This window comes from Baekduia sp., assembly GCF_035685985.1.
Taxonomy (GTDB): domain Bacteria; phylum Actinomycetota; class Thermoleophilia; order Solirubrobacterales; family Solirubrobacteraceae; genus Baekduia.
Map to the genome: position 1 here is coordinate 221,926 of NZ_DASRZV010000013.1, position 51,272 is coordinate 273,197.

56 protein-coding genes and 1 pseudogene (1 of these 57 running past the window's edge) are annotated in these 51,272 nt (G+C 73.7%); 37 read left to right on the forward strand and 20 right to left on the reverse strand.

What is annotated here, in order from left to right; all coding sequences use genetic code 11:
• Together VFG42_RS06240 and VFG42_RS06245 are read left to right on the forward strand one after the other, a co-directional pair.
• A protein-coding gene (locus VFG42_RS06240; RefSeq protein WP_324906384.1) for an alpha/beta fold hydrolase crosses the window boundary here: on the forward strand, positions 1-610 show its 3' portion. It extends 209 nt beyond the left edge of the window; only the last 610 of its 819 coding nucleotides appear in the window; the start codon falls outside the window, past its left edge; it ends in the stop codon at positions 608-610.
• A 46-nt stretch (positions 611-656) separates the two neighbouring features.
• Entirely contained in the window at positions 657-2,531 is a 1,875-nt protein-coding gene (locus VFG42_RS06245) for a methyl-accepting chemotaxis protein (protein ID WP_324906386.1), read from the forward strand.
• 90 nt (positions 2,532-2,621) lie between these two features.
• Here the strand turns inward: VFG42_RS06245 and trxA are convergent, their stop codons facing one another.
• Positions 2,622-3,365 (reverse strand): thioredoxin, encoded by a 744-nt coding sequence (trxA, locus tag VFG42_RS06250; protein ID WP_324906388.1) that lies wholly within the window; start codon positions 3,363-3,365, stop codon positions 2,622-2,624.
• A 58-nt stretch (positions 3,366-3,423) separates the two neighbouring features.
• Here trxA and VFG42_RS06255 point away from each other — a divergent pair, with 58 nt between their 5' ends.
• The 5 genes and pseudogenes from VFG42_RS06255 (at position 3,424) to VFG42_RS06275 (ending at position 6,258) form a co-directional block, all read left to right on the forward strand.
• The gene (locus VFG42_RS06255; protein ID WP_324906390.1) at positions 3,424-4,179 is read left to right on the forward strand and encodes an alpha/beta hydrolase; all 756 of its coding nucleotides are present in this window, start codon (positions 3,424-3,426) and stop codon (positions 4,177-4,179) included.
• Positions 4,180-4,198: 19 nt separating this feature from the next.
• Positions 4,199-4,636: pseudogene (locus VFG42_RS06260) on the forward strand (ABC transporter permease subunit); the annotation flags it as partial.
• A 9-nt stretch (positions 4,637-4,645) separates the two neighbouring features.
• Complete coding sequence (locus VFG42_RS06265; RefSeq protein WP_324906392.1) at positions 4,646-5,065, forward strand: hypothetical protein; 420 nt, start codon at positions 4,646-4,648, stop codon at positions 5,063-5,065.
• A complete protein-coding gene (locus VFG42_RS06270; RefSeq protein WP_324906394.1) occupies positions 5,066-5,464 on the forward strand; it encodes a DUF3052 domain-containing protein in 399 nt (132 codons plus the stop codon). It abuts the gene before it with no gap.
• Entirely contained in the window at positions 5,461-6,258 is a 798-nt protein-coding gene (locus VFG42_RS06275; protein ID WP_324906396.1) for a thioesterase family protein, read from the forward strand. The genes VFG42_RS06270 and VFG42_RS06275 overlap by 4 nt, the downstream gene beginning before the upstream one ends.
• Here VFG42_RS06275 and VFG42_RS06280 read toward each other — a convergent pair.
• Positions 6,255-6,443: a hypothetical protein gene (locus VFG42_RS06280; RefSeq protein ID WP_324906398.1), complete on the reverse strand. Its 189-nt coding sequence runs from the start codon at positions 6,441-6,443 to the stop codon at positions 6,255-6,257. The genes VFG42_RS06275 and VFG42_RS06280 overlap by 4 nt on opposite strands.
• A gap of 22 nt (positions 6,444-6,465) precedes the next feature.
• Here VFG42_RS06280 and VFG42_RS06285 point away from each other — a divergent pair, with 22 nt between their 5' ends.
• From VFG42_RS06285 to pdxH, 4 genes are all read left to right on the forward strand, one after another.
• A complete protein-coding gene (locus VFG42_RS06285; protein ID WP_324906400.1) occupies positions 6,466-6,696 on the forward strand; it encodes a low temperature requirement protein A in 231 nt (76 codons plus the stop codon).
• The gene (locus tag VFG42_RS06290) at positions 6,693-7,880 is read left to right on the forward strand and encodes an aminotransferase class I/II-fold pyridoxal phosphate-dependent enzyme (protein WP_324906401.1); all 1,188 of its coding nucleotides are present in this window, start codon (positions 6,693-6,695) and stop codon (positions 7,878-7,880) included. The genes VFG42_RS06285 and VFG42_RS06290 overlap by 4 nt, the downstream gene beginning before the upstream one ends.
• A gap of 63 nt (positions 7,881-7,943) precedes the next feature.
• Positions 7,944-8,318: a response regulator gene (locus tag VFG42_RS06295; protein ID WP_324906403.1), complete on the forward strand. Its 375-nt coding sequence runs from the start codon at positions 7,944-7,946 to the stop codon at positions 8,316-8,318.
• A 51-nt stretch (positions 8,319-8,369) separates the two neighbouring features.
• Complete coding sequence (gene pdxH, locus VFG42_RS06300; protein ID WP_324906405.1) at positions 8,370-9,035, forward strand: pyridoxamine 5'-phosphate oxidase; 666 nt, start codon at positions 8,370-8,372, stop codon at positions 9,033-9,035.
• Here the strand turns inward: pdxH and VFG42_RS06305 are convergent.
• Positions 9,032-9,925: a hypothetical protein gene (locus VFG42_RS06305; protein ID WP_324906407.1), complete on the reverse strand. Its 894-nt coding sequence runs from the start codon at positions 9,923-9,925 to the stop codon at positions 9,032-9,034. The genes pdxH and VFG42_RS06305 overlap by 4 nt on opposite strands.
• Before the next feature lie 174 nt (positions 9,926-10,099).
• Between VFG42_RS06305 and VFG42_RS06310 the strand changes: the two genes are divergently transcribed.
• Both VFG42_RS06310 and VFG42_RS06315 read left to right on the forward strand, forming a co-directional pair.
• Positions 10,100-10,351 carry a hypothetical protein gene (locus VFG42_RS06310; RefSeq protein ID WP_324906409.1) on the forward strand — a complete coding sequence of 84 codons (252 nt, stop codon included), beginning with the start codon at positions 10,100-10,102 and terminating at the stop codon, positions 10,349-10,351.
• Between the two features lie 119 nt (positions 10,352-10,470).
• Positions 10,471-10,812, forward strand: coding sequence for a hypothetical protein (locus VFG42_RS06315; RefSeq protein WP_324906411.1), 342 nt, complete (start codon positions 10,471-10,473; stop codon positions 10,810-10,812).
• Between the two features lie 2 nt (positions 10,813-10,814).
• Here the strand turns inward: VFG42_RS06315 and VFG42_RS06320 are convergent, their stop codons facing one another.
• The 3 genes from VFG42_RS06320 to VFG42_RS06330 all read right to left on the reverse strand — a co-directional run bounded on the left by VFG42_RS06320 (position 10,815) and on the right by VFG42_RS06330 (position 15,564).
• The gene (locus tag VFG42_RS06320) at positions 10,815-12,479 is read right to left on the reverse strand and encodes a histidine kinase (RefSeq protein ID WP_324906413.1); all 1,665 of its coding nucleotides are present in this window, start codon (positions 12,477-12,479) and stop codon (positions 10,815-10,817) included.
• A gap of 41 nt (positions 12,480-12,520) precedes the next feature.
• The gene (locus VFG42_RS06325) at positions 12,521-14,125 is read right to left on the reverse strand and encodes a hypothetical protein (RefSeq protein WP_324906415.1); all 1,605 of its coding nucleotides are present in this window, start codon (positions 14,123-14,125) and stop codon (positions 12,521-12,523) included.
• Between the two features lie 212 nt (positions 14,126-14,337).
• Positions 14,338-15,564 (reverse strand): hypothetical protein, encoded by a 1,227-nt coding sequence (locus VFG42_RS06330; RefSeq protein ID WP_324906417.1) that lies wholly within the window; start codon positions 15,562-15,564, stop codon positions 14,338-14,340.
• Between the two features lie 250 nt (positions 15,565-15,814).
• Between VFG42_RS06330 and VFG42_RS06335 the strand changes: the two genes are divergently transcribed.
• From VFG42_RS06335 to VFG42_RS06350, 4 genes are all read left to right on the forward strand, one after another.
• Entirely contained in the window at positions 15,815-17,059 is a 1,245-nt protein-coding gene (locus VFG42_RS06335; protein WP_324906419.1) for a DEAD/DEAH box helicase, read from the forward strand.
• Positions 17,060-17,147: 88 nt separating this feature from the next.
• On the forward strand, positions 17,148-17,405 hold the full coding sequence (locus tag VFG42_RS06340) for a GlsB/YeaQ/YmgE family stress response membrane protein (protein ID WP_324906421.1): 258 nt from the start codon (positions 17,148-17,150) through the stop codon (positions 17,403-17,405).
• Positions 17,402-17,629: an RNA-binding S4 domain-containing protein gene (locus VFG42_RS06345; RefSeq protein WP_324906423.1), complete on the forward strand. Its 228-nt coding sequence runs from the start codon at positions 17,402-17,404 to the stop codon at positions 17,627-17,629. The genes VFG42_RS06340 and VFG42_RS06345 overlap by 4 nt, the downstream gene beginning before the upstream one ends.
• Before the next feature lie 63 nt (positions 17,630-17,692).
• On the forward strand, positions 17,693-18,193 hold the full coding sequence (locus VFG42_RS06350; protein WP_324906425.1) for a VOC family protein: 501 nt from the start codon (positions 17,693-17,695) through the stop codon (positions 18,191-18,193).
• Positions 18,194-18,354: 161 nt separating this feature from the next.
• Here the strand turns inward: VFG42_RS06350 and VFG42_RS06355 are convergent, their stop codons facing one another.
• From VFG42_RS06355 to VFG42_RS06365, 3 genes are read right to left on the reverse strand one after another with little or no spacing between them, the layout of a single operon-like run.
• Positions 18,355-18,672 carry an AzlD domain-containing protein gene (locus tag VFG42_RS06355; protein ID WP_324906427.1) on the reverse strand — a complete coding sequence of 106 codons (318 nt, stop codon included), beginning with the start codon at positions 18,670-18,672 and terminating at the stop codon, positions 18,355-18,357.
• Positions 18,669-19,349, reverse strand: a complete 681-nt coding sequence (locus tag VFG42_RS06360) for an AzlC family ABC transporter permease (protein WP_324906496.1) — start codon at positions 19,347-19,349, stop codon at positions 18,669-18,671. The genes VFG42_RS06355 and VFG42_RS06360 overlap by 4 nt, the downstream gene beginning before the upstream one ends.
• Complete coding sequence (locus VFG42_RS06365; protein ID WP_324906429.1) at positions 19,346-20,383, reverse strand: LLM class flavin-dependent oxidoreductase; 1,038 nt, start codon at positions 20,381-20,383, stop codon at positions 19,346-19,348. Before VFG42_RS06365 ends, VFG42_RS06360 begins: the two co-directional genes overlap by 4 nt.
• 24 nt (positions 20,384-20,407) lie before the next feature.
• On the opposite strand from VFG42_RS06365, the gene VFG42_RS06370 reads away from it, so the two are divergent.
• The 8 genes from VFG42_RS06370 to VFG42_RS06405 are packed head-to-tail and all read left to right on the forward strand — an operon-like array spanning position 20,408 to position 27,399.
• Positions 20,408-21,385: a DMT family transporter gene (locus VFG42_RS06370; RefSeq protein WP_324906430.1), complete on the forward strand. Its 978-nt coding sequence runs from the start codon at positions 20,408-20,410 to the stop codon at positions 21,383-21,385.
• Positions 21,382-22,269: an ABC transporter substrate-binding protein gene (locus tag VFG42_RS06375; protein WP_324906432.1), complete on the forward strand. Its 888-nt coding sequence runs from the start codon at positions 21,382-21,384 to the stop codon at positions 22,267-22,269. The genes VFG42_RS06370 and VFG42_RS06375 overlap by 4 nt, the downstream gene beginning before the upstream one ends.
• Positions 22,230-23,117, forward strand: a complete 888-nt coding sequence (locus VFG42_RS06380; protein ID WP_324906434.1) for an amino acid ABC transporter permease — start codon at positions 22,230-22,232, stop codon at positions 23,115-23,117. Before VFG42_RS06375 ends, VFG42_RS06380 begins: the two co-directional genes overlap by 40 nt.
• Complete coding sequence (locus tag VFG42_RS06385) at positions 23,114-23,872, forward strand: amino acid ABC transporter ATP-binding protein (RefSeq protein ID WP_324906436.1); 759 nt, start codon at positions 23,114-23,116, stop codon at positions 23,870-23,872. The genes VFG42_RS06380 and VFG42_RS06385 overlap by 4 nt, the downstream gene beginning before the upstream one ends.
• 53 nt (positions 23,873-23,925) lie before the next feature.
• On the forward strand, positions 23,926-24,675 hold the full coding sequence (locus tag VFG42_RS06390) for an acyl-[acyl-carrier-protein] thioesterase (protein WP_324906438.1): 750 nt from the start codon (positions 23,926-23,928) through the stop codon (positions 24,673-24,675).
• A gap of 49 nt (positions 24,676-24,724) precedes the next feature.
• A complete protein-coding gene (locus tag VFG42_RS06395; protein ID WP_324906440.1) occupies positions 24,725-25,399 on the forward strand; it encodes an MBL fold metallo-hydrolase in 675 nt (224 codons plus the stop codon).
• A gap of 4 nt (positions 25,400-25,403) precedes the next feature.
• Positions 25,404-25,967 (forward strand): TetR/AcrR family transcriptional regulator, encoded by a 564-nt coding sequence (locus tag VFG42_RS06400; RefSeq protein ID WP_324906443.1) that lies wholly within the window; start codon positions 25,404-25,406, stop codon positions 25,965-25,967.
• A 52-nt stretch (positions 25,968-26,019) separates the two neighbouring features.
• On the forward strand, positions 26,020-27,399 hold the full coding sequence (locus tag VFG42_RS06405) for a GGDEF domain-containing protein (RefSeq protein WP_324906445.1): 1,380 nt from the start codon (positions 26,020-26,022) through the stop codon (positions 27,397-27,399).
• Between the two features lie 4 nt (positions 27,400-27,403).
• Here the strand turns inward: VFG42_RS06405 and VFG42_RS06410 are convergent, their stop codons facing one another.
• Positions 27,404-27,856, reverse strand: a complete 453-nt coding sequence (locus VFG42_RS06410; RefSeq protein ID WP_324906447.1) for a DUF488 domain-containing protein — start codon at positions 27,854-27,856, stop codon at positions 27,404-27,406.
• A gap of 44 nt (positions 27,857-27,900) precedes the next feature.
• Here VFG42_RS06410 and VFG42_RS06415 point away from each other — a divergent pair, with 44 nt between their 5' ends.
• Entirely contained in the window at positions 27,901-29,418 is a 1,518-nt protein-coding gene (locus VFG42_RS06415; RefSeq protein WP_324906449.1) for a wax ester/triacylglycerol synthase family O-acyltransferase, read from the forward strand.
• Here the strand turns inward: VFG42_RS06415 and VFG42_RS06420 are convergent.
• Positions 29,378-30,871 (reverse strand): long-chain fatty acid--CoA ligase, encoded by a 1,494-nt coding sequence (locus VFG42_RS06420; RefSeq protein WP_324906451.1) that lies wholly within the window; start codon positions 30,869-30,871, stop codon positions 29,378-29,380. The two genes, VFG42_RS06415 and VFG42_RS06420, sit on opposite strands and share 41 nt — an antisense overlap.
• Complete coding sequence (locus VFG42_RS06425) at positions 30,871-31,677, reverse strand: fused MFS/spermidine synthase (protein ID WP_324906453.1); 807 nt, start codon at positions 31,675-31,677, stop codon at positions 30,871-30,873. The genes VFG42_RS06420 and VFG42_RS06425 overlap by 1 nt, the downstream gene beginning before the upstream one ends.
• Positions 31,678-31,745: 68 nt before the next feature.
• On the opposite strand from VFG42_RS06425, the gene VFG42_RS06430 reads away from it, so the two are divergent.
• A complete protein-coding gene (locus VFG42_RS06430) occupies positions 31,746-33,704 on the forward strand; it encodes an acyl-CoA dehydrogenase (RefSeq protein WP_324906455.1) in 1,959 nt (652 codons plus the stop codon).
• Here VFG42_RS06430 and VFG42_RS06435 read toward each other — a convergent pair.
• From VFG42_RS06435 to VFG42_RS06445, 3 genes are all read right to left on the reverse strand, one after another.
• Complete coding sequence (locus VFG42_RS06435) at positions 33,701-34,090, reverse strand: hypothetical protein (RefSeq protein ID WP_324906457.1); 390 nt, start codon at positions 34,088-34,090, stop codon at positions 33,701-33,703. The two genes, VFG42_RS06430 and VFG42_RS06435, sit on opposite strands and share 4 nt — an antisense overlap.
• Positions 34,091-34,194: 104 nt before the next feature.
• A complete protein-coding gene (locus VFG42_RS06440; protein WP_324906459.1) occupies positions 34,195-35,187 on the reverse strand; it encodes a YbhN family protein in 993 nt (330 codons plus the stop codon).
• A 32-nt stretch (positions 35,188-35,219) separates the two neighbouring features.
• Complete coding sequence (locus VFG42_RS06445; RefSeq protein ID WP_324906461.1) at positions 35,220-35,564, reverse strand: hypothetical protein; 345 nt, start codon at positions 35,562-35,564, stop codon at positions 35,220-35,222.
• Between the two features lie 62 nt (positions 35,565-35,626).
• Here VFG42_RS06445 and VFG42_RS06450 point away from each other — a divergent pair, with 62 nt between their 5' ends.
• On the forward strand, positions 35,627-36,265 hold the full coding sequence (locus tag VFG42_RS06450) for a hypothetical protein (RefSeq protein ID WP_324906462.1): 639 nt from the start codon (positions 35,627-35,629) through the stop codon (positions 36,263-36,265).
• Here VFG42_RS06450 and VFG42_RS06455 read toward each other — a convergent pair.
• Positions 36,196-36,759 carry a GNAT family N-acetyltransferase gene (locus tag VFG42_RS06455; RefSeq protein WP_324906464.1) on the reverse strand — a complete coding sequence of 188 codons (564 nt, stop codon included), beginning with the start codon at positions 36,757-36,759 and terminating at the stop codon, positions 36,196-36,198. The two genes, VFG42_RS06450 and VFG42_RS06455, sit on opposite strands and share 70 nt — an antisense overlap.
• Positions 36,760-36,816: 57 nt before the next feature.
• The gene (locus VFG42_RS06460; RefSeq protein WP_324906466.1) at positions 36,817-37,671 is read right to left on the reverse strand and encodes a calcium-binding protein; all 855 of its coding nucleotides are present in this window, start codon (positions 37,669-37,671) and stop codon (positions 36,817-36,819) included.
• A gap of 131 nt (positions 37,672-37,802) precedes the next feature.
• Between VFG42_RS06460 and VFG42_RS06465 the strand changes: the two genes are divergently transcribed.
• The 3 genes from VFG42_RS06465 to VFG42_RS06475 are packed head-to-tail and all read left to right on the forward strand — an operon-like array spanning position 37,803 to position 40,377.
• On the forward strand, positions 37,803-38,273 hold the full coding sequence (locus VFG42_RS06465; protein WP_324906468.1) for a calcium-binding protein: 471 nt from the start codon (positions 37,803-37,805) through the stop codon (positions 38,271-38,273).
• Positions 38,274-38,314: 41 nt separating this feature from the next.
• On the forward strand, positions 38,315-39,007 hold the full coding sequence (locus tag VFG42_RS06470) for a response regulator transcription factor (protein WP_324906470.1): 693 nt from the start codon (positions 38,315-38,317) through the stop codon (positions 39,005-39,007).
• Positions 39,008-39,021: 14 nt separating this feature from the next.
• Entirely contained in the window at positions 39,022-40,377 is a 1,356-nt protein-coding gene (locus VFG42_RS06475; RefSeq protein WP_324906472.1) for a HAMP domain-containing sensor histidine kinase, read from the forward strand.
• 13 nt (positions 40,378-40,390) lie between these two features.
• Here VFG42_RS06475 and VFG42_RS06480 read toward each other — a convergent pair whose 3' ends face one another.
• Positions 40,391-41,887 carry an adenylate/guanylate cyclase domain-containing protein gene (locus VFG42_RS06480; protein WP_324906474.1) on the reverse strand — a complete coding sequence of 499 codons (1,497 nt, stop codon included), beginning with the start codon at positions 41,885-41,887 and terminating at the stop codon, positions 40,391-40,393.
• A 255-nt stretch (positions 41,888-42,142) separates the two neighbouring features.
• Between VFG42_RS06480 and VFG42_RS06485 the strand changes: the two genes are divergently transcribed.
• Complete coding sequence (locus VFG42_RS06485) at positions 42,143-43,765, forward strand: ABC-F family ATP-binding cassette domain-containing protein (protein WP_324906476.1); 1,623 nt, start codon at positions 42,143-42,145, stop codon at positions 43,763-43,765.
• On the opposite strand, the gene VFG42_RS06490 is transcribed toward VFG42_RS06485, so the two are convergent.
• Positions 43,762-44,253 carry a universal stress protein gene (locus VFG42_RS06490; RefSeq protein ID WP_324906478.1) on the reverse strand — a complete coding sequence of 164 codons (492 nt, stop codon included), beginning with the start codon at positions 44,251-44,253 and terminating at the stop codon, positions 43,762-43,764. The genes VFG42_RS06485 and VFG42_RS06490 overlap by 4 nt on opposite strands.
• A gap of 33 nt (positions 44,254-44,286) precedes the next feature.
• Here VFG42_RS06490 and VFG42_RS06495 point away from each other — a divergent pair, with 33 nt between their 5' ends.
• The 4 genes from VFG42_RS06495 to VFG42_RS06510 all read left to right on the forward strand — a co-directional run bounded on the left by VFG42_RS06495 (position 44,287) and on the right by VFG42_RS06510 (position 48,919).
• On the forward strand, positions 44,287-44,961 hold the full coding sequence (locus VFG42_RS06495) for a helix-turn-helix domain-containing protein (RefSeq protein WP_324906480.1): 675 nt from the start codon (positions 44,287-44,289) through the stop codon (positions 44,959-44,961).
• Entirely contained in the window at positions 44,958-45,941 is a 984-nt protein-coding gene (locus VFG42_RS06500) for a cation diffusion facilitator family transporter (RefSeq protein WP_324906482.1), read from the forward strand. The genes VFG42_RS06495 and VFG42_RS06500 overlap by 4 nt, the downstream gene beginning before the upstream one ends.
• A gap of 54 nt (positions 45,942-45,995) precedes the next feature.
• Positions 45,996-47,501 carry a hypothetical protein gene (locus VFG42_RS06505; RefSeq protein WP_324906484.1) on the forward strand — a complete coding sequence of 502 codons (1,506 nt, stop codon included), beginning with the start codon at positions 45,996-45,998 and terminating at the stop codon, positions 47,499-47,501.
• Positions 47,502-47,581: 80 nt separating this feature from the next.
• Positions 47,582-48,919: a glycosyltransferase gene (locus VFG42_RS06510; protein WP_324906486.1), complete on the forward strand. Its 1,338-nt coding sequence runs from the start codon at positions 47,582-47,584 to the stop codon at positions 48,917-48,919.
• On the opposite strand, the gene VFG42_RS06515 is transcribed toward VFG42_RS06510, so the two are convergent.
• Positions 48,862-50,358 carry an NAD(P)/FAD-dependent oxidoreductase gene (locus VFG42_RS06515; RefSeq protein WP_324906488.1) on the reverse strand — a complete coding sequence of 499 codons (1,497 nt, stop codon included), beginning with the start codon at positions 50,356-50,358 and terminating at the stop codon, positions 48,862-48,864. The genes VFG42_RS06510 and VFG42_RS06515 overlap by 58 nt on opposite strands.
• A gap of 61 nt (positions 50,359-50,419) precedes the next feature.
• On the opposite strand from VFG42_RS06515, the gene VFG42_RS06520 reads away from it, so the two are divergent.
• A complete protein-coding gene (locus VFG42_RS06520) occupies positions 50,420-51,103 on the forward strand; it encodes a helix-turn-helix domain-containing protein (RefSeq protein WP_324906490.1) in 684 nt (227 codons plus the stop codon).
• Positions 51,104-51,272 lie beyond the last annotated feature (169 nt).

The following is a 51,272-nucleotide window of genomic DNA, read 5'->3' on the forward strand; positions in this document are numbered from 1 at the left end:
CCAGGAGCTGGCCGCCGACGCCGCCGGGCTGCTGGACGAGCTGGGGTGGGAGACCGCGCACGTCGTCGGGATCTCGATGGGCGGGATGGTCGCCCAGGAGCTGGCGCTCGCGCACCCCGAGCGGATCCGGACGCTCACGCTCGGCTGCACCTACTGCGGCGGCGAGGGCTCGGAGCTGGCGCCGCCCGCGACGATCGAGAAGCTCGCCGCCGGGATGCAGTCCGGCGACCGCGAGCTGGCGATCCGCAACGCGTTCGAGGTCAACGTCTCGGCGGCGTTCGCGCGGGAGCCCGGCGCCTTCGACGCGTTCCGCGCGATGGCCAAGTCGCTGCCCGCGCCGGTCCCGGTGATCATGCTGCAGATGCAGGCGATCGCCGGCCACGACACGAGCGCGCGGCTGCCGTCGCTGGAGTTGCCGACGCTCGTCGTCCACGGCGACGAGGACGCGATGCTGCCGGTCGGCAACGGGCGCATGATCGCGTCGCTGATCCCCGGCTCCCGGTTGGAGATCCTCACCGGCGTCGGGCACATGTTCTGGTGGGAGCAGCCGGTGCGCAGTGCGGAGCTGATCCGCGGCCACGCGCGCGCGGCGGCTGGCCGAATGGCGTAGCCGATCGGGGGGCATTCGCGCTCTGACATACAGTGAGCGCCGCTGCGTGCCGAAGGAACGGGCGACCATGTTCTCGTTCTTCCGCTCCAAGAAGCCGGACCCGGCGCTCGCCCAGCTCCAGTCGCGACTGGACTCGCTGGAGGCCAACTGCCTCACGTCCCTCGAGCGCGGTCTGGCCGACATGGCCGCCGGGACGCTGACGACGAGCGCCGAGGCCGTGACGCGGCCCATCGACCTGCACTCCGACGATCCGCAGGTCGCGCGACTGGTGGAGACGTTCAACGCGATGCTGCGCCGGGCCCAGAACGCGCTCACGGCCTACGAGCGCCATCGCGAGGAGCTGCGCGGCGCGCTCGGCGACCGCTCGTCGCTGCGGGACCTGCGCACGCGCCTGGTCTCGCTGGACGAGCACTGCCTGCAGGAGCTGGGCCTGGGCCTGCGCGCCGTCGCCGAGGGCGACCTGACGGGCGAGCTCGCGCCCGCGACCAAGCCGATCGAGGTCCCCGTCGGCGCCCACCCCGGCGACCTGGCCGAGACCTTCAACTCGATGCTGGCCCGCGCCCAGGGCGGCCTGGACCAGTTCAACCTCATGCGCGAGGAGCTGCGCGCCGCGCTGGGCGACCGCTCCTGCCTGACCGACCTCTCGGCGCGGCTGGACTCGCTGAACGACCACTGCCTGACCGCGCTGGAGGGCGGCCTGAGCGCGGTCGCGCGCGACGGCGACCTCGGCGTCGCCGCCACGCCGGTCACCACGCCGCTGGTCGCCCGCGCCGGCGACGACCTCGGCGCGCTGGCCCAGACGTTCAACGCGATGCTCGGCCGCGCGCAGACCGCGATCGAGGCCTACAACGCGATGCGCGCCGACCTCGGCGCCGTCGCCGGCACCGCGGCGCGCATCGCCGACGGCGACCTCACGGTCACGGTCGCGCCGAAGTCCGCCGACGACGTCCTGGGCAACGCGTTCGCGGAGATGACCGCGAGCCTGCAGAACGTCGTCTCGCAGGTCGCCGACACCGCCACCGGCCTGCGCGCCGCGTCGGTCGAGATGGCCCGCAGCTCGGAGGAGACGCACCGCGCGATCGAGGAGATCGCCCACGCGATCGCCGACGTCGCCACCGGCGCCGAGCGCCAGCTGGTGGTCGTCGGCTCGGCCCAGGAGGTCGCGGTCGACGTCGTCGGCGTCACCAGCGCGTCGGAGGCGACCGCCGAGGACGCCCGCACCGCCGCCGCCGACGCCCGCGCCGCCGCCGAGGAGGGCGCCCGCGCCGTCACGACCGCGACCAGGGCGATGGTCGCCGTGCGCGAGTCGTCGGCCGCGATCACCGAGACGATGGCCGACCTGGAGGCCAAGTCCCAGCAGATCGGCGGGATCGTCGAGGCGATCACCGGCATCGCCGAGCAGACCAACCTGTTGGCCTTGAACGCGGCGATCGAGGCCGCGCGCGCCGGCGACCAGGGTCGCGGCTTCGCGGTCGTCGCCGACGAGGTCCGCAAGCTCGCCGAGGGCTCCCAGCAGGCGGCCCGCGAGATCGGCGGCCTCGTCGGCTCGATCCAGGGCGAGACGCAGCGCGCGCTGAGCGTCGTCGAGACCGGCGCCGCGCAGACCGAGGACGGCGCCGCGACCGTCGAGCAGGCGCACGCCGCGTTCCTGCGCATCGACGGCTCGGTCGGCGACGTGCACGACCGCGTCGTGCAGATCACCGACGCCGTGCGCAAGATCTCGCTGTCGTCGGCCAAGGTCCAGGGCGACCTCGACGACATCGTGTCGGTCGCCCAGCAGTCCACGGCGGCCACCGAGCAGGTGTCGGCCTCCACCCAGCAGACCTCCGCCTCGGCCCAGGAGATCGCGACCGGCGCCCAGGATCTGGCGCGCCGCGCGGACGCCCTGGCCGACCTGGTCGCGACCTTCAAGGTCGCCTAGATGGCGTCCCGGAGCAGGGACCGGGTGTCGACCGTGTCCGTCCGGCGCGTCGCCTGAACGCGCGCCGGGCGGGTGCGAGGTCGGCGCGTCCTAGTAGAGCGCGCCGGCCAGGCGGCGGCGCGCGTCGCGCGCGAACGGGTGGTCGACGCCGAACGCGTCGAGGATCCCGACGACGACCTTGCGCAGGTCGTCCTTGGAGCCGTTGGCGTTGGCGATCGCCTCGATCAGCAGGTCGACGGCCTGCTGCGGGTCGCCGCCGTCCAGCGCTTTGAAGGCGTCCAGCGTCTTGGGGTCGCCCTCGCGCTCCAGGCGGATGCGGGCGGCGAGGCCGTCGGCCATGAAGTCGCCCTCGGCGTTGGCCAGCGTGGCCAGCGCGCCGTCCAGGTCGCCCTGCTTGCGCTGGAGGATCGCCAGCTTGACCTTCGCGTCGGCGCGCCCGGGCTCCAGCTCGATGGCGCGCTTGAGCGACTCCTCGTCGCCGGCCTCGACGAGTCCATCGGCCTCCGAGGGCAGCAGCCCGTCGAGGAACTGCTGGACGCGCGCGGGCGGCAGCGCGCCGACGAACTCGTCGACGACCTTGCCGTCCTTGAAGGCCTTGACCGCCGGGATCGACTGGATGCCGAACTGCGCGGCGAGGCGCTGGTTGGCGTCGGTGTCGAGCTTGGCCAGGACCATCTGGCCCTCGCGCTCGCCGACCTCCTTCTCGAGCACCGGGCCCAGCGCCCGGCACGGGCCGCACCACTCCGCCCAGAAGTCCACGACCACCGGGACCTCGTGCGACTTGTCGATGACCTGCTGCTGGAAGTCCTGCTCGGTGACGTCGATCACGGCCATGTGACCTAGGGTAGGGGGCGCGATGTTGTACGTGGAGCGAAGTGGGGAGGGAGCACCGGTGGTGCTCCTGCACGGGCTGACGGCGACCCACCGGTACGTGGTCATGGGGTCCAAGTCGCTGCAGCGCGCCGGGCATGACGTGGTGGCCTACGACGCGCGCGGGCACGGGGCCAGCGACCCGGCGCCGACGCCGGAGGCCTACGGGTACGAGGACCTGGCGCAGGACCTGCTGTGGGTCCTGGACCAGGCGGGCATGGAGCAGGCGGTGCTCGCGGGCGCCTCGATGGGGGCGCACACCGCGATCCGCCTCGCCCTCGACCACCCGGAGCGGGTCGCGGGCCTGGTCGTGATCACGCCCGCCTACGACCCCGAGAGCTGGCCCGGGAACCTGGAGCGCTGGGACGCGCTGAGCGCGGGCCTGCGCAAGGGCGGGGTGGACGGGTTCGTGGAGGCCTACGGGGACGAAGGCCCGGAGAAGTGGCGCTCGACGCTGCAGACCGTGTTGCGCCAGCGCCTGAGCGCGCACGAGCACCAGGCCGCCGTGGCCGACGCGCTGCGCGCCGTCCCGCGATCGCGCCCGTTCGCGTCCCGCGACGACCTCACGCGCATCGCCGCGCCCACCGTGGTCGTCGCCGACCGCGACGAGCCCGACCCCGGCCACCCGCTCGCCGTCGGCGAGGTGTACGCGTCGCTCATCCCGGGCGCGCGGCTGGTCGTCGAGGAGGAGGGCCAGAGCCCGATCGCCTGGCAGGGCGGGCAGCTGTCGAAGGTCATCGCGTCGGTCGTGGCGGAAGCCGGCCTGTCGGCGGCGTGACGCGCGCGACCCGCGCGGCTGGGGCTCGCGGGCGCTGCAGGCCGTCGCGATGACCGCGCTGTGCGCGCCGGTCTACGTCGTCGGCGACAGCGCGACCGGCTGGCTGAGGTCCATCGTCGTGCCCTGGATCGTCGTCGGCCTGCCGCTGGCCGGCATGTGCCTGCGGACCATGTTGGGGCAGATGGTCGAGGTCGGCGACGAGGAGTTCGTCCGCGCGGCCCGCGCCAAGGGCCTCAGCGAGCCCGCGATCCGCCGCCGCCACATCGCGCCCGCGGCGCCGGCGCCCACCGCCGTGCTCGCGTCCTCCGCCATGCCCGTCCTGATCACCAACGTCGTCCTCGGCGAGCGGGTCTTCTCGATCGACGGCGTCTTCCGCGACCTCACCCACTCCATCGGCACCGCCAACGTCCCGCTCATCCTGGACCCTCGTGTCCGCGCCGGTACCGCGGCGCCGTAGGCTGTCGCCATGAACGTCGACTGGGTGATCCCGTGCCGGTACGTGGAGGTCCACGACAACCTGGGATCGATGATCGGGGCGGGGATCGACACCTTCTGGGTGCCGGAGCTGCCGGCGGCGCTTCAGGTCCTGTGCGCGGTGCGGCTGACCGCGACCGCCGAGGAGCTGACCACGGGCATGACCCACAAGATGCGCAACGTCGTCACCGACCCGTCCGGCGAGATCGTCAGCGACGTCGGCGGCGAGTTCGAGATCGGCACCGAGAACCCGCGGAGGGAGTGGCTCAACGGCATCGTCCTGCCGTCCGCCATCCAGTTCGAGGCGACGATCGCCGGCAGCTACCAGCTCGAGCACATCGTCGACGCCGACTCCAAGTCGATCCCCCTGCACGTCGTCGAAGGTCAGCCGGAAGAGGAGGAAGAGGCGTAGGTGTCGGTCGGCTACAGCGGCACGCCGCTGGTCAAGAAGCTGGGCGTCAAGCCCGGGACGAGGATCGCGATCCTCGGCGCGCCGGAGGGGTTCGCGCTCGACCTGCCGGAAGGCGTCGCGGTGAGCGCGCGGCTGGGCGGCAGCAAGGACATGGTGTTGATCTTCGTGACCGCGCGGCGGGAGCTGGAACGGCGGCTGGACGCGCTGCGGAGGGCGATCGCGCCGGACGGGATGGTGTGGGTCGCGTGGCCGAAGAAGGCGTCGAAGGTGCCGACGGACATGACGGAGGACGTGGTGCGCGAGGTCGTGCTGCCCACGGGCCTGGTCGACGTGAAGGTCTGCGCGATCGACGAGACGTGGTCGGGGCTGAAGGTCGTCATCCGCAAGGAGCTGCGATGAGCGCGGACGCCGCGCCCGCCGTCTTCACCCCCGACGGCGACCTCCTGGTCCCGTCGGCCCACGCGCGCGGCCCGTGGGACCCGGACGCGATGCACGGCGGCGGGCCCGCCGCGCTGCTGGCGCGGGCGATCGAGGCGCTGGAGACTCCCGGCCCGATGCGCCTCGCGCGCCTGGCCGTGGAGTTTCCCCGGGCGGTGCCGCTCCAGCCCGTCCGGGCGACCGCCACGATCACGCGGCCCGGCAAGCGCCTGGCGCTGGCCACCGCGGAGCTGGCGCTGGCCGACGGCACGCCGGTCCTGCGCGCCAACGCGACGCTGCTGCGCCGCGGCGACGTCGCGATCCCCGACACCTCGCGCATCGACGACCCGCCGCCGCCCGGCCCGGACGGCGCGGAGCCGATCGCCTGGCGCGGGGCGGGGGAGGACGAGGGCTTCCACCTGACCGCGACCGAGATCGTCGTCCCCGAGCGCGAGGGCCCCGGCCGCCTCGGCTGGTTCCGCTTCGCGATGCCGCTCGTCGCGGGCGAGACGCCGACGCCCGTCCAGCGCGCCGTCGCCTTCGCCGACTTCGGCAACGGGATCTCCCGCACGCTCTCGTTCCGCACGCACCTGTTCGTCAACACCGACCTGACGATCCACCTCGTCCGCGAGCCCGCCGGCGAGTGGGTCGGCGTCGACGCCCGCACGGACTTCGCCGACGACGGCGTCGGCCAGGCGACCTCGGTGCTGCTCGACTCGGCCGGCGGCGGCCGCCTCGGCACCGCCGCGCAGTCGCTGTTCGTGGACGCGCGTTAGCCGGCGTGCCGGGCTCGCGCCGCCTTGACCGCGCGCTTCGGCGCGTCGACCACGTACGTCCGCTTGCCGGTCCGCTCCGCGAACCCGTCGCGCGCCAGCCGCTTCAGGACGACCGGGCACCGCTTGCAGCGCGGCCCGCTCTGGCAACACCGCTTCTTGGCCTTCACCTCACGCGGCGTCGCCATCGTCTGCGAGGCTAGCGAGCGGATGAGCGAGGACGTCGAGCCCGAGCAGCGCGTCACCGCGCTGGAGCTGTTCTTCGACCTCGTGTTCGCCTTCGCGATCGCCCAGGTCACCGCGTTGATCGCCCATGACCCGCGGGCGGTCCCCGCGCTTGCCGCGCCGGCAGCGGTCGCCGTGCTCACCTGCGCGCTGATGGCGTATGAGTTCGTGCACTTCCACGAGGCGCGCGAGCGCCTGCGCCACGCCCTGACATGACCGCCGATCCCGATCACCACCGCCCGCGCCCCGAGCGGCTGGCCCGCCTGCCCGAGCAGTACTTCAAGGGCATCCTGGCCGCCGCCGCGCACGCCGCCGCCCAGCCCGGACCCGAGTTCATCGACCTCGGCCGCGGCAACCCGGACATCGCGCCGCCGCCGCACGCGATCGACGCGCTGCGCGAGGCCGCCTCGCACACGGCCACTCCGCTGGTCCACGGCTACCCGCCGTTCGGCGGCCACCCCGAGCTGAAGCGCGCGATCGCCGAGCGCTACAAGAACGACCACGGCGTCGAGATCGACCCGGACACCGAGGTCGCGGTCATCCCCGGGACCAAGACGGGGATCATGCTCGCGACGCTGGCCGCCGCGGGCGACGGCGACGCGGTCCTGCTGCCCGACCCGGGCTACCCGGACTACCTCAGCGGCGCGGCGCTCGCCGGCGCTCAGGCGATCCCGCTGCCGCTGGACCCGGACGACGACTTCCAGCCCGACTTCGCCGCCGGCGCGGCGGCGAGCGCCGGAAGCGAGGTCGCGCTGGTCGTCCTCAACTACCCCTCCAACCCGACGTCGGCGACCGAGCGGCCCGGCACGTTCGAGGCCGCGGCGGCCTACGCCCGCGCCCGCGGGGCCTGGGTCCTCAACGACCTGGCCTACGGCTTCCTCGCCTACGACGGCACCCGCGCGCGCTCGATCCTGGAGGTCGAGGAGGCGCGCGACATCGCGATCGAGCTGTGGTCGCCGTCCAAGATCTACGGGATGGCGGGCTGGCGCGTCGGCCTCGCGGTCGGGGCGCCGACGCTGATCGCGCGCCTCCAGACGCTGCTGGACCACGCGACCGCCGGCGTCTGGACCGGCATCCAGCGCGGGCTGGTCGCCGCGCTGACCTCCGACCAGGCCGACGTCGCGCGGCGCCGCGCGATCTACGAGCGCCGCCGCGACCTGCTCACCGGCGCGCTGACCGCCGCCGGCGCGCCGACCGCGCCCGCCCGCGGCTCGTTCTTCCTGTGGTGGAAGCTGCCCGAAGGCCTCACGCCGCGGCGGCTGATCGAGGAGCACCGGATCGGCGTCGCGCCCGGCGAGGGCTTCGGCGCGACCGGGGCGGGCTGGGCGCGCCTGTCGCTCGCGCTCCCGGACGGGACGATCGCCGAGGCCGCGGCACGGCTCACCGCCGCCCTGGAGTAGGAATTCGTTCGAATCCTGCCGGGCCGGCACACGGCGGGGGCACATCGCGTTAGATTCAGGTGCATGGCCGAGGCCACCGTCCTCGTGGTGGACGACGACGCGGGTTTCCGCGCGTACGTGCGCGCCGCGCTGGAGGGCGACGCGTTCCGCGTCGTCGAGGGCACCAGCGCCCAGGACGCGGTCGACGTCGCGCTCCGCGAGCGGCCGCACGCGATCCTGCTCGACTGGCGCATGCCCGGCGGCAGCGGCATCGTCGCCTGCCGCAACCTGCGCGCCGAGGCCGACCTCACCGGCGTGCGCATCGCGATGATCACCGGCCTGGACGACGAGCGCGACCGCACGCTGGCCCGCCACGCCGGCGCCGACGCGTTCCTCGTCAAGGACGGCGATCCCGACGCGCTCACGCGTCAGGTACGCCGCCTGCTGGTCGCGCCGTAGCGCGCCGGCCACCAGCGAATGAATGAATCACGACACTAGGCTCCGAGGGGCATGACCGACACGCCCGATCCCCAGCACCTCGCGGCGATGCGCCGCAGCTACGAGCGCGGTGGCCTGGACGAGGCCGATCTGGCGCCGACGTGGAGCGCGATGCTGGGCCGCTGGCTGGCCGACGCCGAGTCCGGCGGGATCGGCGAGCCCAACGCGATGGTCGTCGCGACCGCCGACGCCGACGGGCGCCCGAGCGCGCGGACCGTCCTGCTGAAGGGGCTGGACGAGGACGGCATCACGTTCTTCACCAACTACGACTCGGCCAAGGGGCAGGACCTCGCGGTCAACCCGATGGCCTCGGCCCTCTTCCCGTGGGTCGACCTGCAGCGCCAGGTCCGGCTGACCGGCCCCGTGCGCAAGCTCGACGACGCGGGCTCCGACGCCTACTTCGCCTCGCGGCCCTACGGCTCGCGGATCGGCGCGGCCGCCAGCCCGCAGTCGCGGGTCGTCCCGGACCGCGCCGCGCTGGAGGCCGCCGAGGCCGCGCTGATCGCCGCGCACCCCGACCCGCCCGGCGACGTGCCGCGCCCGGCCTCCTGGGGCGGCTACGTCGTCCAGCCCGACACGGTCGAGTTCTGGCAGGGCCGCGCCAACCGCCTCCACGACCGCCTGCGCTATCGGCGGACGGCCGCGGGGGCGTGGGTGACCGAGCGGCTGGCGCCCTAGACCAGGTGCCAGAGCGCCGAGGTGCCGAGGGCCTCGCGGCGCACGCGGCCCTCGGCGGCCGCCCCGATGAGCAGCCGCTCGGCCTCGGCCTCGTCGACCTCGCCGAGGTTGGTGGTCATGCACGCGGCGACCTCGCGGGTGACCGGCGCGTAGGGGAGGGCCTGGAGCACCTCGACTGGGTCGGTGGCCGCCGGTCGGCGCTCCAGCGTCACGTCGAGGTTGGCCAGCGCCGTGTCATAGGCCTCGATCGGCTGGAAGCCGCCGACCTCCAGGCTCCGGCCGTCGGCGGTCTCGAAGATGATCGAGGGCGCGGTGTAGCGCACGGCCCCGTCGGTGTTGGCCTCGCGGCCCTGGGCCTCGGTCGGCTTGCCCGCGGCGGTCCGCGACAGCGCGCGGTCCTCCTGGTAGGCGGCCTCGACGTCTGAGTCGGTGATCGCGGCGGCCAGCGCCGCGGCGTCGACGCCGTCGATCGGGCGCTCCTCGAGTGCTGCCTGCAGGTCCCCGGGCGTGTCCAGCAGCAACGTGGTGGTGAACTGGGCGAGCTGGAGCGCGCGGAAAACCGCGAGCTCCACGTCGGCGCCGTGGCGCAGGCGCGCGGCGACGACGAGGCGGCAGGCCTCGCCGGTGCCGGTCACGCGCTCGCGCGGCTGGCCGCCGAACGGCATGCCGAAACGTCGCCCGAACGCGCGGTAGCCCTGAGCGCTGCGTGCGGCCGTGTAACCGGCCTCGAGGTAGCGGTCGGGTCCTTCGGAGAGGCCGATGAGCACCAGGCGCCAGTGCAGCTGGGCGCCGAAGCGCCAGCGGAGCACGGCGTGGGCGGGCGAGGCCGAGTACGCCCACGGGCAGTGGGGGTCGCTGAAGTGGGTGAGGGAGATCGTGGTGGAGGGCATCGACAGAGATCGTTGCACGAGCAACCGTCGCTGTCGAGGGACCGCTCCCAGACGTTCAAGCACAAGATCTTGCGGCGACTACTTGCACAAGAGACGACTTATAGGCAAGGATTTGCTGCAAGCACGGCGAACCCACCGCGCGACGCAGTCCAAACCACTACGAGGAGGCCAACCATGGCAACGGAGCGACCCAGCGGACTGAAGCAGCGTTCCTACCTGATCGGCGCCGACGAGATCAACTGGCTCGAGACGGCCGCCGGCAAGACGAAGCTGACCCAGAGCGACCTGGTGCGCCTGGCGCTGCAGCGCCTGCGCAAGGACCTCGGTGCTGCGCGCAGCCTGAAGCTCGAGGCGGTCGAGACGCTGGCCAAGGGCACCAAGTGGGCCCCGGTCAAGCGCGGCGGCCCCCGTCGCCGCTCGTCCTAGCGGACGCCGCGGGCACGACGCCACACTCCTGAGCGCCCCGGCGCCGCGGTGGACGGACGTCCGAAGACGGGCATCCACACTGCGGGGCCGGGGCGTGGCGGTCGATCCAAAGGGCGTCCATGTCTGCCGCCCCTGACCTCGACTACGTCCGCATCATCAACCAGGCCCGCCTGGAGCTGGAGACCGCGGGCAACCCGTCCTACGTCGTGGTCGTCGTCGACGGGGACAGCCAGGCCCATCTGGCGCCGATGGTCTACGCGACCGTCGGTCCGGCCTCGGACCACGCCAGCCGCCTGAACCGCGCCGCCTTCGAGACCGGCGAGCGCGTCGTGATCGTCAGCCGCTCGGCCGCGGGCCGGCGCGCGATGTTCACGGTGGTGGAGCCGCGCACGATGCGCAAGCTGCACCAGCGCCTCGAGGTGATCGAGGAGACCTTCGCGGAGATCGACGCCGCGATCTAGGCCTAGGCCTTGGTGGCGTCGCCGACCGCGTCGCGGTCGTCGCCACCGCCGCCGGCCGCCGGCTCGTCGCGCTCGTCGGCGACGGCCTTGTACCAGAGCAGCTGCATCGGCTCCTCGTCGGTGAACTGCCAGCCGGGCTCGCCGAACAGCAGCGCCAGCTCGTCGCGGATCGTCGCGTAGAAGCTGCGCCGGTCCGACCGCCAGGACTCGAGGTCGGCGACGCCGACGTCCTCGGGCTCCAGCCAGTCGTCGTCGACGTCCATGAACGGCACCGACGCCACGCCGGTCACCTCGACGGTCGCGCGCCGGCGGCCGAGGTGGTCCATCACCGGCAGGCGCTGGCCGACGCGCGGCGCGCCGCCCTCCAGCTCCCACTCGCGCGCGAGCGTGACCGACAGCGTCTTGGCCCCGGAGATCACGGCCTGGATGTTGCGCTCGCCGCGCCCGCCGTCCTCGGCGTGCCCGAACTCCAGGAACGGCTCGTTGGCGCTGCGCCACGGCGCCAGCGGGATGACCGCGGTCAGCGTGGTGCCCTCGCCGGGCGGGGAGTCGACGGTCAGCTCGCCGCCCAGCGCGGCGACGCGGTCCTTCAGGCCGGCCAGGCCGCTGCCGCCCGCGGGGTCGGCGCCGCCGCGGCCGTCGTCGGCGACCGTTACGACGGCCTCGCCGAGCAGGCTGGAGGCGCTCACGCGCACGCCCTCGGCCTGCGCGTACTTCACCGCGTTGGTCAGGCCCTCGGCGGCGAGGTAGTAGGCGGTCAGCTCGATCGGCGCGGGCAGGCGGCGGTCGGGCAGCGCGTCGATCCGCATCGGGATCGGCGAGCGCGCGGCCAGCGCCTCCAGCGCGGAGCCCAGGCCCTTCTCGGTCAGCCCGGCCGGGTGCAGGCCGCGGGCCAGCTCGCGCAGCTCGTCGGTGGCCAGCTTGGCCTCCTCGTGCGCGCGGTCCAGCAGTTCCAGCGCGGCGCCGTCGACGTCGTCGCCGAGCTTGCGCCGCGCGATGCCGATCAGGTGGCCGAGCGCGACGATCCGCTGCTGGGCGCCGTCGTGGAGGTCGCGGCCGATCCGCTGGCGCTCGCTGTCGGCGGCATCCAGGACGCGGGCGCGCGCGGCGGCGACCTCGGCGTCGCGGGTGCGCAGCGCGGCGGCGTGGCGGCGGCGCTCGATCTCGGCGCCGGCGCGCGCGGCGAAGATCCGCAGGACCGCCAGCTCGTCCTCGTCGGGCTGCATCGGCCGCGAGGCCATCAGCGCGACGTAGCCGACCTGCGCCTCGTCGGCGCCCGGCAGCGCGACGCCGAGGTAGGAGTCCAGGCCGAAGTCGCGGACGTAGCGGTCGCGCGGGTAAGCGTGCGAGGTCCCGATCGGCAGCACGAGCATCCCGTCGCGGCGCACGACCGAGCACGGCATCGTCTCGTCGAGGTCGAACTCGTAGCCCTCGGGCATCTCGACGCCGTCCTGCCAGCGCGCGAGGACGCGCACGCGGCCCTCGGCCGGGGCGGGCAGGTGCTCGCCGATGAACGCCAGCTCGGCGCCGAAGGCGGCGGCCAGATGGCGGACCATCGCGCGCAGGAAGGCGTCTCCGACATAGCCCGCGGTGCCGGCGGCGAGCCGGCGCAGCAGGTCGCGCTCTCGCGCGGAGGTCGGGTCGTTCGGGACGTCGGCGGTCGGCACGAGGGCCGGAATGGTACCCGTGCCGACCGCTGGGTCAGGTGCTAGCGCGTGTTCAACGCGACGCCGCGCGGGAGCGTGAACGTCGGGTAGGACCGCGGGTTGGACGCCTTCTCGCGGACGCTCGTCGCCAGCCGGTAGACCGCGGCGCTCTGGCCCTTGGGCGCCGGGACCGTGATCGAGAACGTGCCGTCGGAGCGCGGCTTGAAGCGCTTGACGAGCACGACCTTGTGGCAGGAGACGCGGCGCACGACGCGCACGTCGGACAGCGGCGTGGTCAGCGGCCGCACGACGCGGCCGGCGATCTTCACCGTCTTGCCGTCCTTGGAGGACGTCAGCGAGGACACCACCAACCGCCGCTGGAGCTTGAGCGGCAGCGACAGCTCCTTGCCGATCTCGGCGCGGTAGCGCAAGGTGTTGGCCTTGGTGTGCGAGGCCATGAGCGCCTTGGCGGGCAGCGGCGCGGTCGTCTCGAACGACCCGTCCTTCTTGACGGTCGCGTGCGCGACGACCTTGTTGCCGCGGCGCAGGCGGATCGCGACCTTCTTGCCGACGTAGCCGCGGTTGGCCGCGCCCAGGAGCTTGACGCGCCCGTTCTGCTCGAGCACGTCGACCAGGATCAGCTTGCGGTCGCTGCAGGCCAGCAGCTGGTCGGCGACGCTCTGGCCGGCGACCGCGCCGGTGCTGGTCTTGGTCGTGGTCGTCGTCGTGGTGGTGGTCGTGGTCGTCGCGCAGGCGCCCGCGGCCGCGCCGACCTGGGCCTCGCCGAGCGTCGCGTCGAGGATCGGCTGTCCGCCGAGCGAGATGTAGGCGTGCAGCGCGCGCTGGGTCAGCGTGCCGTCGGCGACCGTCTGCTCATTGGGCGAGAGCGTCACCTGGGCCAGCGCCGGCGGGATCGCGATCGGCGGGACCGCGGCCAGCGCGGACCGGACCTGGCTCAGCAGGGGGGAGAGCAGGTTGACGGCGATCGGCAGCAGGCCGGTCTGGTCGTAGGCGACCAGCTCGGTGAGGTCGATGTTCGTCAGCGAGATCGAGCGCGTGTCGATCAGCGGCAGGGCGGTGTTGACGACGCCGTCGGCGTTGACGCTCTGGCCGAGCACCTGGAGACCGGCGATCGTGCTCGCCCCGGTCAGCGCCGGGGTCCCGCTCTGGCACGAGACGCCCGCGGTCGACTGCAACACGTCGGCCGACAGCAACGCCGGGATCGAGTCCGGGATCAGGTTCAGCAGCGTCTGCTTGAGGTCGATCGTGATGCCGGTCACGGTCGGCAGCCCCGGGATCGGCAGCGCGGGCAGGCCGGGGACGGTGATCGGGGCCAGCGGCAGCGCGTCGATCGCGTCGACGACCTGCCGGCGGGCCATGTCGAGGATCTCGGGCGACGCGACGAGCTGCGCCGACGCGATCCCGCCGGTCGCCGAGCCGGTGGCCGCGTCGCCGTCGTAGGCGGTGCGGGCGGTCAGCGCCGAGGCGCTGAGCAGCGGCGGCAGCGTGACCCCGGGGATCGCCTCACCGGTGGCGCAGGCGCCGTCCCGACCCTGCACGACCGGCTCGATCGGCGTGGACCCGAGCACGGTCGCGCGCAGCGGCGACGCCTCGCAGTGGAACGCCGGAGCGGCTTGGGCGGCACCCGCGCCGGCAGCGGACAGCACGGCGCCCGCGGCTCCCGCGGCGAGCGCCCAACGGACCTCATACCTCATCAACGACCCCTGTCTTCCCCTTGTGGACCGGACGGGTGCCTCCCAGCACCCGGAATCCAGTGTTCCGAACCCGGCGCGGCCGTGCGCCAGTTGCACCTCCGGCCGGTCCGTTACCCGTCCGGCGCGGCTTCCACACCGCACCGGACGGATGAGCGATGACGGGGTTACTGCAGGAGCATCTTCGGCTCGCCGGCGCCGGTGAGCCCGGTCCCGGAGATCGTGCACGCGCCGCCCTTGGGCGTGCCGCCGTTGTAGGCCTGGCGGACGCAGTTGCGCAGCGCGAGCTGGCCCCAGTAGTTGGGGTGCAGCGACTCCTGGACCTGGTAGGGCCCGAAGACCGTCGAGACCGTGCGGATCTGGTTGACCCACTCCGTGTTGTCGACCGCGCCGGACTGCGTCCAGGACGTGTAGCCCTTCTCCTCCAGCAGGCCGACCGTGTTCTCGCACAGGCGACGGCCGTTGAAGGCCGACTGCAGCTCGAGGATCTTGACGTTCGACAGGCCGGTCGCCGTCGCGGCGCTCTTGACCGCGTTGTTGATGGTCGGCAGCGCGGTCGCGTTGGCCCAGTTGGCGTCGTTGTTCCAGAACCCGCAGCCGCCGGTGTTCTGGCGCGTGTAGCCGGTCTCGCCGTAGCGGAAGCCCGACCCGCTGGGGATCGGCGACTCGTAGTCCTGCACGACGATCGCGTACTGGCTGTCGGCGTAGCCCGCGTTGACCATGGCCTGACGGATGTTCAGGATGCCGTTCTTGATGGCCGTGGTCTGGGCGGCGATGTTGGCCGCCGTGAAGTTGGCCGTGACCGACGAGTCGTCGTTGCAGTAGTCCCTCCACCAGGACGGCGACAGCAGCCAGTCCTCGACGCAGGACTGCACGATCGACGCGAAGTTGAAGTTGTTGCCGCCGATCGACAGTGAGATCATCTTCACGTTGTGCGTGGTCGCGAAGCTCTGCAGCATCAACGCCTGGCCCTGCTTGGTGCCGCTGGAGTAGAAGTCCAGGCCCGGCTTGAAGCTGTCGCCGTCCGACGTCGAGGTCTTCGCGCCGCTGCAGGCGAAGTTGATGCCGTTGACGCCGCCGCCGATGTAGACCTCGGCCGACTTCGACCGGTGGCAGCCGCTGATCTGCTCGGCCGTGTTGGTGGCGTTGTCGTAGTAGGCGGTGCTGCCCAGCGCGTCGACGTAGGACGAGCTGGAGTTGGAGTTGCCGGCCCAGCGGCCGGCCTCACCGGAGATGTAGGAGTCGCCGACGCTGGCGACGTAGGGGCTTCCGACCCCGGGACCGTCCGCGCGCGCGACGCCGCCTCCGTGCAGGGCCAGCGCGCCGAGGACCGCGATCGCGACCACGGCTCCGTTCCGGCGCACGCTCGCGCGCGCCGTCGAGATGTACGACATGATGATGCTCTCCTCCTGGTTCGTTGGACCCGGAGAGCGAACCTAACCGGTGGGCGAGTGGCTGTGTGACAGATGCATGCCGGATGTCACGCGACCGACCGGTGTCAGGACGCTGCTAGCCTGAAGGGCGCGGTTGCGACACCGATGTCGCCCGCGAGGCAGCTACACGGGTCCCGCCAACGCCGGCGGTTCGGGTCAGCAGTCTCCCCCGAATCGTCCGCGGCCCTGAGATAGCCGCACTGGAGCACCTATGTCTTCGCAGTCCTTTGCCGACCTCGGCGTGTCCAAGGCCGTGTGCGCCGCGCTGGCCCAGCGTGGCATCACCGAGCCGTTCGCCATCCAGTCGCTCATCGTCGGCGACATCCTCGACGGGCGCGACGTGCTCGCGCAGTCGCCGACCGGCTCGGGCAAGACGCTGGCCTTCGGCGTCCCGATGCTCGACCGCCTCGACGCCAACGGCTACGGCCGTCCGTCGGCGCTCGTGCTGGCCCCGACGCGCGAGCTGGCCTCGCAGATCGTCGACGAGCTGTACCCGCTCGCCCACGCGCGCGCCCTGAAGATCACCGCCGTCTACGGTGGCGTCGGCATCAACAAGCAGGAGCGCGAGGCCACGCAGTCGCACATCGTGGTCGCGACGCCCGGCCGCCTGGAGGACCTCCTGCAGCGCGGCAAGCTCAAGCTCGACAACGTGTCGTTCCTGGTCCTCGACGAGGCCGACCGGATGCTCGACATGGGCTTCCGCCCGGCCGTCGACCGGATCGTCGCCAAGTGCCCGCGCGAGCGCCAGACGGTGTTCCTCAGCGCGACGCTCGAGGGCCCGGCGGGCGTCGTCGCCCGCGAGTACACCTCCGACCCGGCCGAGCACGCGATCGAGCCCGACGTCGACCGCCTCGCGGCGATCCAGCACCGCTTCGTCGCGGTCGAGCGCGACGACCGGCTCATGCGGCTCGTCCAGGAGCTGAAGGCCGACCGCGACCTCGCGCTGGTCTTCGTGCGCACCAAGCACGGCGCCGACCGGCTGGTGAAGCGGTTGGCGCGCGAGGGCGTCAAGGCGGTCGCCATGCACGGCGACAAGTCCCAGCGCCAGCGCGAGCGCGCCCTGGACCAGTTCGAGCGCGGCGAGGTCGACACGCTCGTGGCCACCGACGTGGCGGCGCGCGGCATCGACGTCCGCGACATCTCGCACGTCATCAACTTCGATCCGCCCGAGGACGGCGACACCTACACGCACCGCGTCGGCCGCACCGGCCGCGCCGGGCGCACGGGCTCGGGCATCACGTTCGTCGGCACCGAGCAGGCGGGCGACGTCCAGAAGATGGCCGGCCAGCTCGGCATCCTCGACCAGTTCGGCCAGTCTGGGCTGCTGCGCAGCGAGCGCGGCGGCGCCAAGCCGCCCGCCCAGGGCGGCGCGCCGCGCACGACCGGCGCGCGCAAGCGCAGCCGCTCGCGCTCCCGCAAGGGCAGCGGCTCGACCTCGGGCCGCCACGCGCGCTAGCAGCTAGCCCGTCCCGCGATGCGGGTCACTCCGAGCGTCACATGGACGTCGGGAGTGACCCGGATCGCCCGGCGATAGGCTCCGGGGCGTGCTGGGCGCCGTCATCCTCGGTCTCCTCGCCGGCTACCTCGGCCGGGCGCTGACGCCCGGCCCGGGGCCGACCGGCTGCTTCCCGACGCTGGCCATCGGCCTCGTCGGCTCGTTGGTGGGGTACTTCATCTTCACCGAGGCCCTGGGCATCGGCGACGCCGAGATCCTCGACCTCGGCGGCCTGCCCGGCGCGGTCCTGGGCACCATCCTGGTGTTGGTGCTCCTGCAGGCCATCGGCCGGGGGACGCGGCGATGAGCGAGTCGCGCGAGATCCCGATCCGCGGCGAGATGATCCGCCTCGGCCAGCTGCTCAAGCTCGCCGACGTCGTCGACGGCGGGGGCGAGGTCAAGGACTTCCTGGCCGAGCTCGGCGTGACCGTCAACGGCGAGCCCGAGGACCGCCGCGGCCGCCAGCTCCATCCGGGCGACGTCGTCGTGATCGACGACGAGGAGGAGCTGCGGATCGTCGGCGCCGGCTGACGCGGCGCGGACCGCTCGCGCGCGGTCGCGATGAGTTCTCCGCGGCCGGCCCGTCCGAGGGACATGCCCAGGATCGTCCCGAACCTCTGGTTCGACACCAACGCGCGGGAGGCGGCGGAGTTCTACGTCTCCGTGTTCCCCAACTCGCGCATCACCGGCACCAGCCACTACACCGAGGCGCGCCCCGGCCCGGGCGGGCCGGGCTCGCTGCTGACGATCTCCTTCGAGCTGGACGGCACGCCCGTGCTGGCCATCAACGGCGGGCCCGCGCACGCCGGCTTCACGGAGACGTTCTCCTTCATGATCGAGTGCGAGGACCAGGCCGAGATCGACGCCTACTGGTCCAAGCTCACCGCCGACGGCGGCAGCGAGGGCCCGTGCGGCTGGTGCAAGGACCGGTTCGGCTTCTCCTGGCAGGTCGTGCCCAAGGGCATCGACCGGTTCTGGGCCGACCACGACGAGGCCGCGGTCAACCGCGCGATGAGCGCGCTGTTCGAGATGCGGAAGATCGACGTCGCCGCCCTGCGGGCCGCCGCCGCAGGCGAGACGGCCCCGAGCGCCTAGTGTCGTGATTCATTAATTCGCTGGCCGCCTCCGGGCGCTCGCCGCCGCCATGCGCTCGTCGCTGATCCTCAACGACCCAAAGGGTCGCCTGCGGTCATCGACGACCGCCTGACGGGGCCGAGCATCCCGGAAAGCTGCGACCGAATCAATGAATCACGACACTAGAAGGCCAGCCGCAGCAGCGCGGTGACCGCCGCGGCGGCGATCACCACCCAGACCACGGAGACCTTGCGCCACAGCAGCAGGCCGGCGAACGCGACGCCGACCAGCCGTGCGTCGACGTCGAGGTCGCCGTCGGAGATCACGGTCTCGGTGACGACCAGCGCCGACAGCAGCGCCGCGGGCAACAGCGACAGCACGCGAACGGTCCGCGGCCCGAACACTCGCGTGCCGACGGTGAACGGCCCGAACGCCCGGATCGCGAACGTCGTGACGGTCAGCACCGCGACGGTGACCCAGGCCTTCTCGGCGGTGCTCACCGGCGCGCTCCGATCGCGCCGACGAACGCCACCGCCGACGCCGCGAGGATCCCGACGCCCGCGGGCGCCAGCAGCCCGAGGGCCACGGCCACGATCGCGCCGCCCGCGGCGACCGCGCCCGCCTCGGCGGTGCTCAACTCCCCCAACAACAGCGCCAGGAAGAACGCCGGGAAGATCGCGTCGACGCCGAGCGCCTCGGGGTCGGGCAGCGCGCCGCCCGCCACGACGCCGACGATCGTCCCGGCCAGCCACGTGACGTACTGCGGCGCGCTGGAGCCGAAGAGCGTGTGCCGGTCGAAGCGCCCGTCGCCGCGGTTGGCCAGCGCCCACGACGCGTCGACGACCGCCTGGCCCTCCAGCGCGCGCCGCAGCCGGCCGCCCTTCAGCGACGGCCCGAGCGCCACGCCCATCGCGATGTAGCGCGCGTTCATCAGCGCCGCGGCGACGACCGCCGCGACCACGCTGCCGCCCTGGCCGAGGATCGCCACCGCCGCGAACTGCGCCGAGCCCGCGTACACGAACGCCGACATGGCGATCGCCGCCAGGCCCGGGACGCCCGCCGCCCGCGCGCTGATCCCGAAGGAGATGGCCAGCACGAAGCCCGCCGCGGCGAACGGGATCGCGTCCCGGGCCGCCCGGCGGGCCGTGGGGGAGGAGCGCGGGGACGAGGCGTTCAGGCGGCCAAGCCTGCCACGCCGTCCGGCGGCGTGGCAGGCAGGTCGAACGCCTCGGCCAGCAGCTCGTAGGAGCGCCGCCGCGCCGCGTGGTCGTGGGTGATCGTCACGACGATCACCTCCTCGGCGCCGTAGTCGTCGGCGAGCTGCTCGACCTGGGCGCGGACCTTGTCGACGTGGCCGACGATCGTGCGGCGCCCGGGCGGGGGCTCGCCGACGGCCTCGCCCTCGGACTCCAGGAACCGCAGGGCCTTGTCGACCGGCGGCACCGCGATCAGCCGCCCGCGGCGCAGCATCTTGAAGGCCATGCGCGACGACGCCGCCAGCCGCCACGCCTCGGCCTCGTCGTCGGCGGCCAGGACCCACGCGGCGACCGCGGTCACCGGGAAGCGGTGGCGCTCGCTCGGCTGGAAGCGCGCCCGGTAGTCGGCGGCGATCGACGCGTTGGCCGGGGAGATGAAGTCCGCGAACGCGTAGGGGAGGCCGAGCTGGCCCGCCCAGATCGCACTCTGCGGCGAGGACCCCAACAACCACGGCTCCGGCGTCTCCGGCCGCCCGGGCAGCTCGGCGAGCCGCGCGAAGCGATGGCCGGCCGGAAACGACCCGCTCAGGTACGCGAGCAGCTCCACCAACTGGTCGGGGAAGTCGTCGGGCGCGGCGTCGCGCCGGTCGCGCTGCAGCGCGTACTGCGTCAGCGGATCGGTCCCGCTCGCGCGCCCCAGCCCGAGGTCGATGCGCTCCGGGAACAGCCCGGCCAGGACGCTGAAGCTCTCGGCGACCTTCAGCGGCGAGTAGTGCGGGAGCATGACGCCGCCGCTGCCGACCCGGATGCGCTCGGTCGCCGCGGCGATCGGGCCGATCAGCACCTCGGGCGACGGCCCGGCGAGCATCGGCCCGCCGTGGTGCTCGGCGACCCAGTAGCGGTGGTAGCCGAGCCGGTCGGCCAGCCGCGCGAGGTCGAGCGTCTCGCGCAGCGCCTGCGCGCCCGTGCCGCCCTCGCGCACCGGGGACTGGTCGAGGACGCTCAGACGGACCATGGTCCGACGGTAGCGTGCTGGGTCATGAGCGCCCGCGCCTGGACCGCCTTCGCCGCCGTGGCGACCCTCTGGGGCATCCCGTACCTGTTCGTCAAGGTCGCGGTCGACGGCGGCGTCCCGCCGTTCTTCCTGTCGTGGGCGCGGATCGTGATCGCCGCGGTCATCCTGCTCTGGCTCAGCCACCGCGCCGGCGTCCTCAAGCAGGCGCTGACGCGCGAGGCGCTCCCGTGGCTGCTGCTCTACGCGATCGCCGAGATGTGCGGCCCGTTCCCGCTGATCGCCGCCGGCGAGCGCCACGTCGACTCCAGCCTCGCCGCGATCCTCGTCGCCGCCGTCCCGATGATCGTCGCGCTGCTGGCGCTGCGCTTCGACCCGACCGAGCGCGTCTCGGGCCGCCGCGCGGTCGGCCTGGCGATCGGCTTCGCGGGCGTGATCGCGCTCGTCGGCCTCGACGTCTCGGGCTCGCGCGACGCGCTCTTCGGCGCGCTGGCGATCCTGCTGGCCACCGTCGGCTACGCGATCGGGCCGATGGTCATCAACCTGCGCCTGCGGACGCTGGACCCGCGCGGGCTGATGGCCGTCGCGCTGAGCATCGCGGCGGTGATCCTGACCCCGCCCGCGCTGCTGAACCCGCCGTCGAGCACGCCCGCCGGCGACGCGCTGGCCTCGATCGTCGTGCTCGGCCTGTTCTGCACCGCCGCCGCGTTCGTGCTCTTCGGCGCGCTGATCGCCGAGGTCGGCCCCGGTCGCGCGACCGTCATCACCTACATCTCGCCGATCGTGGCCGTCGCGCTGGGCGTCGCGGCGCTCGGCGAGCGGCCCGGCACGGGCGCCGTCGCGGGCCTGCTGCTGATCCTCGCGGGCTCGTGGCTGTCGACCGACGGGCGGCTGCCGCCCCGTCTGGAGCGCGCCCTGAACCGTCCGCGCGGTACAGTCAAGACCGCGATTCCCGATCGGCAAACGGACTTTGCCGGCGCACCATCCCCCGGAGCACGCCCATGAAGCCTCATCGCCCGCTGCTGGCGACGGTCCTGATCCCCGCGGCCTTCTTCGTCGCCGCCTGCGGGAGCAGCGACAACGACAACAAGTCCTCGGCCTCCACGCAGGCCGCCGCGACCACGACGGCCACGGCCGACACGAGCTGCGACAAGGCCAACCTGTCGCTCGTGAAGTCCGGCCAGCTGACGGTCGGCACCGACAAGCCCGCCTACCCGCCGTACTTCGAGGACGACAACCCGTCCAACGGCAAGGGCTTCGAGTCCGCCGTGGCCTACGCGATCGCGGGCCGGCTCGGCTTCGCCAAGGACGAGGTCAAGTGGACGGTCGTGCCGTTCAACTCCTCCTACGCGCCCGGCCCGAAGAAGTTCGACTTCGACGTCAACCAGATCTCGATCACGCCCGCGCGCCAGAAGCGCGTCGACTTCTCCGAGCCGTACTACACGGCGCCGCAGGCGGTCGTCGCGCTGAAGAAGTCCGGCGCCGCGAACGCCAAGTCGCTGGCCGACCTCAAGGACGCCAAGATCGGCGTGCAGATCGGCACGACGTCGCTGGACGCCGTCAACGACACGATCAAGCCGTCGTCGCAGCCGAAGGTCTTCAACGACTCCAACGACGTCGTCCGCGCGCTCAAGAACGGCGCCGTCGACGTCGTCGTCGTGGACCTCCCGACCGCGTTCTACCTCACGGCCGCGCAGGTCGAGGACGCCAAGATCGTCGGCCAGTTCAAGGCCCCGGGCGGCGACCAGTGGGGCGCACTGCTCCAGAAGGACTCCAAGCTGACCTCGTGCGTCAGCGACGCGGTCAACAAGCTCGCCGCCGACGGCACGCTGAAGAAGATCGAGGACCAGTGGATGGGCGCCGCCGCCGGCGCTCCGGAGCTGTCCTGAGCGCCACGACGCTCACCCGTCAGGAGGAGCGCGCCGCCGCCAAGCGGCGGCGCGCCCGCCGCGGCGCCCTGATCGCCGCGGCCTCGACGATCGCCTTCTTCGGGATCGTCATCGCGCTGGTCGTGACCGCGCCGGGCTGGGACGAGGTCAAGACCACGTTCCTGGACTGGCACGACTTCAAGAAGGCGCTGCCGGACCTGCTCAAGGGCTTCTGGCTCGACATCAAGCTGTTCGTGATCGTCGAGTGCTGCGTGCTGGTCCTGGCGCTCGTGCTGGCGCTGATCCGCTCGACGCGGACGCCCGCGCTGTTCCCGCTGCGGCTGGTCTCGACCGTCTTCACCGACGTCATGCGCGGCCTGCCGGTCGTGTTGTTGGTGTACACGATCGGCTTCGGCGTCCCGGCGCTGTCGCTGCACGGGCTGCCGACCGACCCGCTCGTGCTCGGCGGCATCGCGCTGGCGCTGGCCTACTCGGGCTACGTCGCCGAGGTCTTCCGCTCGGGCATCTCGTCGGTGCACCCGTCGCAGATGGCGGGCGCGCTGGCGCTCGGGCTGACGCGCGCGCAGGCGATGCGCCACGTGATCCTGCCGCAGGCGATCCGGCGCGTGATCCCGCCGCTGCTCAACGACTTCATCGCCTTGCAGAAGGACGTGGCCCTGGTCTCGTTCCTGGGGCCGATCGAGGCGTTCCGCGTCGCGCAGATCGAGGCCTCGTCGAACTTCATCTTCACGCCGATCGTCGGCGCCGGCCTGCTGTACCTGTGCGTGACGATCCCGATGACGCGCTGGGTCGACCACCTGCAGAACAAGGAGCGCCGCGTACGCGGGGTCGCCGAGGTGTCGGCGTGAGCGAGGCGCGGGTGCCCGTCCTCGAGGTCTCCGGCGTCACCAAGGCCTACGGCGACCGCCAGGTCCTGCGCGGCATCGACCTGGCGGTGGCCGAGCACGAGGCCATCGCCCTGATCGGCGCCTCGGGCTCGGGCAAGTCCACGCTGCTGCGCTGCATCGACCTGCTGGAGGAGATCGACGACGGCGACGTCTTCCTCGACGGCGAGGTCATCACCGACCCGAGCGTCTCGCCGCCGGGCGTGCGCAAGCGCCTGGGCATGGTCTTCCAGGCCTTCAACCTGTTCCCGCACATGTCGGTGCTCGACAACGTCGTGCTGGCGCCGACGCGCGCGCACGGCGCCGCGAAGGCCGAGGCCGCCGACCGGGCCCGCGAGCTGCTGGCCCGCTTCGGCCTGGAGGGCCGCGAGCACGACTACCCGGACCGGCTCAGCGGCGGCCAGCAGCAGCGCGTGGCGATCGTGCGCGCGCTCGCGACCCGCCCGCGGGCGCTGCTGCTGGACGAGATCACCAGCGCGCTGGATCCCGAGCTGGTCGGCGAGGTGCTGTCGCTGGTCTCCGACCTGAAGGACGGCGGCATGACGATGCTGATCGCCACCCACGAGATGGGCTTCGCGCGCGAGGTCGCCGACGAGGTCTGCTTCCTGCACGCGGGCGAGATCGTCGAGCGCGGGTCGGCCGACAAGATGTTCGGCGAGCCCGAGCACCCCGAGACGCAGCGCTTCCTGCGCCGCCTGCTCGACGCCGGTCGCCTGTAGGAACCCCACCGGGCCCGCGGGCCGGCACAGGCCAGCCGCTAAGTTGACGCCGTGTGAGCGCCGAGTTCGACGAGATCGTCCCGCACCCCGGCCGCGGCCGGGCCTTCGAGCAGGACGTGATCGCGGGCCTGGCCGACGCGGCGCCCGGCGGACGGGTGCGCCTGGACGCGCTCGCGCGCTGGCTGCAGGACGCGGCGCTCAACGACGTCGTCGACGCCGGCGTGGGGGACGTGGCGCTGTGGGTCGTGCGGCGCGCGCGGATCCGGGTGGACCGCTTCCCGCGCTTCGGCGAGCGGGCGACGGTGCGCACGTGGTCCAGCGCCACGGGGCGGATGTGGGCGCAGCGGCGCACGAGCGTCACGACGCCCGGCGGCGCGTCGGTCGACGCCGTCGCGCTGTGGGTCCACCTCGACCCGCGGACCGCGCGCCCGATGCCGATCACCGAGCGCGAGCTGGAGGTCTACGGGCCGTCGGCCGCGGGCCGCGAGGTCAAGGCCCGCCTGCGCCATCCGGCGCCGCCCGCCGACGCGCCGTGGCTGCCGTGGGTCTTCCGGCCGACCGAGCTGGACGTCGCCGACCACGTCAACAACGCCGCCTACTGGTCGCCGCTGGAGGCCGAGCTGCTGACCGAGGCGGCCGCCACGGGGGAGGAGCCCGAGGCGCTCGACGTCGAGATCGAGCACAAGACCCCGGCCCAGCCCGGCGAGCACGCGATCGTCGCCGACGGCCCGCGCCGCTGGATCCTGGACGACGAGGGCGAGGTGCGCGCGTCGTTCCTGCTCGACGGACCGCCTGACGCCTGACCGTCGGGCGCGCTTGACACGCGAAACTAAGATGCTTAGTCTGAGGGCTATGACCTCTCAGATCCATCGCGTCTGCCGGCTCGGCCTCGTCAACGCCTACCTCGTCGTCGAGGACGACGGCATCACGGTCGTCGACACCACCATCAAGGGCGGCGGCAAGGCCATCATGAAGGCCGCCCACGAGCTCGGGCAGCCGATCGTCCGCATCGCGCTGACCCACGCGCACGGCGACCACGTCGGCGGCGTCGACGAGCTGGTCGCCTCGCTGCCCGGCGTCGCGGTGCTCATCTCCGAGCGCGACGCGCCGCTGCTGACCAAGTCCGACATGTCGCTGCGCCCCGGCGAGCCTCAGGACAAGCTCCGCGGCGGCTACCCGGGCATCAAGACCGCCCCGACCGCGACGTTCGAGCCCGGCGAGCGGATCGGCTCGCTCGAGGTGATCGCCGCGCCCGGCCACACGCCCGGCCACGTCGCGTTCCTCGACACCCGCGACCGCACGCTGCTGTGCGGCGACGCCTACTCGACGCTCGGCGGCGTCGCGACGTCGGCCAAGGTCAACCCGCGCTTCCCGCTGGTGGGGGTGGCGACCTGGAGCCGCGCGACCGAGCTGGAGTCCGCCAAGGCGCTGCGCGCGCTGGAGCCCTCCCGGCTGGCGCCCGGCCACGGCAAGATCGTCGACGACCCCGTCGCGGCGATGGACGCGGCGATCGCGAAGGCGAGCTGAGGCGGTGCCGCGCGCGGGCCTCGGCCAGGCGATGGTCGTCGGGGCGGCCGCCGACCTGGCCGACAGCGAGGGCCTGGACGCGGTGACGCTCAGCCGCGTCGCCGCGGCCCTGGGCGTCAAGTCACCGTCCTTGTACAACCACGTCGAGGGCCGCGACGGCCTGATCCGCGGCATCGCGCTGCTCGGCCTCGCGGAGCTGGGCGCGAGCCTGCGCGACGCGGCCGTCGGCCGGTCCGGCGACGACGCGCTGCTGGCCGCCACGCAGGCCTACCGCGAGTACGTCAAGAAGCACCCCGGCCGCTACGCCGCCGGCGCGGTCTCCGCGCCCGCCGCCGACGACGCCGAGCGCCAGGAGGCCGCGGCCGCCGTCGTCGCCACGTTCGTGTCGGTCCTCCGCGCCTGGGAGCTGACCGACGACGACACGATCCACGCCGTCCGCGGCATCCGCTCCGCGGTCCACGGCTTCGCCTCGCTGGAGACGTCCGGCGGCTTCGGGCTCCAGCAGGACGTCGACGAGTCGTTCGGCCGCCTGATCGGCGCGCTGGCGGCGGGCCTCCGACCGGGCTAGACGCGCGGCCATCGCGCCTCAAGGAGCGCCGTCCGCGGCCGACCGCAGGGACGTGCCCCGTGTCGCCATCGTGCTGCTGGGGCTGTGCGCGCTGTCAGCCGTGACGTACGTCGGCCGGTCGCTCGGCGGACACGGCCCCGGCTTGGTCTACCTGTTCGCCGAAGCCGCGCCCGCCGCGCTGTGCCTCGTCGGCGCCGTCCGCCGGCCGCGCGAGCGGCTGGCGTGGGTGCTCATCGGCCTGTCGTCGGTGGGCCTCGCCGTCGGCGACGCCTACTGGCACTTCGTCTACGAGGGCGTCGCCGACCCGCCGTCGCCCAACCCGAGCGACATCGTCTTCTTCTTCGCCTTCGCCTGCGGCCTGGCCGGCGTCCTGCGGCTGATCCGCGACCGTCTGGCCCCGCTGCGCGCGCCGCTGGTGCTGGACGGCGTGATGGGCGGGATCACGCTCGCGGCGGTCGTGACGCTGGTCTTCTTCGGCTCGGCGCTGTCCGGCGACAGCGGCTCGGCGACCGGCGTCGCCTACATCGCGATGGACCTCCTCATGCTCGGCGTGCTGGGCGTCGTCCTGGCGACCGGCGGCTGGCGGCTGACGCGGGACTGGATCCTGCTGCTGGTCTGGGCGCTCGGCCACGTCGGGACCGACGTCTGGTTCACCTTCGCGCACGCGACCGGCGGCTACGTCCCGACGTGGGAGCTGGTCGGCAACCCCATCGCCTTGATCGCCGCCGCGGCCGGCGCGTGGCTGGCGCCCGCGCGCCGCGCGCGGGTGACCGACACGACGATGTTGATCGTGATGCCCGGCGTCCTGGCGCTGATCGACCTCGGGATCCTGCTGTGGGCCGCGCTGGCCGAGGCCCCGGACCTCGCCGCGGCGCTCGCCGCCGCCGCGCTGCTGGTCGCCGCCGTGCGGTCCGGGCTGACGCTCGCCGAGCACCACCGCCTGCTGCGCGCCAGCCGCCACGACGCGCTCACCGACGCCCTCACCGGCCTGGCCAACCGCCGCCGGATGGTCGACGACCTCGACGTCGCCGCCGCGGAGGCGGCCGAGGGCGTTCCCGCGACGCTGCTCTTCTTCGACCTCGACGGCTTCAAGGCCTACAACGACCGCGCCGGCCACGCCGCCGGCGACGCGCTGCTGGCGCGCCTCGGGACCCGGCTGGCGGCCGCGGTCGGCGACGCCGGCGTCGCCTATCGCCTCGGCGGCGACGAGTTCTGCGTGCTGCTGCGCACGTCCGCGGCCGCCGTGCCGGAGCTGCGCGAGCGCGCCCGCGCCGCGCTGAGCGAGGAGGCGATCGGCCCCTCGGTCGGCGCCGTATCGCTCCCCGACGAGACCACCGACCCCGAGGCCGCGCTGCGCCTGGCCGACGCGCGCATGTACGCGTCCAAGCGCGAGCGCCGCGCGGGGACCGGGGCCGACCGCCTCGCCGCCTGACGGCTCAGAGGTCGACGACCCGCAGCCCCGGCACCCGCGCGCGCAGGTGCTCGGCGACCGTGCGCCGATGGCAGATCGCCGGGTCGGCCTCCAGGCACATCAGCGCGGTCGGCGGCGCGCCGGAGCGCAGCTCCCGCGCCAGCGCGTCGAGGGCGGCGGAGCCCTCCTCGTGCTCGATGTGCTCCCCGAAGAGCGCGGCGCCCTCGGCCGAGCGCCGGTTCTTGTAGTACCAGCGGATGTCCGGCGGCGTGCCGAGCGCGCGGCGGTGCTCGTAGGCGATGCCGTGCTCGCCCAGCAGCTCGCCCAGACGTGTCTTCGACATGCCCGCGCGGCGCGACTGCGGCCGGTAGCGGACGTCGATCAGCCGCCGCACGCCGGCGTGCTCCAGCTCGGCGACCAGCGCGCCGGGCAGGAGCTTCTCGTAGCCGATCGTCCAGAGGGTGGGAGAAGACGTCACGACAGGAAGGCTAGGCCCCGCGCGAGTTGGGAACGCTGGGGAACATGAAGCAGCTGACGAGCCTGGACGCCCAGTTCCTCGCCGTGGAGTCCAGCCGCACCTACGGCCACGTCGGGTCGCTGTGCGTCTATGACCCCAGCACGGCGCCCGGCGGGACGCTGACCGTGAAGGACCTCTGCCGGATGGTGGGCGAGCGCCTGCACCTGCTGCCGCCGTTTCGCTGGAAGCTCGTCAACGTGCCGTTCGGCCTCGACCTGCCCTACTGGGTCGAGGACCCCGACTTCGACCTGGACTTCCACATCCGCGAGTCGGCGATCCCGCCGCCCGGCGACGACCGCAAGCTCGCCGAGACCGTCTCGCGGATCTTCGCCCGGCCGCTGGACCGCACTCGCCCGCTGTGGGAGCTGTACCTCATCCACGGCCTGCCGGACGGGCGGGTCGCGCTGCTGACCAAGGTCCACCACGCGGTCGTCGACGGCGTCAGCGGCAACGAGATCCTGACCGTCCTGCTCGACCCCTCGCCCGAGGGCAAGGAGATCCCGCCCGACGAGCACGCCGGCCGCCACGGCGAGCGCGTCCCGTCGGATCTGGAGATGCTCGCCCGCGGCGCCGCGGGCGTCCCGCGCCAGCCGCTGCGCGCGCTCCGGACGCTGCCGAGCACGCTGCCCGCGCTGACCGAGGTCCCGGGCGCCAACGCGTTCCCGGTCGTGCCCGCGCTGAGCAAGGGCCTGTCGCGGCTGCGCGGCCTGGCGGGGGCGCCGACCTCGCCCGAGATCCTGGAGATCACGTCCGCCCGCGCGCCCAAGACCTCGTTCAACGGCCGGATCTCGCCGCACCGCCGCTTCGCCTTCGGCTCGCTCAGCCTCGACGCCGTCAAGGCCATCAAGAACGAGCTGGGCATCACGGTCAACGACGTCGTCGTCACGCTCTGCGCGTCGGCCGTGCGCCGGTGGCTCATCGACCGCGACGAGCTGCCGCGCACGCCGCTGGTCGCGATGGTCCCGGTCAGCGTCCGCGCGCCGCACGAGGCCGGGACGTTCGGCAACCGCATCTCGGCGCTGATCGTCCCGATCCCGACCGACGTCGCCCACCCGCGCGACCGCCTCGTCCGCGCGCACGAGCTGCTGCGCGGCGCCAAGGCCAACCACGCCGCGCTGCCCGCGTCGCTGCTGACCGACGCCACGGCGTTCATCCCGCCGGCGGTCGCCGCGCTGGCCGCGCGCACGACGATCGACCTGCTCGGCCGCACGCGCCCGCCGCTGAACCTCGTGATCTCCAACGTCCCCGGCCCGCGCGAGTCGCTGTTCTGCGCGGGCGCGCGGCTGGAGAAGCTGTTCCCGGTCAGCGTCGTGGTCGACGGCGTCGGCCTGAACATGACCGTGATGTCCTACCGCGACCACCTCGACTTCGGGATCGTCACCGACCAGGGCCAGATCCCCGACGCGTGGCCGTTCATCGACCACCTCCACACGGCGCTGGAGGAGCTTCAGACCGTCCTGCACCGTGGCGGGCGCACGGGCGTCAGGCAGCGCCCGAGAAGCGGTCGCGCAGCTCCCGCTTGAGCACCTTGCGCGACGGCCCCAGCGGCAGCTCGTCGACGATCCGCACGATCCGCGGGCGCTTGTGGCGGGCGACGCGCTCGCCCGCCCACGCCAGGATCTCGTCCTCGGTGACGGCGCCTGCGCCCTCGCGCAGGACCACGACCGCGAGCACCTCCTCGCCGTGGGTCTCGTGCGGCACGCCGACGACCGCGGCCTGGTCGACGGCCGGGTGGCGGACCAGGACCTCCTCGACCTCGCGCGGGTAGACGTTGTAGCCGCCGCGCAGGATGAGGTCCTTCTTGCGGTCGACGATCCGGATGAAGCCGCGCTCGTCCTTGGTGCCGAGGTCGCCGGACCGGAACCAGCCGTCGACGATCGCGGCGGCCGTCGCGTCCTCGCGGCCGTGGTAGCCGGCGAAGACGTTGTGGCCGCGGATGACGATCTCGCCGACCTCGCCGACGGGCTTCAGGACGATGGCGTCGTCGACCTCGGGGTCGGCGATCTCGACCTCCACGCCCCAGATCGGATGGCCGATCGAGCCGGGCTCGACGCCGTACTCGAGCTGGTTGACGGTCGCGGTGGGGGAGGTCTCGGACAGCCCGTAGCCCTCCTGGACGGTCACCGAGAAGTGATCGTCGAACTCCTCCAGGACGCGCACCGGCAGCGGCGCCCCGCCGGACACGCACAGGCGCAGCCTCGGCAGCGGCCCGCCGTCGTTCTCCTTGGCCGCCGCCAGCAACGCCATGTACATGGTCGGCACGCCCAGGAACGCGGTGACGCCGTGCTCGACCATCAGGCGCAGCGCCTCCGCGGGCTCGAAGCGCGGCTGGAGGATCAGCGTGCCGCCGACCAGGAACGTCCCGTTCAGCGCGACCGTCTGGCCGAAGGTGTGAAACAGCGGCAGGCAGCCGAACATGACGTCGTCGGGCGTCAGCCGGTTGGCCGTGAAGGCGTTGGTGAACGCGTTCAGCACCAGGTTGAGCTGCGTCAGCACCGCGCCCTTGGGCCGGCCGGTCGTCCCGGAGGTGTAGAACACGACGGCCGGGTCCAGCGGCTCGCGCGCCTCGCGGTGGGGCTCGGGCGCGTCGGCGAAGGCGGCGCCGAACGGCAGCGCGCGCACGTCGGCGCCCTCCACGATCCCCGCGAGGTCGTCGGCGACCAGCGCGACCTTCGCGCCGGAGTCCTCGACGAGGAACGCCACCTCGTCGGCGACGAGCATCGGCGCGACCGGCACGACCACCGCGCCGCGCGCGAGGATGCCGTAGTAGGCGGTGACGAAGTCGATGGTGTTGAGGCCCAGCAGCGCGACGCGGTCGCCGGGCTGGACGCCCGCCTCGCGCAGCGCGCCCGCGCGCCGCAGCGCGGCGTCCCACAGCTCCGCGTAGGTCGCCCGGCGGTCGCCCTCGACGACCGCGACCTTGTCCGGCCGCCGCAGCGCCGACTCCTCCAACACCGACACGAGCGAGAGATGCATCAGGGCCCATCCTGCCACGGCGGGACGCCACGGCAGAGCAGTTGCACGTCGTGCGGCCCCGCCAGCTGGGCCGGCGACCGCCCGTCGGCCGCGCCGCGCACCCGCAGGCGCTCCAGCGGCAGCGGCCCGTGGCCGGCGACCAGCACCACGTTGCCCTGGCGGCGCCCGCGCAGCACCGGCCCGGCGGCGACGGCGGCGACCGTCGCGAACGTCTCGCGCAGCCCGGCGGCGATCGCGCGGACGTCGTCCAGCGGCGGGCTGTCGACCACGTTGATGGCCAACGCGCCGCCGGGCGCGACCGCCCGCGCGTAGTCGGCCAGCGCCTCGCGCGTCGCCAGGTGCCGCGGCACGCGCGCGCCGACGAACGCGTCGATCAGCAGCGCGTCGATCGAGCCGTCGTCGCGGCCGGCCACCCACGCGCGCCCGTCGGCGACCCGGACCTTCAGCCCGGGCGCGCGCCGCAGCCCGAAGTGCTCGCGCGCCATCGCCACGACGCCCTCGTCGACCTCGACGACGTCCTGGCGGCGCACGTTGCCGCGATCGGTCGCGTGCAGCGACCGCGCCAGCGCGCAGGCCGCGCCGCCGACGTGGACGATCCGCCGCGCGCGCAGCGCCTCGACGACGTCGCGCATCCGCCGCAGGTAGTCGAACTCCAGATGGCGCGGGTCGGCGAGGTCGACGTAGGAGGCGTCCATGTCGCCCTGGCGCAGCAGCCGCCCGGTCGGCCGGTCGGCGTCGCGCTGGACCAGCAGCTCGCCGTCCTGGGCGAGGATCTCGGGTCCGGATCGGCGGCGGCGCGAAGGCATGACGTCCCCGCAACGTATTCGCTCCCCGTTGCACATGGTTCCGGTGCGGACAGGGAAGGCCCTGCCCCATGGCCGCGACCACCCCGGACGTCCCACCGGCAGCGCCGCCCGCCGACGTCGCGCAGCTGCGTGCGCTGCTGGACGGCGAGCACGCCGAGATCCGCAACCTGTGCCGCGCCTGGCTGAGCCTGCCGGAGAACGCGCCGCGGCCCGACCTGCCGCTGGAGGAGCACCGCGAGCAGGTGCTGAGGTGGGCGCGCGAGCTGGCCGACGCGGGGGAGACCGCGCGCGGGTTCCCGGAGGAGTTCGGCGGCCGCGGCCAGGTCGGCGGCGCGGTCGCGGGCTTCGAGACGCTGGCCTTCGGCGACCTCAGCCTGCTCGTCAAGTGCGGCGTGCAGTTCGGCCTCTTCGGCGGCGCGGTGCTGCACCTCGGCACGCGCCGCCATCACGAGGCCTACCTGAAGGACATCACCTCGCTGCGGCTGCCGGGCTGCTTCGCGATGACCGAGGCCGGCCACGGGTCCAACGTCCAGGCCCTGGAGACGACCGCGACCTACGACGACGCCACCGGCGAGTTCGTCGTGCACACCCCGCACGACGGCGCGCGCAAGGACTACATCGGCAACGCCGCCCGCGACGGCCGGATGGCCGCGGTCTTCGCGCAGCTCGTCGTCGGGGGCGAGTCGCGCGGCGTGCACGCGCTGCTGGTGCCCGTGCGCGACGCGGACGGCACCGTCCTGCCCGGCGTCCGGATCGAGGACTGCGGCGCCAAGCTCGGCCTCGACGGCGTCGACAACGGCCGGATCTGGTTCGACCGGGTGCGGGTCCCGCGCGACCATCTGCTCGACCGCTACGCCTCGGTCGACGCCGGTGGCACCTACACCTCGCCGATCGAGTCCTCCACCAAGCGGTTCTCCACCATGTTGGGGACGCTGATCCAGGGGCGCGTGTCAGTGTGCGGCGCGTCGATCGGCGCCACGAAGGTCGCGCTGGCGATCGCGATCCGCCACGGCGAGTCGCGCCGCCAGTTCGGCCCTCCGGACGGGGAGGAGGTCGTGTTGATGGACTACCGCACCCATCAGCGCCGCCTGCTGATCCCGCTGGCCAAGACCTACGCCCTGCACTTCGCGCAGGAGGAGCTGGTCGCGCGGCTGCACCGCGTCTTCACCGCCGACGCGGACCTGGAGCGGGAGCGCCGCGAGCTGGAGACGCTGGCCGCCGGGCTGAAGGCGATCGCGACCTGGCACGCGACCGCGACGATCCAGGAGTGCCGCGAGGCCTGCGGCGGCATGGGCTACCTCAAGGGCCACCGCTTCGCCGCGCTGAAGGCCGACACCGACGTCTTCACGACGTTCGAGGGCGACAACACCGTGTTGCTCCAGCTCGCGGCCAAGAACCTCCTGACGGACTTCCGCGACCAGCTCGGCGAGCTGGACCCGCTGGGCACCGCGTCGTTCTACGCCAAGCAGGGCTACGAGGTCGTCGCCGAGCGCTCCGCGATGCGCGAGGTGCTCACGCGCCTGGCCGACGACTTCCTGCCCGGCCGCGACGACCAGCAGGACCTCGGGACGCGCGACGTCCAGCTGGAGCTGCTGCGCTGGCGGGCCGACCACGTCAAGGCGGGCGTCGCCCGGCGGCTGAAGGGCGGCATCGACGCCGGCCGCGACCCGCTCGCGGTCCTGATCGACGTCCAGGACCACCTGATCGCGGCGGCGCGCGCCTACGTCGAGTGCGTCGTGCTGGAGCAGTGCGCGGCCGCCGTCGGGCGCTGCGCCGATCCCGGGTCGCGGTGGCTGCTGGACCGGGTCTGCGACCTCTACGCCCTGAGCGCGATCGAGGCCGACCGCGGCTGGTTCCAGGAGCACGGGCGGCTCAGCTCGACGCGCTCCAAGGCGGTCATCAAGGCCGTCAACCAGCTCTGCGCCGAGTTGCGGCCCCACGCCCAGTCGCTGGTCGAGGCCTTCGGCGTGCCGGAGACGGCACTGGGCGACGCCGAGCCGGTGGCGGCCGCTAGACCACGACACTAGACCGCGATGAGCGAGCGGCGGCGGGCCTCGTCCTCGAGCTGGTCGCGCAGGGCGACGAACTCCATCGTCGGCAGCTCGTGGAAGGCGACGAGGGGCTCCTCGAAGCCGTCGACGACCTCGTCGACGACCTCGCCGAAGCGCACGACCAGGCCGACCGCCGCCAGGCAGATCGCCAGCGAGGCGACGTTGCCCAGCGCCAGCGGCGTGGCGTGGTAGCCCACGAAGTTCACGTAGGCCATGAGCGTGTTGACGGTGGCGCCGAGCATCCAGCCGAGCGCCGACTGACCCGCGGCGGAGCGCACGCGAAGCATGGCGTACAACTGCGGCAGGGAGGCGGCGAGGCCGATGACGATGGCGGCGGAGGAGAAGACGGGGAGCAGCGACATGATGGTGTTCGTTGGGGAGTTCGGACACCGTAGGAGGTCGCTTGAGGGCGTTGACGGTGATCTCGGTCACACGAGCCCGCGGCGGTCCCCCGGGCGGGTGATCCTCACGTCGTCGGGGAGACCGTGAGGCGCCTGCGATGCACGATCCAGGCCACCAACCCGGCCGGGAGCATGAGCCAGTAGCTGACCAAGCGGTAGGCCAACACGGCCACCGCCGCGTCGCCGCCGCTCACGCCGGCGAGCGCCAGCGTGGCGGTCAGCCCGGCCTCGACGACGCCCAGCCCGCCGGGCGTGAGCGGGATCTGGGCGAGCAGCTGGGCGGTGACGTAGGCCAGCAGGACGAGCGAGTAGCGCGGGCTCGCGCCGACGGCCTGGATCGCGAACTCGAGCGCGAGCAGGTCGAAGAGCCAGCGGCCGACCGCCGCCGCGCACGCCCACACGACGCGGTCGCCGAGCCGCTCGAAGACCTCGTTGCGCTGGGTGACCAGCCGCCCGGGGAACTCCGGCGACAGCGTGCGCTCGCCGGGCAGGCGGCGCGACACGCGCACGGCGAAGCGCCCGACGCCGCGCAGCGTCTTCTCGCTGCGCGCGACCCCGAGCCCGATCCCGAGCATCGCGAAGAACACGACGAGCGCGAGGATCGCCGTCTCCAGGAGCGTCGACGGCACGGTCAGCCCGAAGATCACCGCCGGGAGCGCCAGCACCGGCAGCACGCACAGCGCGGCGATCTGCAGGACGGTCGCGGCGGCCAGGCCGGTGGCGATCGCCGCGCGCGGCACGTCGGCCGCGTTGAGCATGTTGTACTGCGTGGCCGCCGCGGTGGCCGCGCCGCCGGGGATGACGCGTCCCAGCGCGCCGCCGGCCAGCTGCGACGTCGCGACCGCGGTCATGTCGCGCGTGCCGATCGACAGCGCCTGGAGCTCCCACAAGAACCAGCTCGACAGCACCTCGGTGAGCACCATCCCGGCCAGCCACCACGGCTTGAGGTTGGCGACCTTCGGCCACGCGCCCAGGACCTCGCCGATCGCGGGGGCGACGCCGTAGAGGACCAGGGCCGTCAGGCCGAGGAGCGCCGCGCGCCGGACGAGGGACGGCATCTTGTGCCGGAGCGTACCCGGGACGGCGGGCGTCAGACGGCCATCGCCGGCTGCCAGCCGGCGGCGCCGGGCAGGCGCGGGACCAGGACGCACTCGAACGCGCCGCAGTCCAGCAGGACCTCGGCGCCGAAGGCCAGGCCGCTGGTCTGCCAGGTCCGCTCGGGGCGCAGCGGGTGCAGGCCGAGCTGCGCGTGTCCGCGCCGGGACGCCGCCGTGCAGAGGGCGCGCTCGGCGTGATCCTGGGTCAGCCGCCAGCCGGCGGCGATCATCTGGGCGCCGTGCCACAGCTCCCAACGCCAGCGGCGTAGGCCGGCCCGGCTGGGCGGCAGCGAATGCAGCGCGTAGGCGAACCGAGGGCCGTCGACCGAGAGCGGCACGCCTCCAAGCTAGCGCGCCCGCGGCCGATACAGGACATATGGGGACCAATTCGCGGACCTGGATGGTGCCGCTCGGCATCGCGGCGCTGCTGGTGGCGGCGCTCGTGCTGCGCGCGCACCCGGCCTCGCGCGCGGGGGCCAAGCAGCAGGGCCGCGTGGTCGGACGGATCAGCGACGCCGAGCGCGCCGCGACGTTCACCTTCCCGCCCGGGATCGCCGAGCCTGACCGGCAGGCGATCCTGCGGGCGGTCGCCGACGCGCGCCCCGAGGCCCAGCGGCTGATCGCCGCCGTCGACGGGCTCGTCGACCTCCGGGTCGCGGGCACCCAGGCGGGCGTGGTCGGCGTGACGCAGCCCGCCGGCTCGCGCTTTGTCGTGACGCTCAACCTCGGGCTGGCGATGCGCATCCACGGGCAACGCGGGATCGACCGGCTCGTGCTGCACGAGCTGGGCCACGTGGTCGACTTCGCGCTGGTGCCCCCGGCGATGGACGCCCGGCTGGACGCGGAGATCCCGCGCGGCTACGGCTGCGAGGAAGGCCAGACCGGCGCCTGCGCCAACCCGCTGGAGCGCTTCGCCGAGACGTTCGCCAAGTGGGCGACGCGCGACATCGGCTTCGGCGTCGACCTCGGCTACAAGGTGCCGCCGCCGGACGACCTGGAGTCCTGGGGCGCCCCGTTGGACTCGCTGCTGAAGACGTAGAGCGTCAGCGTGCCGCGGCGGCCGGGCCGCAGCTCGGCGTCCTCCTCGACGCGCTCCAGCGCGTAGCCGCAGCGCTCGGCGACCGTGCGCGACCCCGTGTTGTCGGCGGCGATCATCAGCACCAGCCGGGCCAGCCCCTGCTCCAGCGCCCACGCGGTGAGCTGCCGGACGGCGGCGGTGGCCACGCCGCGCCCGCGGGCGCCCGGCGCGACGAGGCAGCCCAGCTCGGCCTCGCCCGTGGCGCGGTCGACGTCGACGGCCAGCGCGACGCCGAGCAGCTCGCCGTCGTCGCCCACGCCGTCGAGGATCGCGAACGCCTCCTTGGTGCCGTCGGCGCGGCCCGCGTCGTAGCGGGCCAGCCAGACGCGCGGGAAGTCCGGCTCGGGCGGATCGGGGAAGCGCGTGTAGCGCAGGACGTCCGGGTCGGCCGTCATCGGCGCGAACGCCTCCAGGTGGGCGGCGCTGAACGGGACGAGGCGGACGGCGGGCGGCATGGCCCCGATCCTAGGATGCCGTGCCGCCCGCGCCGCTCGTCGCCTCCCGACGAAGCGCTAGGCCTGGTCGCTGTGCCGGTCCTCGGACTTGGACTCGGACGGCTTGGGGTCCTTGCGGACGACCTTCTCGCAGGAGCCGTTGGGGTTGGCGGCCGTCGCGTCGGTGATCACGTCGACGTTGTCCAGCAGCGCGGTGTCGTAGCCGGGGCCGCAGGTGATGCGGTCGACCTCGCCGTCGCGGGTGTGGAACGTGTCGTTGCCGTTGCCGCCGTCGAGCGTGTCGCCGATCTGGTCGACCTCGCCGTTGGGGCCGGGGTGGACGTCGCCGCGGGCCAGCGCCCAGAGGTCGTCGTTGCCGTCGCCGCCGTAGGTGGTGTCGACGCCGAGGTTCGCGTAGATGCGGTCGTTGCCCGGGCCGCCGTCCTGGACGTCGTCGCCGGAGCCGCCCGACATGATGTCGTTGCCGTTCTCGCCGTAGGACTTGTCGTTGCCGCTGCCGCCCGAGATGTGGTCGCGCGAGTCGCCGCCGCGCAGCGTGTCGTTGCCCGCGCCGCCGAAGAGGTGGTCGAACGAGGTGCGGTCGCCGGCGTTGTTGGTGTCCCCGACGATCGTGTCGTCGCCCGGCCCGCCGTAGAGCCAGTCGTTGCCCTGCACGCCCAAGATCGTGTCGTTGCCCGCGCCGCCCCAGATGCGGTCGTTGCCGGGCCCGCCGACCAGCCGGTCGTCGCCGCCACGGCCGTAGATGTGGTCGTTGCCCGCGTTGCCGTCGATGACGTCGGCGAAGTTGGTGCCCTTGAGATGCTCGTTGCCCGGGCCGCCGGAGATCGTCGCGGCCAGCGCGCTGCTCGCCGGCACCAGGGCGAGCGCCGCGGTGGCGCCGATGATGGTCTTGCGCATGCGCATGGGGGTCATGGCCCACAGCCTGTCCGTCCACGCACCGGTTCTCAGCATGCTCTCACCCAGTCCTCACGCTCCGTGAGAGAACTATGAAGATCGCACCGGAATCCCGTGCGCGCACGGGAAGGTGCGTCATGCTCATGTCGATGTCCTTCCGCCACGTCCTGCCGCTCGTCATCGTCTCGCTCGTCCTCGGCGTCGTCGCCGCGGGCGTCGTGCACGCGCAGACCCTCATGGGCACGCCGCGCGCCGACGAGCTGCACGGCACGCCCGGCCCCGACGTCATCAACGGCCGCGGCGGCGACGACCACATCTACGGCGGCGCGGGCAACGACCGCCTCAACGGCGGCCCGGGCAACGACGTGATCGCGGGCGACGCGGGCAACGACCGGATCAACGGCGGCCCGGGCGACGACACGCTGCTCGGCGGGGCCGGCAACGACCGCATCACCGGCGGCCCGGGATCCGACCAGGTGTTCGGCGGCGCCGGGAATGACATCATCAACGTTCGTGACGGCGAGATCGACACGGTGCACTGCGGCTCCGGGCGGGATCGCGTGATCGCCGACCCCCAGGACGTGGTGGGTCGCGACTGCGAGATCGTCGAACGTGGCTGACCCGCGCGGCGACGTCCGCGGCGACCACGAGGCCCGCGGGCGTGGGTGACCTCCCGGCCGCGGGGCCGGTCGTCCTGCTCGTGGACGACGATCCGGCGATCCGGCGCGCGGTGGGCGCCGGGCTGGAGCTGGAGGGGTTCTCGGTCGTGCCCGCGTCGGGCGGGCGCGCGGCGCTGGAGGCCGCGGCGCGGGTCCATCCGGCCGTGATCCTGCTGGACCTCTCGATGCCCGACCTCGACGGCCTGGAGGTGCTGGAGCGGCTGCGCGCGTCCGGCGACCAGGTGCCGGTGTGCGTGCTGTCGGCGCGCGACGAGGTCGACGACCGCGTCGCCGGCCTGCAGGCGGGCGCCGACGACTACGTGGTCAAGCCGTTCGCGCTGGAGGAGGTCGTCGCGCGGTTGCACGCGCTGCTGCGCCGCCGCCCGGCGGGCGCCGACGAGGTGCTCACCGTCGGCGACATCCGGCTGGACCCGCGGGCGCGCACGGCGGTCCGGGCCGCGCGGGCGCTGGACCTGACGCGGCGCGAGTTCGACCTGCTGGCGCTGTTCCTGCGCCACCCGAACGAGATCCTGGACCGGGCGCGGCTGCACGAGGAGGTCTGGGGCTACACGTTCGACCCGGGCACCAACGTCGCCGACGTGTTCGTCGGCTACGTGCGGCGCAAGCTCGAGCAGGACGGGGAGCCGCGCGTGCTGCACACCGTGCGCGGCGTGGGCTTCGTCCTGCGTCCATGAGAACCTGAGCGGCCGTGCGCAGCCTCCGCGGTCGCCTGACGCTCGGCGTCCTGGTCGTCCTGGCCGCGGTGATGGTCGCCGCGGCGGCCGCCGCGTTCCACGAGATCGACCGCTCCGAGCGCGAGGCGCTCGACGACCGGCTGAAGCGCACCGCCGAGCTCGCGCGCCCGACGGCGGTGGCGGCCGTGCAGGACGAGGTCCCGGCCAACGACGCGCGGCTGAACGCGGTGCTGCGGGCGACGGGCTCGTCGCTGCGGATCCGGCTCGGCAAGGCGTCGCTCGTGGACGCGGGGCCGCCGCCGCCGCGCCACGCCCCGCTGCCGCGCGGGCTGTCGACGTTCACCTCCGACGGGCACCGCTTCCGCGCCTACGTGACGACGCTCAGCGATCCCGACCTCGGCGGCGTCGCGCAGCTGGAGGTGACGTCGAGCCTCGAGGGGTTGGAGCACCGGATCGACGTCCTGCAGCGCCGCGTGGCGCTGATCGGCGCTGGCGGCCTGGCGCTCGTCGGGCTGTTGGTGTGGTTGACCGCGTCGCTGTTGTTGAGGCCCTTGCGTCGCCTGCGCACGGTCACCGCGTCGGTCGCCGAGGACGAGGACCTCGACCGGCGCGTGCCCGCCGACTCCGGGCCGACCGAGCTGCGGTCGGTGGCGCGGTCGTTCAACGCGATGCTCGCGCGGCTGGGGCGCAGCGCGGCCGATCGCGAGCGCGCGCTGGACGCGACGCGGCGCTTCGCGGCCGACGCCGGGCACGAGCTGCGCACGCCGCTGACCTCGGTGCAGACGACGCTGTCGGCCCTGAAGCGCCATCCGGAGCTGGACGCGGAGCGGCGCGACGCGATGCTCGGCGACGCGCTGGAGCAGCAGCGGCGCCTCGTCGCGCTGCTGGACGGGCTGCAGGCGCTGGCGCGCGGGGAGGCCGGCCCGATCGAGCACGCGCCGGTCGACCTGACCGAGCTGGTCGACGAGGTCGTCACGCGCGCGGGCCCGCGCGTGACCGCGACGCTGCCCGAGGAGCCGGTCGTGGTCGAGGGCTGGGAGCCCGGCCTGCGGCTCGTGGTCGAGAACCTGGTCACCAACGCCGTGCGCCACGGGGGCTCGCGCGTGGCCGTGACCGTCGAGCGCGGCCCGGGTGGGGCGGCGCTCGTCGTCGACGACGACGGCCCCGGCATCCCCGAGACCGACCGCGAGCGGATCTTCGCGCCCTTCGCGCGGCTCGACGGCACCGTCGCGCCGGGGTCGGGGCTGGGGCTGGCCCTCGTCGCCCAGCAGGCCGGCCACCACGGCGCGACCGTCGCCATCGAGGACTCGCCGCTCGGCGGCGCGCGCTTCGCGGTGCGCTTCGGCGGGGACGGGGCCGGCCCCGCGTGAGCCCGCTCGGCGCCTACGCCGGCGCCGCCAGCCGCGTCGGCTCCGCGCGCCCGCGCAGCGTCTCCTCGCCGACGTCGCCCCAGCGCCGGCGCTCGTCGGCGTCGGCCCGCTCCAGCGCGGCGCGGGAGGCGAGGACGCGGCCGTCGTGCTGCTTGGCCAGCTCGGTCAGACGGGAGGCCTCGTTGACCGGGTCGCCGATGACGGTGTACTCGAACCGCTGCTGGGCGCCGATGTTCCCGGCGACGGCGAGGCCCGCCGAGACGCCGATCCCGACGTCGAGGTGGGGGACCTCCTCGGCCAGGCGCAGGCGCAGCGTTCGCGCGGCGCGCAGCGCGGCGCCGGCCGCGTCGTCGTGGTGCAGCGGCGCGCCGAAGACGACCAGCGCGGCGTCGCCGATGAACTTGTTGACCGTGCCGCCCTGCTCGTCGACGACGTCGATCACGACGTGGAAGAACTCGTTCAGCAGCTCGACGACCTCGGCGGGCGGCCGCTGGTGGGCCAGCTCGGTCGAGCCGACCAGGTCGATGAACAACACGGCGACGTCGATCTCCTCGCCGCCGAGCGTGATCCCGCGCTCCAGCGCCTGGCGCGCGACGTCCTCGCCGACCTGGCGGCCGAACAGGTCGCGCAGCTCCTCGCGCTCGCGCAGTCCCGACACCATGCGGTTGAACCCCGCCTGCAGCAGCCCGACCTCCGAGCCGTCGTAGACGTCGACCTCGGCGTCCTGCTCGCCGCCCTGCACGCGCCGGACCGCGCGGCGCAGGGACTCCAGCGGATCCGACAGCGAGCGCGCGGTGAGCGCCATCACCGCGACGCCGACGAGCAGCGCGATCGCGCCCAGGACGGTCGCCGTGATCGCCAGGCGGTGCGCCGAGGCCTCGACCGCGCCGGTCAGCTGCCCGGCCCCGACGAGCGTCACGCCGAGGACCGGGACCGCGCTGCCCAGCGCCCACGTCAGCAGCACGCGCGTCGTGATCCCCGGCAGCGCCGGGTCGTCGGGCACCGAGTCGGCCAGCGCCCGCGCGGCGACCGGGCGCAGCACGCGCTGCGCCAACAGGTAGGCGAACGCGCAGGTCGCCAGCGCGCCCAGCGCGATCGTGATCGCCGAGAGCACCGCCAGCTTGTGGCTGTAGCGCGAGTTGATGATGAAGAACAGGACGATGCTCAGCCCCCACAGCACGCCGTGCGCGACGACCTCGCGCGCGGGGGTGAGCAGCACGAGCCGCTGCTCCTCGGGCGTCGGCGGCCGGTCGGCGCGCAGCCACGCGAGCACCGGGCGCAGCAGCCACAGGACCCAGACGACGCCGACCGGCACCGCGATCGCCAGGTACCCGGCCAACCACACCATGTTGACCTGCGTGACGTGGTGCGGGTCGTCGATGTGCGGCAGCGGCAGCACGAAGCGGATCAGCGCGGTCACGATCACCGCGCCGACGATGTTCGCGCCGATCATCAGGACCGCGTAGGGGACGGCCAGCCGGCGCTCCAGGTCCGACAGCGATCCGAGCATCGGACCGGGAACCTACTTCCTGGCCCGGCCGGGTCGACGCGCCGTCCCCGCCGACCGTCCGGCTTGCCGGGCACCGGACAAGCGCGATATGTTGTTCGGCGGCCCTCACGGGCCGACCTATGCGCGATCGGATCTGACGACAGCTTTCCCCGCCGCACCCGGCGTCCGGATGACCTTGCTCTCCGGCCGGGCGTGAGCCGCTGCCGTCCTCGCACCGCCCGTTCGTGTCCGCCGTCCTCCACAGGAGCTCCCCACATGCCGTCGACCCTTCTCGACGCCCAGAAGATCACCCGCCATCACGGCGACCGCACCGTCCTGCACGACGTCGACGTGCGCGTCGACGCGCGGACGCGCCTGGCCATCGTCGGCCCCAACGGGTCCGGCAAGTCCACGCTGCTGCGCGTCCTCGCCGGGATCGAGCCGCCCGACGGCGGCACGGTCGCCCGCTTCGGCACGGTCGGCTACCTGCCGCAGATGGCCGACGCCGACGTCGCCGCCGGGCGCGAGGCGACCGTCCGCGCGACGATGCTCGAGCGCCTCGGCGTCGCCGCCGCGGCCCGCGACGTGGACCGCCTGGAGGCGCGGCTGACCGCCGGCGACCTCGACGCGGTCACGCCGCACGCGGCCGCGCTGGAGCGCTGGCTGGCGCTCGGCGGCGCCGACGCGGAGGCCCGCGTCGCCGCCGCGGCCGCCGAGCTGGGCCTGGACGCCGCGCTGCTCGACCGCCCGCTGGCGTCGCTGTCGGGCGGCCAGGCGGCCCGCGCCGGCCTCGCGGTCCTGCGCGCCGCGCGCTTCGACGTCGTGCTGCTCGACGAGCCGACCAACCACCTCGACCACGACGGCCTGGAGCGCCTGGCGCAGCTGCTGGCCCAGCGGTCCGGCGGCGTTGTGCTGGTCTCCCACGACCGCGCGCTGCTGGAGCGCTCGGCCGAGTCGCTGCTGGAGCTCGACGGCCGCACCGGCACCGCCACGGCCTACGCCGGCGGCTGGGAGGCCTACGAGCACGAGCGCGACGCCGCCCACGTGCGGGCGGTCGCCGAGCACGACCAGGCGCAGGCCAAGCGGGCCGCGCTCGACGACGCGATCCGCGAGACGCGCGCCCGCGCGCAGAGCGCCATGGGCCGCTCCAAGCACGCGGGCCACGACCACGACAAGCACTCGGCCGAGTTCGTCCGGTCGCGCGCGCAGGGCATGCAGCGGCGCGCGCGCAAGGTCGAGGCGCGGATGGAGCGCATCGACGTCCCCGACAAGCCGTGGGAGGAGCGGGCGCTGAAGCTCGAGCTGACCGCGGCCGAGCGGCGCGGCGGGCCGGTCGTGGCGCTGGAGGGCGCGGTGCTCCAGCGCGGCGGCTTCCGCGTCGGGCCGATCGACCTCGCGGTCTCCTACGGCGACCGGATCCTCCTGCGCGGGCCCAACGGCTCGGGCAAGTCCACCATCATGGCCGCGCTGCTGGGCGAGCTGCCGCTCGCGGCGGGCGCCCGGCAGGCGGCGCCCACCGCCGTCGTCGCGCGGCTCGGCCAGGCCCGCGACGTGCTGGCGCGCGACGTCCCGCTGGATGCGTCGGTCCGGGCGCTCACGGGCCTGGACCGCTCGGAAGCGCGGACCGCGTTGGCGTCCTTCGGCCTCGGCGCCGACCGCGTGTCGCGGTCCGCGGGCACGCTCTCGCCCGGCGAGCGCACGCGCGCGGAGCTGGCCGTCCTCGGCCACCGCCGCGCGTCGTGCCTGCTGCTCGACGAGCCCACCAACCACCTCGACGTTCAGTCGCTGGAGCTGCTGGAGCGCGCGCTGGACGGCTGGCCCGGCGCGCTCGTCGTCGCCACGCACGACGCGCGGCTGCGCGACGCGCTGGCGATCACCGAGGTGGTGGACCTGGGCTAGCCCTCGCCCTGATCCTCGCTCTCGGCCTCGGCCGCGGCGTCCTCCGGGAGGTGCGCGACGAACACCGCGGACTTCGCGTGGCGCAGCACGTGCTGGCTGACCGATCCGAACATGGAGCCGATCCGGCCGAGGCCGCGCGCGCCGAGGATCACGATGTCGTGGTCGCCGGCCTTGACCTGCTCGACGATCTCCGGGCCGGCGTGGCCGCGGCGCTGGACGGTCTCGACCGGCTGGTCGTCGGGCACCTCCTCCAGCGCGGCGCGCATCGTCTTCTCGGCGGCGGTGTCGGCGTCGCGCTGCATCGCGACCGGGTCGACGCCGGCGCCGTAGGCCATCGCGGCCGACTCGGTGACGTTCGGGATGACGGTCAGGACCGTCAGGCGCGCGTGGTCGCGCTCGGCCAGCGCGACCGCGACCGACAGGGCGAGGTCGGCGTGGCGGGAGCCGTCGACGGCGACGAGGATGCGGTGGAAGGTGGGGCGAGGCATGGTCGTCAGTGTGCCAACACTAGGCTTGGATCCGTGACGCCCGCGACAGGACGCGCCCCGCGACGCGACGCCCAGCGCAACCGGGAGCGGATCCTGGCGGCCGCGCGCGAGGTCGTCGCCGAGCGCGGGGTGGCGGCCAAGATGGAGGACGTGGCCGCGCGGGCCGGGGTCGGGATCGGCACGCTCTACCGCTTCGTGCCGACCAAGGACGCGCTGTTCAGCCTGATCCTGCGCGAGGAGGCCGACCGCCTGGCGGGCATGGCGGGCGACGCGCTGGGGCTGCCGGCGGGCCGGTCCGCGTTCCACACGTGGATGGAGACCGCAGTCGCGTGGCAGGGGGCCAACCGCGCGTTCATCAACGTGCTCGCCGCGCGCGACCCGGAGGTGCCGGTCCCGCAGCTGCTGTCGCGCCGCCTGCGCACGCACCTGCGCGACCTCGTCCGCCGCGGCCAGGCCGACGGCGACCTGCGCGAGGACGTCACCGAGAGCGACGTCCTGATGGTGCTGCTCGCGGTCGGACGCGTCGGCGAGGGCACCGCCGGCGCCAGCCCGGCCTACGCCAAGCGCTTCCTGGCGCTGCAGCTCGACGCGCTCGCGCCCGGCGGCGCGCCGCTGCCCGGACGGCCGCTGACCGAGCGCCAGCTGGAGCTGACGCTCGACGCGCTGGCCCACGACCGCCACCGCGCGGCGGGCGGGAGCCGGCGGTGACCGGCGACGCCGGGTCCGGGCCCGAGACCGCGCGCGACGCGAGCTTCACCAGCGTCCTCGCCGCGCTGGCCGCCAACACCGCGATCGCGATCGCCAAGGGCATCGCCGCGGCGCTCACCGGCTCGGCGGCGCTGTTCGCCGAGACGCTGCACACGGTCGCGGACGCCGGCAACGAGATCTTCCTGTTCATGGCGATCAGCCGCTCCGAGCGGCCGCCGGACGAGAGCCATCCGCTCGGCTACGGGCCCGAGCGCTGGTACTGGGCGCTGCTGGCCGCGATCGGCATGTTCGTCGTCGGCGGCGCGGTGTCGATCTGGGAGGGCATCAACGCGCTCTTCCACCCGCGGGCGCTGGAGGCGTTCTGGGTCGGCGTGTCGATCCTCGTCATCGCGATCGTCCTCGACGGCACCTCGCGCGCGATCGCGGTCCACGAGCTGCGCGGCCGCGCTGCTCGCGCCGGGATGCCGCTGCGCCAGTTCATCGCGGAGTCGTCGGACCCGACGGTCACGACGGTCTACCTGGAGGACACGATCGACGTCCTCGGCGCCACGCTCGCGCTCACCGCGCTGATCCTGCACAAGGTCACCGGCATCGAGATCTTCGACCCGATCGCGACGATCGTCATCGGCGGCCTGCTGACCTACGTCGCGATCCGGCTGACCGGCCGCAACCGCGCGCTGCTGACCAACCAGTCCGTCGCGCCGCGCCATCTCGACGCGCTGCGCGAGGCGATCGAGGGCCAGCCGGGCATCGTCGCCGTCCGCTCCCTGGAAGCCGTCTCGCTGGGCCCGAGGTCCGCCATGGTCGCCGCCGAGGTCCAGCTGCGCGAGGGCCTGACCGGCGACGACGTCGCGACCACGCTCCAGGTCGCGCGCGACACGCTCTGCACGACGACGCCGGCGATCGCGCGGCTCTACCTCACGCCGGTGACGGTCGGCGCGGATCCGTCCCGCCCTCCGAGGACACCGCCCTCGCCGTGAGGTCGGCGTCCGCGGGGCCGGCGCGGCGCCCGCGTTTCTGAGAGGGTCGCGCGCATGTCCCGGATCGTCGCGACGCTCGTCGCCGTCATCGCCGCGGCGGCCTGCGCGGCCACCCCGGCGTCCGCCGCCGAGCCCGGCACCTGGGACGGCGTCCCCGGCGTCCAGCACCTGCGCTTCCAGACCGGCCCGATCCAGGTCAAGCCGGGGCAGAACTCCATCAACAACGTGATCGTCCCGGCGTCGCAGAAGCCCAAGGAGGACGGCTTCATCGTGCGCGCCCGCCCGGACCTCACCTACCTCGACGGCACGGTCCCGCCGGTCGACGTCATCCACCTGCACCACGGCGTCTGGCTCAACGGGTCGGGCGCGTCGCCGGCCTCGCCGGTCGGCAACATCCAGCCGATCTTCTTCGGCGGGGAGGAGAAGACGGTCTTCCGCATCCCGCGCGGCTACGGGTACGCCTACAAGAAGACCGACGGCTGGATCCTCAACGAGATGATCCACAACAACACGCCCAACGCCACCAAGGTCCGGCTCGTGTGGGACCTCGACTTCATCCCGGCGTCGTCGGATCTGGCCCAGGCCGTCACGCCGGTGATCCCGTTCTGGATGGACGTGCGCCGCGGCTGGGCCTACCCGGTCTTCGACGTCGCCCAGCACAGCGGCGGGGCCGACGGCCAGTTCACGTTCCCCGACGAGGCGGTCGACGACCCGTACAAGGGCGGCCCGCGCCAGAACGAGTTCTCGATGCCCTACGACGCGACGATCGTCGCCGCCGTCGGCCACCTGCACCCGGGCGGGCTGCGCGACGACATCGACGTCACGCGGGGCGACACCACCAAGTTGATCTTCCGCTCGCAGGCCAAGTACTACGACCCGGCCGGGCCGGTGTCGTGGGACGTCAGCCTGACGGCGTCCAAGCCGACCTGGCGCGCCGCGGTCAAGGCCGGCGACACGCTCTCGATCCACTCGACCTACGACGCCCGCCAGTCGTCCTGGTACGAGAACATGGGGATCGTCCTGCTGTTCGTCGCGCCGCACGAGACGACCGGCCCGGACCCGTTCGCGTCGACGGTCGACCCCGACGGCGAGCTGACCCACGGCCACCTGGCCGAGAACGACCACCACGGCGGCAAGGGCGTGATCTACCCGGACCCGCGGCGCGCCAAGGCCACCGTCAAGACCACGACGGTCAAGATCAAGGACTACCAGTTCCGTCCCGGCGACCTCGGGCTCCTCTACAACAAGGGCGCCAAGCTCCCGGTCGTCGCGCGCGGGCACTCGCTGACGTTCGTCAACCAGGACGACACGTCCTACGAGTGGCACTCGATCACGACCTGCCGCTCGCCGTGCAACCGGCAGACCGGGATCTCCTACCCCTTGGCCAACGGCGCGTTCGGCACGCAGTTCGACTCCGGCCAGCTCGGCTTCGGGCCGGTCGGCGCCTCGCCGGCGGCCAACCGCGCCACGTGGAAGACCCCGACGACGCTCGCGCAGGGCACCTACACGTACTTCTGCCGCGTCCATCCGTTCATGCGCGGCGCGTTCCGCGTGCGGTAGTACGGGCATCCGCACCCGGGGCAGGACTAGGGCGCTCCCCGATGCCGCGCGCGTCCGCGCGCGAGACGGTGGGTGCCATCATGCCCCGCTTCCTCATCGCCACGCTCCCCGCCGACGGCCACTTCTCCCCGCTGCTGCCGCTGGCGACCGAGCTGACCCGCCGCGGCCACGAGGTCTTCTGGCTCAGCGGCCAGGCCAAGCGCGCCCGCGTGGAGGCCACCGGCGCGGCGTTCCTGCCGTTCATCGACGCCTGGGACCTCGACTTCGGCAACCTCGACGCGACGTTCCCGGGCCGCGCGGAGGCCAAGGGCGTCGCGCGCTTCAAGTACGACATGCGCGAGATCTTCATCAAGATGGTCCCCGACCAGATCGCGGACCTGGAGCGCCACGTGGCCAACGTCCGGCCCGACCTGCTGATCGTCGAGCCGACGTTCGGCGGCGCCGCGGCCGCGCTGGAGGAGCGCTGCGGCCTGCGGTGGGCGACGTTCGGCATCGGCCCGCTGATGATGCCCTCGCCCGACGCGCCGCCGTTCGGCCTCGGCCTGACGCCGCTGGCCCACCGCACGCTCAACCGCGCCCGCAACCGCGCGCTCAACACGCTGATCGACCGCACGCTGTTCCGCTCGGTCGACGCCGACTACCGCGCGATGTGCGCTCGCGTCGGGATCTCGCCCAACCCGGGCGGCCTGTTCGCGGCCTCGCTCTCGCCGCACCTCTACCTGCATCCGTCGGTGCCGTCGTTCGAGTACCCGCGCTCGAACCTGCCCGCGCAGGTCTGCTTCGTCGGCCCGCACCTGCCCGCCGCGCCCGCGAGCACCGAGCTGCCGGAGTGGTGGGGCGAGATGCTGACCGACGAGCGCCCGGTCGTGCTCGTCACGCAGGGCACGGTGGCGACCGATCCCGACGAGCTGCTGACGCCGACGCTGCGCGCGCTGGAGCACGAGCCGGTCCAGGTGATCGCCGTCACCGGCGGGCCGGAGCCGACGCTGCTGCCGCCCGCGCCCGCCAACGCGCGCGTCGCGCGCTACATCCCGTTCGCGGCGCTCATGCCGCACGTCGACGTCTACGTCACCAACGGCGGGTACGGCGGCCTGCACTTCGCGATGAGCCACGGCGTGCCGGTCCTCAGCGTCGGCGCGACCGAGGACAAGCCGGACCTCGCCGCGCGCGTCTCGTGGTCGGGCGTCGGGATCGGGATGCGCGCGCAGTGGGCCAGGCCGGACAAGGTGCGCGCGGCCGTCCGGCGCCTGCTCGACGAGGACGGCTTCCGCGCGCGGGCCCAGGAGCTGGCCGACGAGATGGCGGCCTGCGACGGCCCCGCGCGCGCCTCGGAGTTGGTGGAGGCCTTGGCCGCGCGCCGCTACGCGGCGGCCGGCGCGGGCTCGGTCTCCGGCGCCTTGGCGGGCGTCAGCGCGTAGGCCGGGGCGTCGAACTCGCGCGTCTGCCGCCAGAAGCGGAAGGTGAAGTCGGGCCAGATGGTGGTGTTGCGGCCCTGGGCGTCGAGGTACCACGACGCGCAGCCGCCGGAGTTCCACACCGTCTTGCCCATCTTCGCCTGGAGATGCCGGTTGTAGGCCTGCTGGGCGTCGGCCTTGACCTCGATCCGGCCGGCGCCGCGGGCGCGCATCGCGTCCAGCGCGCTGAGCAGGTACCGCAGCTGGGCCTCGATCATGAACACGATCGAGTTGTGGCCCAGGCCGGTGTTGGGGCCGACCAGGAAGAACAGGTTCGGGAAGCCCGCGATCGCCGTGCCGCGGTAGGCCTGCGGCGAGCGCTGCCACTGCTCGGCCAGCGTGCGGCCGTCGGTCCCGGTCACGAGGTCGGCCAGCGGGATGTCGGTGACGTGGAAGCCGGTCGCGAAGATGATGGTGTCGGCCTCGTGCTCGACGCCGTCGGCGGTGACGTAGCCGGTGGGCGTGAAGCGCTCGATGCCGGAGGTCACGAGGTCGACGTTCTCGCGCGAGAGCGCCGGGTACCACTTGTTGGAGGGGAGGATCCGCTTGCAGCCGATCGTGTAGGTCGGCGTGACCTTGGCGCGCAGCTCGGGGTCCTGGACCTGCGAGTTGATGTGCTTGCGCGCGACCTTCTCGACCACGTTGAGCAGCTTCGGGTTGTAGGCCAACCCGGGGACGAGCAGCTCGCGGCTGAAGTAGACGCCGGCGCGGACCGCGCGCTGCAGCGGCGGGAACGTCTTGTAGAGCAGGCGCTCGACGCCGGTGATCGGGCGGTCGCGGTGGGGGACGACCCACGGCGGCGTGCGCTGGACGACGTCGAGGTGCGCGGCCTGCTCGGCGACGACCGGGACCGCCTGGATCGCGCTGGCGCCGGTGCCGACGACCGCGACGCGGCGGCCGCGCAGGTCGTGCTCGTGGTTCCAGGTCGCGGTGTGGAAGACCGTGCCTTCGAACTCGTCCAGGCCCGGGAGGTCCGGGATCGACGGCGCGCTCAGCGGCCCGGGCGCGGCGACGAGCACGTCGGCGGTGTACGGGCCCTGGGAGGTCTCGATGCGCCAGCGGGCGGCGTCCTCGTCCCAGGCCGCGGCGGTGACCTCGGTGTTGAAGCGCACGCGGTCGAAGACGCCGAACTTCTCGGCCGTGCGCCGCAGGTAGTCGCGCAGCTCGGGCTGCTTGGGGTAGGTGCGCGACCAGCTCGGGTTGGGCGCGAAGGAGAACGAGTAGAGGTGCGACGGGATGTCGCACTGGCACCCGGGATAGGTGTTGGCCCACCAGGTCCCGCCGACGCCGTCGGCGCGCTCGAGGACGAGGAAGTCCTCGCCGCGCTGCTTGAGCTTGATCGCGGTGCCGAGACCGCCGAATCCGGCGCCGAGGATGGCGATGTGCGTATGCGTCGGGGTCATGCGGGGCGCTCCGGGATCGCTCGAAGGAACACTTCTGTCTCAAGTGTACAATGTTGTCTCCATGAGTGTCCACCGCGAAACCTCCGGGGCCCTGCGCGTCCTGCCCCGCGGCCGCCACGCCGCCCCGCGCGAGGTCGTCGCCGACTCCCAGCGCGAGCGCATGCTGGTGGCGATGGCCGAGGCGTGCGCGACCAAGGGCTACGCCAACGTCGCGGTCGCCGACGTCATCGAGCGCGCGCACGTGTCCCGGCGGTCCTTCTACGAGCAGTTCTCCAACAAGGAGGACTGCTTCCTGGCCGCCTACGACGCGGGCGTGGCCGGGCTGTTGGAGGAGATCGCGGCCGCCGAGGAGGCGGCGCGCCCGTCCGGCGGGCTGCTCGCCGCGGCGCGGGCCGGGACGGAGACCTACCTGCAGCTGCTGGCCGACAACCCGGCCTTCGCGCGCACGTTCCTGATCGAGGTCTTGGGCGCCGGGCCGGACGCGCTGGCGCGCCGCGACGCGGTGCATCAGAGGTTCGCGGAGCGGCTGATGGAGGGGTTCGAGGCGGTGCGGGGCGGGGCGGGCGCCGGTGGCGCGGTTCCGGCGCCGGCGCCGTTCGTCTTCCGCGCGGCGGTGGGGGCGATCCACGAGCTGGTGACGCAGGAGCTGCTGGTGGGCGGGCCCGAGGCGCTGCCGGGCTTGTTGGACCAGGTGCTCGAGGTGGAGCTGCGGCTGCTGGGCGGGGGCGTCGGCGGCGTGGGGTAGGGCGCGGGGCGTTGGTGGCGGCGGGGCCGACATCACACCCGGCTCGGCTCTGCGCGGACGAGTGGCACATCGGGGTCGTCTGGCGACCCCGATGTGCCATCGATCTCGAGGGTGCGCCACACCGAGCCGGGATTCAGGTCTGGATGCGGGTCCCGCCCCCAGCGTCCCG

Bases quoted from the DNA above. Each gene is read 5' to 3' on its own strand.
- VFG42_RS06435 (WP_324906457.1), bottom strand. From the start codon at position 34,090: ATGTCGCTGCTCCCCGTCTTCTCCTCCGCCGCCATCGTCATCGGCCTC.
- VFG42_RS06395 (WP_324906440.1), top strand. From the start codon at position 24,725: ATGACCTCTCAGATCCATCGCGTCTGCCGGCTCGGCCTCGTCAACGCC.
- VFG42_RS06480 (WP_324906474.1), bottom strand. From the start codon at position 41,887: ATGCTCGGATCGCTGTCGGACCTGGAGCGCCGGCTGGCCGTCCCCTAC.
- VFG42_RS06520 (WP_324906490.1), top strand. From the start codon at position 50,420: ATGAGTGTCCACCGCGAAACCTCCGGGGCCCTGCGCGTCCTGCCCCGC.
- VFG42_RS06265 (WP_324906392.1), top strand. From the start codon at position 4,646: ATGAACGTCGACTGGGTGATCCCGTGCCGGTACGTGGAGGTCCACGAC.
- VFG42_RS06485 (WP_324906476.1), top strand. From the start codon at position 42,143: ATGCCGTCGACCCTTCTCGACGCCCAGAAGATCACCCGCCATCACGGC.
- VFG42_RS06455 (WP_324906464.1), bottom strand. From the start codon at position 36,759: ATGCCGCCCGCCGTCCGCCTCGTCCCGTTCAGCGCCGCCCACCTGGAG.
- VFG42_RS06350 (WP_324906425.1), top strand. From the start codon at position 17,693: ATGCCCAGGATCGTCCCGAACCTCTGGTTCGACACCAACGCGCGGGAG.
- VFG42_RS06415 (WP_324906449.1), top strand. From the start codon at position 27,901: ATGAAGCAGCTGACGAGCCTGGACGCCCAGTTCCTCGCCGTGGAGTCC.
- VFG42_RS06510 (WP_324906486.1), top strand. From the start codon at position 47,582: ATGCCCCGCTTCCTCATCGCCACGCTCCCCGCCGACGGCCACTTCTCC.
- VFG42_RS06315 (WP_324906411.1), top strand. From the start codon at position 10,471: ATGTCTGCCGCCCCTGACCTCGACTACGTCCGCATCATCAACCAGGCC.
- VFG42_RS06505 (WP_324906484.1), top strand. From the start codon at position 45,996: ATGTCCCGGATCGTCGCGACGCTCGTCGCCGTCATCGCCGCGGCGGCC.
- VFG42_RS06440 (WP_324906459.1), bottom strand. From the start codon at position 35,187: ATGCCGTCCCTCGTCCGGCGCGCGGCGCTCCTCGGCCTGACGGCCCTG.
- VFG42_RS06295 (WP_324906403.1), top strand. From the start codon at position 7,944: ATGGCCGAGGCCACCGTCCTCGTGGTGGACGACGACGCGGGTTTCCGC.
- VFG42_RS06280 (WP_324906398.1), bottom strand. From the start codon at position 6,443: ATGGCGACGCCGCGTGAGGTGAAGGCCAAGAAGCGGTGTTGCCAGAGC.
- VFG42_RS06290 (WP_324906401.1), top strand. From the start codon at position 6,693: ATGACCGCCGATCCCGATCACCACCGCCCGCGCCCCGAGCGGCTGGCC.
- VFG42_RS06420 (WP_324906451.1), bottom strand. From the start codon at position 30,871: ATGCATCTCTCGCTCGTGTCGGTGTTGGAGGAGTCGGCGCTGCGGCGG.
- VFG42_RS06460 (WP_324906466.1), bottom strand. From the start codon at position 37,671: ATGACCCCCATGCGCATGCGCAAGACCATCATCGGCGCCACCGCGGCG.
- VFG42_RS06275 (WP_324906396.1), top strand. From the start codon at position 5,461: ATGAGCGCGGACGCCGCGCCCGCCGTCTTCACCCCCGACGGCGACCTC.
- VFG42_RS06465 (WP_324906468.1), top strand. From the start codon at position 37,803: ATGTCCTTCCGCCACGTCCTGCCGCTCGTCATCGTCTCGCTCGTCCTC.
- VFG42_RS06310 (WP_324906409.1), top strand. From the start codon at position 10,100: ATGGCAACGGAGCGACCCAGCGGACTGAAGCAGCGTTCCTACCTGATC.
- VFG42_RS06345 (WP_324906423.1), top strand. From the start codon at position 17,402: ATGAGCGAGTCGCGCGAGATCCCGATCCGCGGCGAGATGATCCGCCTC.
- VFG42_RS06450 (WP_324906462.1), top strand. From the start codon at position 35,627: ATGGTGCCGCTCGGCATCGCGGCGCTGCTGGTGGCGGCGCTCGTGCTG.
- VFG42_RS06430 (WP_324906455.1), top strand. From the start codon at position 31,746: ATGGCCGCGACCACCCCGGACGTCCCACCGGCAGCGCCGCCCGCCGAC.
- VFG42_RS06305 (WP_324906407.1), bottom strand. From the start codon at position 9,925: ATGCCCTCCACCACGATCTCCCTCACCCACTTCAGCGACCCCCACTGC.
- VFG42_RS06375 (WP_324906432.1), top strand. From the start codon at position 21,382: ATGAAGCCTCATCGCCCGCTGCTGGCGACGGTCCTGATCCCCGCGGCC.
- pdxH (WP_324906405.1), top strand. From the start codon at position 8,370: ATGACCGACACGCCCGATCCCCAGCACCTCGCGGCGATGCGCCGCAGC.
- VFG42_RS06370 (WP_324906430.1), top strand. From the start codon at position 20,408: ATGAGCGCCCGCGCCTGGACCGCCTTCGCCGCCGTGGCGACCCTCTGG.
- VFG42_RS06425 (WP_324906453.1), bottom strand. From the start codon at position 31,677: ATGCCTTCGCGCCGCCGCCGATCCGGACCCGAGATCCTCGCCCAGGAC.
- VFG42_RS06330 (WP_324906417.1), bottom strand. From the start codon at position 15,564: ATGTCGTACATCTCGACGGCGCGCGCGAGCGTGCGCCGGAACGGAGCC.
- trxA (WP_324906388.1), bottom strand. From the start codon at position 3,365: ATGGCCGTGATCGACGTCACCGAGCAGGACTTCCAGCAGCAGGTCATC.
- VFG42_RS06515 (WP_324906488.1), bottom strand. From the start codon at position 50,358: ATGACCCCGACGCATACGCACATCGCCATCCTCGGCGCCGGATTCGGC.
- VFG42_RS06365 (WP_324906429.1), bottom strand. From the start codon at position 20,383: ATGGTCCGTCTGAGCGTCCTCGACCAGTCCCCGGTGCGCGAGGGCGGC.
- VFG42_RS06285 (WP_324906400.1), top strand. From the start codon at position 6,466: ATGAGCGAGGACGTCGAGCCCGAGCAGCGCGTCACCGCGCTGGAGCTG.
- VFG42_RS06490 (WP_324906478.1), bottom strand. From the start codon at position 44,253: ATGCCTCGCCCCACCTTCCACCGCATCCTCGTCGCCGTCGACGGCTCC.
- VFG42_RS06335 (WP_324906419.1), top strand. From the start codon at position 15,815: ATGTCTTCGCAGTCCTTTGCCGACCTCGGCGTGTCCAAGGCCGTGTGC.